Raw genomic sequence first — 51805 nt, forward strand, 5'->3', positions numbered from 1 at the left:
GGGACTGCAATTCCTCAGTAGGTCTTTCTTTTAATGGATGCAAACTTACATACATCAATCGATTCATAACGAACTGTTTTTTAGGGAACTGGTAATCGCGATTCATCATCCTGAGTGTTTTCTTGTTTGTCTGCGTAAATGTTGGCAGTATCAATCCCTAACCTATTTAGAAGGAATCTAAGCACTGAAACAAGTTTACGGGCTTGCTCATAGCGTGGTGATGTAATCTTCTCTTCACAAGTTCTTTCCCATATATCAACCTCTTTCTCTAAGTCAATTAAAAGTAGGTAGATATCATCTAATTTGTCAGCAATAGAGATTGGGACATATTTTTGCATTACCTCTCCTGCATACTTCTTCTTTCTACCTGAGCCTGGCTTTCTTGTGCCTGTTTTTGGAACACCTCTAGGCATTGTTTTGCCTCCCTTCGGTCGCAGTCTTGTTCCCACTTACTAATCTCATCATCCAATTCCAGCAAAAAACTATGCATAATTTCAATTTTTTCTGCAAAGGATGTGGAGATACGCATTCTGACTGTGGGACTGTCAAATTTTCTTCCTTTTCGTATGCGAATAAATGTCGGTCTGGGTCGTGTCCGTTATCAATGCTTGTTTGGACTGCTTCAATTCGATTTTTCAGTGCTTTATAACGTTCATCTAGTTTGGCAAAGTTTTCAATTATTGTTTGAGGTGTAACCTCTTCATCCGTTAAGCCCATAACTAAATTGGCAAGTCTTGTAGACTCAAGATTCAATTGATGTGCTTGAGACTGAATAGTTTTGAATTTGTAACCCGGTGAGTTCATAACTTTTTCTCAATGACAGTAGTTTTAAGTGACAGTGGTTTATACCCAACAGTAACAGCGCTATGGAAGTGATGAATCTCTAAATCCCTTGCTGTGCTTGGTATATATCATTTATAACAGATAAATAAAAAACGTCAACTATTTATCTGTTATAAATAAAAAATAAGCTACAACGTATGCTGTGAATGGATTATAAGAGTTATTGGTTTTGTTTGTACTATTTCTCTGTTTTTCTTGCACTCTCAAGCACCGGACACTGACAATCCCTCTGTTGATACCCCTACTTTTCGGGTAACACCTTGGATAACACCTTCGATGCTACCGCCGATGACACCCAATTTTCATACCCCTACTTCCCACCCCTCATGTTCCCGGTATTCAGGTACGGATTGAGTGCTTTTGCTCTTGCAAGTACCTCTGTACAACGAATGTACTCTTCCCCCACGTCAGCATAGGCACTGGTAAAGGCTTTTGCTTCATTCACCTCATCACGCATTGCAGTCAGTAATTGCGCTTTCAGCTCTGCCAAGTGCTTCTCTGTTGTAGCGATCTCCTGACGCAAAGCATTCACGTGTATGTGATGTGCAGTAAGCTTGGCTTTTTGCGCTTGACTAGGCAGTGATGGCTGAGGTTTAGCGATCGCTGAGTAAGTGCCTGTTTTACGAATAGCTGGTATCACTTCCGATGTGAGCCACTTCTTAAAGCGCTTTGCTTGTGCTTTGCGACTGGTAAGAACAAGGGAGTACAAGCCTGACTCGTTAATGCAAAGTGTTTCCCTGCCTTGACCTGATATCTGTAATGTATACATCAGCTTTTCATCGTCATCCAATTTCGCGATCGCCTGACTGACATTTATGATGTCCAATACGCTACAAACATCTGCTGCTACCCACCACGGCTCATCCGCAGTGCCCACAAACCGTATTTCGTGTGACTCAAAGCTGAAAACTGATAAGTTTGCCATTTTCCTTGTGTTGTAAATTGTGTGTTGTGGTTGACAGTATTCACACAACCATAAGAAAACACCCTATTTTTCACGGTAGGGTGTCGTTTTTACTTATATGTCGTTTATGGTAGTAGTTTTATGCTAAGGACTACATACCCGTTTTCAAGTGCCCTGTGATGTAAATTCGCTCAATAAATTGTCCACATGAATGATTGAAATTTCAGGCAAACTTTTCTTGATTGGTTTAGTCAGTGGTTGAATTCCTGAAATATTGTTACACGAAATGAACTGAAAGCCTTGTTCTGTATGCACCACAGGCACTTTGTACACAGCACTGGAAAGTCTGTTTAGGGAAACTTAACGGGGGTTCGAATCCCCCCCTCTCCGTTTTCAGACCTAATTCTAAATATATAGTTTGAACCATAGTTCTACAAATAGTTAGGTTCAGTAAGAAGCATATCTAAAACTCAGACTAAACATTGCCTAAATTGAATCTTTTTAGGCAATGCTCAATTGCTTTATAACGGAATAATAAGGGTTGTGGCTTATCCAAAAAATACTGCTTAAATTCTCTTTTAAGCAGCATTTTGTCAAGTGCGTAACTTTCTGCATGAATGCTACTAAAACCTCGACTAAGGTGATTTCCGACAAAGAAAATACCTGTGTTAGCGAGTTTCGACAACTCTTGCAGACGCTACGCGTAGCTTGCTTCCCCGCAGGGGTACGCTCAACTCTCGATCTATGAGTTGGTTGAGCGAAGCGATGCACTGAGCCTGTCGAAGTGTCGAAACCAACGGCATCGGTATATTTATTCTTGTAAATCACCTAAGACTGTGGAACCCACACAGAAACAGAACCAGCATCGCATCGAAAATCAGCCCAGCCCTCATCATTCGTTGTCACAGGTTCGCCGATATGTTCAGTAATATCAATGTAAGTGCTGTTGGGTTGCCCAACTTCCATCCACTTAGTCCCTTCTCCTCCATTACTCAGAACTACTGCCATACCGCCAGGATGTTCTTCGTCTCCTAAGCGTGTCCAGGCGATTGTATTGGCGTGATCGAAGTAATCGTATTGGTCGCCATAGGCATAGGTTTGACGAACGTGCAAAAATTTATCAATTATCCATTTATGACTATCGAGCCAAATCTCATGCTCATTGCCATCGCTGCCCGTATCCTTGTAATTAGCACCATAGTAATCCGCATAGAAGATACAGGGATAACCCTCACTTCGCAGTAGAATCAACGCATAAGCTAACGGTTTAAACCAGCCTTCCACTACAGATTCCAACGACTGCAAGGGTTGAGAGTCATGATTGTCAACTAAGGTGACGGCTAAAGCAGGTTGCTGTTGCACCAATGTGTTATCAAATATCTGCCGCATATCGTAGTCATTGCCTTGTTTGCTGGCAGCGCTAAAGTTATAGTGCAATGGCGCATCAAACAGCAACACATCGCCACCGGTGACGTTAATGAAATGGTGCAGCGCTTCAACTTCATAAGACCAATACTCACCGACGGCAAAAAGATCGCGACCAGCCTTTTGGCGACAGTGTTGCAGCCATTCTGGGAAAAAGCCAGCTCTAACGTGTTTAACCGCATCAAAACGAAAGCCATCTATATCAGTGGTTTCTACAAACCACTCACCCCAGCGATTCAACTCCTCGCGAACTTCTGGACTTTCCATATCCAAATCGCATCCCATGAGATAGTCGAAAGCGCCTTTTTCCAGGTCAACCTGTTCGTCAAATTTTTTATCTTTGAATAGATAAACTGCGTTTTCACCTTCGTTGTAGACGTTGTAATCAACTGCGTCGAAGTGCCACCAGTGCCATTCCATATCGGAGTATTTGCCCTTCCGACCTGGGAAGGTAAAGTGAGTCCACACTTTTATTGTTTGCATCTCACCGATTGGCTCGTGGCGATTGTCTGGATTGTAAGGAGTTGCTTCTACCTCTTCGGGTTCGTCTGCACCTAACTTGTGGTTAAGGACAACATCAGCATAGACTCGAATGCCAGCAGCTTTTGCCGCCTTAACAGCAGCAATATACTCGTCTTTTGTGCCGTACTTTGTCCGAACCGAGCCTTTCTGGTCAAACTCGCCTAGATCGTACATATCGTAGACTCCGTAGCCGACATCGTAGCCACCCCCTGTTCCTTTGTATGCTGGGGGTAGCCAAACAGATGTAACACCTACATCAGCTAACTCTTTGACTTTATCTTTCAATTCATTCCAAAGATTGCCATCTGGAGGGATATACCAATGGAAGTACTGCATCATTACACCATTCAGTTGAGCCATATCTATCCCTCTGGTTAAATATACGATGAGTTGTGATTTCCGACACAAAGACTCTACATTAAGTTTTATTTTTTGTCTTTCAATAGAAACAAAAATCTATTAAAAAACTTTGCTCAGCTCATGTTGTTTTCTTCTGTGGCTGACAGTTCTTCAGCTAAGTTTTTCTGGAGTGCTTCCAATACCGCGATCGGGTCAGCTGGTTCCTGCATCGATTTCGCTTCCGAATCTTGCCGATTTATCACATTAGGCAAATCGGTACGGAGTTCTTCTAATAGAGCAATAATCTTGGCAATTTTTTGCTCGGAGAGCAGGTTAAGCTGTAGCATCAATTGCGCCCGTTGTTCGGCAAAGTTTTCTTGGCGAGTTTGTCGTACTAGTACTCCGGTTGAAATCACCAATGACGCTGCATCTAAGCCTTGACCTGACCAGCTAAACGAGGGTAGATTGAATGGCAAAAAGCGATCAAAAAAACTGCTAAAAATCCAGATAGCCAGTATGACTAGCAAACTATACAGAAATATCGATCGCCCAAAGAATGTAGCGATCGCTTCTAGTATCCGCTGGTGGACGGGAATATCTCGAACTTCCTGGGCATGAAGTGAAATAATCGCTTCAATATTTTTTGCAATCGGGTCTGGTAATGGAGCCGTGATCACTTGATTTCGAGAAGCTTTGTCTTTGAGTTTGTTAGCATCTGAACTGAAGTGTCTGTTTGCTGTCTCGTCTGCGTCATCGGTCATGCACCAACTCCTGAATCTGGATGTTACTCGATTATTGCTTATCTTCCACCGACGATGGCGCGCATCCCAATACTGCTCGATTATTTAGATTTAGAACTAGAAAAATTAAATATGATTTCCAAATAAATCGACTTTAGGGGCGTACATCTGTATGCCCCTAATAGGTATTTCGTAAAACCAAGGGTATTGAGTTCTAAGGCACTTCAATGGGAATCAAAGCATTTTCTGGCAAATAGTTGGAAAAACGCCCTTCATCTGCAAGCACCAAAATCAGACGCAGAGGATAATCTGGCGGAACTTGCAAATCTGCCCACGGTACTGCCAACTCTAAACAATTATTTAAAGCTACTTGAGCGCGGCTGAAACGGGGATGCCATTGATAATTGTCTCCAGCTTCTCGAAATTGAATCGATTGCGTCAGCAAGTTAACTTCCAGAAGATGGTGGAAATGGTAATTAAGTGGGGCTGCATCTGGTACATCTGCCAAGGGAATTGGGCTGTTCACCATTGTTTTTTCTGGATAGAACCACAACAAATTTAACTCTGCTGGAAAACCCCGCCCTGGTGCAACGCCACCTTTAAAGTCCAACCGCAAATAGAAATTTAAGTGATCTACCCCATACCAAAGTCGCTGGATAATACTGCTATTGTGCATCGTCCCCCGCGCCCCGCCGATTTCTATGCGTCCAGCTTTGTCCCAATCTTGTTCGTCACCCTTACCATCAATGACGGGGTGAATAAAGCCTTGTGGGGTGTGGCTTTTCTGTGCTTCGTGGATTTCCAGCGGTTGCTTGAGATAGGGCGGTACAGGTTCATTTAAAGCTTTGTAAATACCAAACAGATGTTCTCGAAACAACCGATCAAAAATGGCATCCTGATTTGAGGAGTGTCCTGTACCAAACCACCAGAACCAGTCGGAACCCTCTGCGGCATACAATGCTTCCCACGCTTCTGGGTTGTTTTCTTCCGTCGCTTCGGGATGACTTGCAAGCATAATTCTAGCTTCTGTCAAGTAATCCCAAGCACGATTTTTGACGGGATCGCCGATCCAAGTGGTGAAGTTGCCATCTACCCAAGAACCACTATGTAGTTGCCCTCCGGGGATGGTGGCTGTGGCTGGAAATTCTTCCAGAAATTCGGAGACAGTGACGAGTTTGAGGTGGGGTTCATCGCTCAAACTTTGATATAAAGCTTCTAAGAAAGGTTTGCCATCTTGGGGATAAAATTCCCAGCAATTTTCCCCATCTAAGGCGATGGTAACTAGCCAAGGTTGATCACTGTGACTATCTCTTTGCATTTTAGCGATCGCTTGCAAATGTCCTACTAAATCGGCTGCTGCCTGTTTTGCTGGCATTGCACCATAAGTAAAACCAATCAAATCTGATAATCTATGGTCACGAAACACAATTGACAAGTCACCCTCGGCGGTTTGCAAGCGATAGGGTCGATACAACAGTTCTGGTTGCTCCACATTCCCCGCCCCATCCCGATGAAAAAAGTGTTTCAGCGTCCACCCTAAGACGGCTTCATCTGAGCATATCCACTTAAAACCTTGGTTAATAATATGCGGAAGTACCGCCGGACTAACTGACTGTTCCGAAGGCCACAAACCACGAGGTATCTGTCCAAAGCGGTCTTTATAGAAGTTCCAAGCTTTCCGCAAGTGGCGGGGAATATCTTCTGCCCACTCAAAGCGTTGCTTCGGTAGTGTCATATTAGGCACAGCTACCCGGCCAGAATTAGTATCAGCTAGCAAGGGTAAAATCGGGTGGGCGTAAGGCGTGGTGGTAACTTCTAGCTGCCCCGACTCCTGCATTTTTCGATGTTGGGGAATAATCCGGCTGAGGATTTCTCGCTGTTTGGAATAAATGCGCTGGCGATCGCTTAAAGTAAAATTCCGTCCCTGTTTTAACCAAGCAGCAATTTCTGGGTCATCCCAAAACAGCGGATCGATCCAAGCCAAATTGTGCCAAGCTAGCAAATCGCCATAATCTGGCAATTCCCAATTTGCTAAACACCAAGCTTGTCCTTTTTCCTGCCTTTGCTGATACAACTCGGCATAGCGGGGATGAGGGTCAATCAGAGTATGGTGATTGGCATCAAAAAAGTGTTGGATAATAAATTCGCGCTGTTGCTGGGTGAGTTGCTCATTCGGTGTCAAGCTGGCTGTGAGGTAAGGGTCAAAAGCAGTGCCAGCAATATAATCTTCGAGTTGCAATATTAGCGATGGAACTAAATTCACCGTTTGGTGTAACTTAGGATACCGCTCTAAAAGCAATACCAAATCCAAATAATCTTTAGTGCCATGCAAACGTACCCAAGGGAGACGGTACTGCTGACTTGGAGATAGCGAAACGCCGCTGCCAGGAGATTTGTACAGCGGCTGATGTTGATGCCAGATAAAAGCAATGTAGAGAGGATGAGACATATAAATAGTTAGGAGTTAAGAATGAGGAGTTAGGAGTTAATTGAAAACTCATAACTCCTAACTCCTAACTCCTAACTTTTACACCACTTGTTCAATTTCTGCAATTTCGGGAATCATTTCCTTAAGGCGGCGCTCAATACCCATTCTCAGGGTCATTGCAGAACTGGGACAAGAACCACAAGCACCTTGGAGGCGCAGTTTTACAACGGGGCCATCAAGTTCTACGAGTTCCACATTGCCGCCATCAGACATGAGATAAGGGCGCATTTCATCTAAAACTGTTTCAACGTTGTCAATTGTGAGTTCCATAGTTTAGACCTGCTAAGTTAATGATGGGCATTGGGCATTGAATAATAATGATCTCTGTGCCAGATGCGGCGTTGCTCATTAACCATTATCCAAAATATTATTTTCCAGCTTTGTTAAATCGATCCTAAATCTAATTGCCGCTATATTGCCAGGTGTCAGTTTTTTATGACTTTTGACTAAACCACTGCTGGTTTTAGCAACTTGATATTAGATTAGCTGAACAATTTCTCGTGCAAGCCCTCCTACTCTACTTTAGCCTGTAAAGTACTGAAGAGAACGCAAGGAGGTAAGGACAAGGAAGCTTTTTTCCCAATACCCCTCAAGAATGCTGAGTAATGAGTACTGAGTAATGAGTGCTGAGTGCTGAGTATTGAGTTTTGATACTTGGTAATACTGGGTTTTGAGTTTTAAACTTTAAAGTTTTTTAGTAATTATTATTTAATAACCATATTAGGGATGGGGCAAAACAGTTCCGAGTTGTGAGTAAGGAATCCTACTCATAACTCATTACTCAACATTCAGCACTACTTGTTGAGTCGCTATCATTAGACGAAACCATGACTGGTTGTTGATATAGTGGCACGGTGAATGTGACTGTTGAGCCAAGTCCTTCGCCCAAGCTATAAAAATGTACCTCACCGCCCATAGCCTCCACTAACTTCTGCGATATTACCAGTCCCAAACCTGTGCCGCCGTACTGGCGAGTGCGGGAGCCATCCACCTGAGAGAATAATTGAAACAGTTTATCTTGTTTGTCTAAAGAAACACCTATGCCGGTGTCTGCTACACGTACTCTCACCATGCCAGGAAATTGCTGATCTTGAAAGTTCGCCTTTTTGAGTACCAAATCAGCGCTGACAGTAACGCCGCCTTCATGGGTGAACTTGATGGCATTGTTCACCAAATTAAGCATCACTTGTAGTAACCGTTGATAGTTGCTTTGGACAATGATTTCATCGGAGGTAGCAGGCATTTGCATCCGAAAGCTAAGGTTTTTCATTTGTGCTTGGGGACGCATGAAACCTTCTACATGACTGAATAGCTCATCTAGCTTGACTGGAGCGTAAGCTAGCTCCATTTTACCAGCTTCGATTTTGGCAATGTCCAAAATGTCGTTGATGATATTCAGCAAATGTATCGATAAGTGATGAGCTTCTGCTAAAAACTGGTTTTGTTCTTCTGGATCATCAGCCATCCCTTCCAAAATCAGCTTCAAAAACCCAATCATACCGTTGAGGGGGGTACGAATTTCATGGGATACATTAGCCAGAAACTCACTTTTGAGGCGGGAAGCTTCTTCGGCTTTCTGACGCGCTACTTCTAATTCTTCATATAAAGTAGCATGAGCGATCGCAGTTCCCAATTGATCTGCTGCTTCTTTTGCCAGTTCTAATTCCGATTCTGTTAATGTATAGCATTCATCCTGCCAATTTAAGGCAACCAATCCATTAGCTTGGTCTTGATAGCAAGTCGCAACTACTAAAGTTTTCTGCCGCCCAGACTCTTTGTATCCAGGCACTTCCATCGTAACTGGTTCTAGGGTTGCCAAGGCTTGAGCAAAGGCAGGTTCAGAAGCTATATCTATGTCTGAGCCAAGCATTGATTTGAGTTCTGGCTGGCGATACTCAGCCTTCACCTGCACTTTTGAGCTTGAGGGCTGATAAGGACAAATAATGCAGCGTTCTAGCCGCAGTGCTTTCCCTAAACTATCAACTGTTTGCTGCCAAATAATATTTAAATCCAATGTCCTGCGAATATTTCTGGTAATGCGATTTACCAATTTTTGGTGTTGCTGTGAACGCAAAGCCAACTCTATTTGTGTGGGCGTTTTTGATGCCACACGCGCTTGCTTTTTGTTGAGTGTCGCTTGTACTAACCGTCCCATCACTAAAACGGTAGTAGCAGTGGTTCCCCAACTCGGCATAATCGGACTAATCACTAAGTCCAACTCAAATAATTCCTTCTGATAGCTAAACCAACACTGAAACCTTTCTGGCACCAAATTTGTCAAAATTCGGTGCAATCGTTCCAAGTAAGTAACCTTATCCACGGGGACAAAGGTTTGGGTCTGGTTTAGCTCGTCAACTATTTTTTCAGTATTTAACCCCAGGAGTTCGCTGTACTGCCAACAAAAGGTCAGATAGCGCCCTGCCCCATCTTGCGTATAAACCAACTCGGCTCCTAGAGTTGGTAATGAGCCATCAGTCTTACTGGTACTAGATTCCAGATTTTGGGAAAATACATTCGACAATTGGGAATTGGCAGTAATAGTCATTAATTGAGTTGGATAGACAAAGGGTATCCGACCGTAATTTTACTAAAGCCGCTGAAATTTATACATAAATTTTTACAGCTTTTTTGGGTTTGATGGGGTATTTTTTGGCGTTCTAAAAACCAGATTGGCAAACTTTACTTTTTTTAACTTGCATTGACAGTTAAATAATGGCGTCAATCGTTCCATTCACCGCGAGGAGGAACAGGAGTACGCACAGGCGTGCGCGTTAATTCGTCATCTCTGAGGATTTCACCCCGTAACCACTGGCGAATTGCCACCTCAATTACTTTACTTGGGTCATTGGTGAGATGCTGAATTTGCTCTAGTAACTCGGAGTCTAGGCGGACAGCGATTTCTACCTTATCGGCTTGTGTATTTTCCGCTTTGGTAGTTTTCTCTCTCATATTCATAGGTTTATATACTCTAAATTCTTTGAATTGGTTTTGTCTAAAGCTTTGTAAAGTAGTTATATTCATTATTTGGGCTAATTCGCTGAAAAATTTTCAAGGGCACAGTTAAATACTTCCCTGAAATAGCACCAAAGTAACAGCTTTAAGTTTTAAATCGCATTTTTCATATAACTGACTAGACAATGGCTCTAGAAGTTTTGCCGATAAACCAGCGATTATGGGCAATTACCAGTCGCAATTGCCCACGATCCCTACACGATCCCTACATGTACTTATTTACATTTATTGTACGCTTCTAGCTGTTGAATACTAGCAGCGACAAATAGACTTTCATAATATTCTTAAATGTCCACCTATTTAGATCGAAAGTTAAAGATGGGGTGAAGAGAGGCAGGGAGCAGAGGGGCAGGGGAGCAAGGGGAGAATAACTAATGACGAATGACGAATGACTAACTCAGCACTAAAAGCGGAGCGTCTTGGCTAAGAAAGCATTAAAATACATTAAGTAAATTGCCCTTTTAACTTTGGTTGCTGCTAAGGCAAAGATAGTATATGACTGACGTTCCCGCAGTTCGCATTCGCAATTTTTGTATTATTGCTCACATCGACCACGGGAAATCAACCCTCGCCGATCGCTTGCTACAAGCTACTGGCACTGTTGAAGACCGACAGATGAAGGAACAGTTTCTCGACAATATGGATTTGGAACGGGAGCGCGGCATTACGATTAAGCTGCAAGCTGCCCGGATGAACTACACAGCTAAGGATGGACAGCAGTATGTGCTGAACTTGATTGACACTCCGGGACACGTGGATTTCTCTTATGAAGTCTCTCGCTCTCTTGTTGCTTGCGAAGGAGCGCTATTGGTAGTAGATGCGTCCCAAGGTGTGGAAGCGCAAACTTTGGCAAATGTATATTTAGCATTAGAGAATAACCTGGAAATTATTCCAGTTTTGAATAAAATTGATTTGCCTGGGGCTGAACCAGAACGGGTAATTGGCGAAATTGAAGAAATTATCGGTCTAGATTGCAGTGGGGCAATTCTGGCTTCTGCTAAAGAGGGAATTGGGATTAATGAGATTTTAGAAGCAGTTGTCGAGCGGATACCGCCACCACCCAATACCATAAATGAACGCTTACGAGCGTTAATTTTTGATAGTTATTACGACAGTTATCGGGGAGTAATTGTGTATTTTCGGGTGATGGATGGCACCGTGAAAAAAGGCGATCGCATCCATTTAATGGCATCGGGTAAAGAATTTGAAATTGATGAATTAGGCGTTCTTTCTCCGACTCAAAAGCAAGTTGATGAACTGCACGCTGGAGAAGTAGGCTATTTGGGAGCGGCAATTAAAGCTGTCGCTGATGCACGGGTAGGAGACACAATTACCCTGAGTAAGGCGAAAGCAGATGCACCCTTACCAGGCTACGCAGAAGCGAACCCAATGGTTTTTTGCGGGATGTTCCCCATTGATGCCGATCAATTTGAAGATTTGCGGGAAGCCTTGGAAAAGCTGGAACTCAACGATGCAGCGCTGCATTACGAACCAGAAACTTCGAGCGCAATGGGGTTTGGGTTCCGTTGCGGATTCTTGGGTTTGCTGCACATGGAAATTGTCCAGGAACGTCTAGAGCGAGAGTATAACCTAGATTTAATCATTACAGCCCCCTCGGTGGTTTATAAGGTGATTACCCTCAAAGGCGAGGAACTGTACATCGATAATCCTAGCCGTTTACCTTCTCCCAACGATCGCGAAAGAATTGAAGAACCCTACGTCCAAGTCGAGATGATAACGCCGGAAACTTATGTTGGCAGCTTGATGGAGTTGTCACAAAATCGCCGGGGCATCTTCAAAGATATGAAATATCTCGCCCAAGGACGAACCACACTTACATACGAACTCCCCTTGGCGGAAGTTGTAACTGACTTTTTTGATCAAATGAAATCGCGATCGCGCGGTTACGCCAGTATGGAATATCACATCATCGGCTACCGTGAAAATCCTTTGGTGAAGCTGGATATCATGATTAACGGCGATCCTGTGGATTCCTTGGCGATGATTGTACATCGAGATAAAGCTTACAACGTCGGGCGGGCAATGGCAGAAAAGCTCAAGGAACTAATTCCCCGCCATCAATTTAAAGTGCCAATTCAGGCATCTATTGGCAGTAAAGTTATTGCCAGCGAACACATCCCTGCTTTGCGTAAAGATGTGTTAGCCAAATGCTACGGTGGTGACATCAGTCGGAAGAAAAAACTTTTGCAGAAGCAAGCAAAAGGTAAAAAGCGGATGAAATCTGTAGGTACTGTAGATGTACCGCAGGAAGCCTTTATGGCAGTACTGCGCTTGGATCAAAACTAATAGAATTCAGGAGTCAGGAGTCAGGAGTCAGGAGTCAGAATTCAGAATGAATTTGAGTCCGAATGGCGGATATCGCTACGCAAAGCGAGTCCGCATACTCCTGCAAAGCAGCAAGCTAGCAAAAGCGTCTGAATCTACTATTTTCAGTCCCCCACCAAAATTTTTTATTCTGAATTCTGAATTCTTTATTCTTCTTCAACATTCGTTAATTTTAATTACAACGGCTGTCAACAGCAGCCTCAAATGAGTTCCAGGCTGCTGCTGGCAGGTTAAACAATCCTTGAGTGTGCCTCTAGTGCGGGATTTCTAACAGAAAAAATGATAATTTATTGTAGAAATTCAAAACGTCATGAGCCGCAAGCAGCCCCAAGAACAACTCTCTGAGGCAGAGCAAAAGTATCGTACTCTCGTAGAACAAATTCCCGGCGTTGTTTACGTCTCACCGATTAATGACACTACAAAAGTTGCTTATATTAGTCCACAACTACAACAATTATTAGGCATTGCCCCTGAAGACTGGAATTTTGGTTTCTTTAATAGTTGGTTAGATTACACTCATCCAGAAGATCGCGATCGCGTTTGGCAAGCTGTAAATACTACAATTGCCACGGGAGAGCCTTTCAGTGTCGAGTATCGGATGATTAGGCGCGATGGCAGAATAATTTGGGTACGGGATCAAGCCAATCTCGTTCTCGATATCGATGGAGAAACTCAGGTACTTCAGGGTTTAGTATTTGATATTAGCGATCGCAAACAAGTAGAAGCTGCACTGCAAGAGAGCGAAGCGCGTTCTCGTGCCATCCTCGAAGACCAAACGGAACTGATTGCTAGAGGCTTACCAGATGGCACTTTTACCTTTGTTAATGAAGCTTACTGTCGATTTTTTGGGCTGGAGCGAGACAAAATTATCGGTCAGCACTACAAACCTGTTGTGTTTGAGGAAGATCAAGAACGTGTGTTTAGTCTGGTAAATTCCATCAGCTTAGAAAATCCCGTTATTACCATTGAAAATCGCGTCGTAGCTTGCGAAGGGGTGCGGTGGACGCAATGGATTGTTCGAGGGATATTTGATCCGCAGGGGATGCTTGTAGAACTTCAATCTGTTGGAAGAGATATAACTGACCGCAAACTGGTAGAACAAGCTTTAAGTGAAAATGAGCAAAAATTCCGGGCGATTTTCAATCAAACCATTCAGTTTATCGGATTGCTTGAGCCGAATGGGATAGTATTAGAAGCGAACCAAACAGCACTGGACTTTGCTGGGATTAGTCGAGAAGAAGTCGTTGGCAAGCCATTTTGGAAAGCAAAATGGTGGACAATTTCTTTAAACACTCAAGAGCAATTAAAAACTGCGATCGCATCTGCTGCTAATGGTCAACCTATTCGCTATGAAGTTGACATTATAGGTCGAGATGGTCAAGCGATCGCGATTGATTTTTCAATGCGTCCCATACTTGATGAAACTGGGCGTGTGACACTACTCATTTCTGAAGGACGAGATATTACTGAATATAAAGTCGCGCTTCAGGAACGCCACAAAGCTGAAGAGGCATTACGCTCAAGTCAAGACTTTCTACAAAAGGTTGCTAATACCGTACCGCATATTTTGTATTTGTTTGACCTCTTAAAAGGAACAAGCATTTATCTGAATGAGAAAAGTGTGACTATTTTAGGCTACTCTCCAGAGGAATTTTGTAACGCAGATCCGCAGTGGTTCATGAATTGCTTTCATCCAGACGACAGACACCTCTGCTATGACATTCCAAGTCGCTTTGTTAACCTTAAAGACAATGAAGTACTTTCCACTGAATACCGATTCCGACACAAAAATGGAGAATGGCGTTGGCTAAATACACGAGAAGTGGTATTTGCCAGAGATGGTAACGGCGCTCCAACGCAGATTCTTGGCTCGGTAGAAGACATTAATACTCGTAAAGAAGCTGAAGTAATGTTGCGACAGCAAGCAGAGGGAGAACGGCTAATTACTGAAGTAACTCAACAGATTCGACAATCACTGAATTTGGAGGAGGTTCTGAATACAACAGTCAACAGTATTCGCCAGTGTTTGGGTTCAGATTCCGTAGCTATCTACCAGTTAGAATCTGACGGAAGTGGCAATTTTGCGGCGGAATCACTGAGTGATAACTATCCTCAGAGATTAGAACTGACAATGCAACCATTTTCGCTCAACCAAGATTTTAGCTACTATTACCAGGGATTACCTAAAGTCTTCCATGATATTCAGGAGTCTGATTTTTCAGCCGATCTTTTTGAGTTATTACAACTCTATCAAATTAAGGCTGCTGTAATAGTACCGATTTTGAATGGGGAGCATCTGTGGGGTTTACTCATTGCTCACCAGTGTGGCGCACCTCGTTATTGGCAAGCATTTGAAGTTAATTTGTTGCACCAACTGGCAAGTCAAGTAGCGATCGCTATTCATCAATCAGTACTCTACCAGCAAGTGCAAGCTGCCAATGAAGAATTACAAAGATTAGCTACTCTAGATGGCTTGACTCAAATAGCCAATCGCCGCCGATTTGATGAGTATCTTGAAGCTGAGTGGCAGCGACTTAAACGCGAGCAAGTGCCTGTTTCTTTAATTTTGTTCGATGTCGATTTTTTTAAACCCTACAATGATACTTATGGTCATTTAGCAGGGGATGATTGTTTGCGACAATTAGCAAGTTCCCTCAAAAATATTGTTAAGCGTCCAGCCGATTTAGTCGCTCGTTATGGTGGCGAAGAATTTGCTATCATTCTGCCTAATACAGAGATTCAAGGAGCAATCTATGTAGCTGAAACTATTAGACAAGCAATCCGCGACTTAGCCATTCCTCATACTCAGTCTCGCGTGTGCGATCGTGTTACCGTTAGTCTAGGCGTTGTTAGCATTGTGCCAAATTCCGAAATTTCGCCGACAGACTTGATTAATGCAGCAGACAAAGCACTTTATGTAGCCAAACAGCAAGGACGCGATCGAGTTCATGCCGTTTCTGTCGTTATCCCTTCTTGACACCTGGTTGCGAGAGGCTCAATTGTTCTAATTACGAATTATTACTATACCTTGCTTTTTATCCTTAACTTACAGTTAATCGCCTTTAACAAAATCACTGTTAAAAAATCTAAAAATTTTAGTAAAAGTACTCACTACATTGGCCAGACTTGTATTTTTAGGTAAATGTAGTTTGTTAGATATTTATAAAGTGTTGGGGAGTCTAGTAGATGAAGATACTGGTACTGAGTTGGGAGTTTCCACCAAGGATTATTGGGGGAATTGCGCGGCATGTGGCGGAGTTGTACCCAGAACTGGTAAAGCTAGGACATGAAATTCACCTGATTACAGCGGAGTTTGGTCACGCGTCGATGTATGAGGTGGTTGAAGGAGTAAAGATACATCGAGTACCAGTGGCATATAGTAACGACTTTTTCCACTGGGTAGTGAATCTCAACTTGAGTATGGGAGATCACGCTGGTAAGTTAATTTTAGAAGAAGGGCCCTTTGATTTAATTCATGCCCATGATTGGTTAGTCGGAGATGCTGCGATCGCTCTCAAGCATAATTTTAAAATACCACTAATTGCCACAATTCATGCTACAGAATACGGACGATATAACGGTATTCACACAGATATTCAAGGTTATATAAATGGCAAAGAAACCTTGCTAGCTTACAATGCGTGGCGGATTATTGTTTGTAGCGACTATATGCGCCAAGAAGTAGAACGAGCGCTACATAGTCCTTGGGACAAAATTGATGTCATTTATAACGGTATCCGAGCCGAAAAGAAACAGCATCATACAGATTTTCATGCTCTAGATTTTCGCCGCCAATTTGCCGCAGACGATGAGAAAATAGTTTACTACCTCGGTCGTATGACCTACGAGAAAGGTGTACCTATATTACTTAATGCCGCACCCAAAATCCTTTCGGAAATGGGAGGTAACGTGAAATTTGTGATCGTTGGTGGCGGCAATACTGACCATCTCAAGCGCCAAGCCTGGGATTTAGGAATTTGGCATCATTGTTATTTTACTGGTTTTCTCTCCGATGAATATTTAGATAAATTTCAGACTGTCGCAGACTGCGCGGTTTTTCCGAGTCTTTACGAACCCTTTGGGATTGTAGCTTTAGAAAGCTTCGCTTCTCGTGTACCTGTAGTAGTTTCTGATACTGGTGGTTTTCCTGAAGTGGTGCAACATACCAAAACAGGCATTGTCACTTGGGTGAACAATCCCGATTCTTTAGCTTGGGGAATTTTGGAAGTGTTGAAAAATCCAGGTTATCGCCAATGGCTGGTGGATAACGCTTATGAGGATTTAGAAAGACGCTTTAGCTGGCCGAAACTAGCCAAGCAAACCGAACGAGTATATCAGCAAGTTGTACAAGAGCGATCGCAAATACCTTGGTAATATAGATCCCCGATTTCTTGAAGAAATCGGGGATCTAAAATTTTATTTTAACTTGCATAAATCCTTAATCAACTTTGAACAATCCATAGCTCAATACGCTTGGGTTAGCGCCAAAAATCTTCAGTTGTGTAGGTTGGGTTGAGGAACGAAACCCAACATTTATGACTATATAAAATAAACTGCTATTTTGGGATAAATTATGAGCTAAAAAAGCTAATAATATTGTTTATTGTGGACTATTTCTACCTTGGATTCACGCTTCTATTTTTCAATCGCTGGCAATGATCAGGAAGAACTAAATGCTGAAAATAATTTAATTTGTGTTCCCAGTTATTCAGCATATTGGGTAACTATTCCCAGTAATTACGGAAGCATCTGAACAATCAATACCTAATCTATTTTAAATTTTATCTGGTCAGAATTAAACGCTACAAGCAATGTAGATATTTTCGCACAGTAGCACAGAGAATTAATGATCACTCTGCGTTATTTTGCGTTAACAAACAGTACAAGACCTGTACGCTGGAAATTCTACCCGATCTAGTGCCACAGTTAAGCTAGTGCGCGTCTCAATTGCACATTTTTCGTTAAGACTGTCCTAAGTCAATTGGTTATTCACAACAACAGATAAATGACTAATGACAAAGAACAAATTTCACGAATAAATAAGCAATTAAAATGCGTCACAGCCTAGCAATAATTGCAGTTTGCTCTAGAAGTTTAGTATGACAAAGGCATTCCCAAGCATAGCAAGGCGCTTGAAAAGTACAGGAATCAAGTTGTTGAAAATGGGAACCTTCCTAATAACCCGTTTTATTGCAAGCTGGAAACGCTTCTTTCTGGGTGATACTGTTGATGTTCGCCCCTCCACCTCTGACTCCTTTGATGTCCGTCCCTCCTTAGCGGGCCCAGTCCTGAGTTTGGGTGGGGGAGGCCCCGATGTCGATGATGCTATCCAGTGGATGATTAACCAAGTTAGAGGAGGTAGTAACTCCAGCACTAAAGTTAATGTTGTAGTTATCCGCACTAATGGTAATCACGATTACAATCGGCTAATTTATGCCATGAAGGGTGTAAATTTTGTGGAAACTCTTTTGGTTAGGGATAGACAAGAGGCAAACAAAGCTGAGATTTATGAAAAAATCCGAAATGCTGATGTAGTTTTCTTTGCTGGCGGGGATCAATGTCAATACATCCGCAACTGGAAAGATACCAAGCTTGAGGCTGCCGTTAAATCAGTTTACCTTAAGGGAGGTGGTATTGGTGGCACTAGTGCGGGTGCAATGATCCAAAGTGATTGTGTTTATGATGCTTGCGCTTCTTCCGAAAAAGGCATTGAAACTAGAGACGCACTTGAAGATCCCTACCGAGACATTACTTTTACTTACAACTTTTTCAATTGGAGTAATTTGAAGGGAACTATCGTAGATACACACTTTGACAGGCGGGAAAGAATGGGTCGAATTATGACTTTCATTGCCCGTCAAATTAAGGATGGTGTATCTAGCAGTGTTTTAGGTATAGCGGTTAGTGAAAGTACGGCGGTTCTTGTGGATAAAAACGGTTTGGTGAAAGTTATGGGTAGGGGTGCAGCATACTTTGTACTTGGCAATCATCTACCAGAAGTATGCGAACCCCGAAAGCCTTTGACCTTTTCCAATTACAAAATTTGGAAAGTTCGCAGTGGCGACACCTTCAACTTAAGAAATAGACCAACTTCTGGATACTATCTCAGGAGTGTCAAAAGGGGACGGATTGATTCAAATCCCTATTGAGTGGCAGGGCTGATTCTTCTCATTTAAAACAGGATTTGTCAAGATGGTTAGCAAGAAAATTGGGCGTTGCTGAATCAAGGGATGATTCTTGTAGGGTGGGCGTCTCGCCCGCCCTGAAATACATGGGACGGGCAAGATGCCCATCCCACAAAACTAGCAAAATCATCCCGCAAATATGCAACGCCGAAAATTGTAACTAAGGGTGACGGTGAGATGAACATTTAAGCACTTAAATAGGGAGAATCTCACCTTTGCAAATATATCAGGCGTGTTTTTACACTCATTGAGATGCTCCCCTTAAATATCAGTAAAATAGTTAATTTTATCGGCACGCTGATAACAAACCAATCAATTTTTAATTGCTAGAACCCTTGATTTTTAAAGCTATTTGGGGAATGTAACACGCCCAACACCCATAACATTTTCTCATTTTGAAAATAGCTTTCAGGAGCTTTTAGCTCACTTGGGTAAGGGAGGGTCAAATAAAAGTAATTTTAGAAAAGAATCTGACAGAACCTGAGCTTCGGTTTTGCTCGGCTCAACCTGGTATATATAAGATTTTGAAAGTAATTTCGGGCAATACTAGGCGCTGATGGGTTGTTGTTCAGATTCAATTAACTGATTATTAGGTACATCAAATCTAATAGTACTAGCTGCCCAGTCTTTAAAATCGGGTGCTAGCCAGACTAGCTTACGCAGAATTTCATCATTGACCCACAACACCAAGGGAAACTGAAACTGTTTGCGAAACTCATCTCGCATGATATTGGTACTAATAATCAGTTGGTTAATTGCCACTACAGATTCTAAGCCTCGTACCATCAAAGCTTCGGGTTGAGTAGTACCAATTTCACTGGTAATAGCTGTGTACAATTTGTCAGCAGAAGGTGAGAGCAAAATTTCGTGAATATCTGCTGATGAAAATTCTGTTAACAAATTCAACACTTGCTGCTGCTTTTGAACACAGTTGCAACACGCCAATAACAGTGAAAACTGTCCACCGGAAACCATCATCGCCCTTGCTAGTCTCTTAGTGGCTGCTGTGCTGCTAACTGTGCCGTTTTCTGAATTAGTTAAGCCGATCATTAAAAACACCCTTCTTTTGATTTTCAAACATATTCAGTAATTCTACCCTATTAATTTTTATTTAAAAGTGTTAATTGGGTAACTTTGATGACTTGTCTCTGTAATATTAAGCATTATATAACGAACAAGCAGATGGTGCATTATCTCATATTCACAATTAAAGGATAATGTAAAGATAATATCAACACAATGTCAGTAATAGGGGACAAGCGAAGAATTAACAATTGAATTATCACTGGATTTTCATAGATTTTTGCATCTGCTAGCAAGTAAGTAATTTTTTGTTAAGCCACAGTAAAAAAAATACTCGGTAAAAGTCTAACAGTAAATGTTAGCAAGTGGCAAAACTTATAGCAGTTTTCAAACGCACTCCTACTTAAACATTAGGTTTTCCATGTCACCCTCCTCTTGTGGTTGCACTATAACTTTGCTTCACGCTAACACCAGTTATCTACAGCAGTAAACCCCCTACAGCATGAGTTCACCGCGTCACTGTGTCTTCTCAACAAGCTATCTGGGGAGGGATATTGAGTGTGGAGTAGTAAAATAGTCTCAGCACAAGATGCAGAAATCTTGTTGCATTAAAGCTAACTCATCCGTTTGATAGAACTGTAAATATAAGATGTCGCTCCGTTAGTGGAGGACAGGGAATATTTAGCTTTCTAAGATCGATTTAGAACATCTGAACTATAACAACCAGACAAGTTTGGAATTTGCTCAATTGCTCCATTTTTTGAGGTTGATAGCCAATAACAAACTTATGTAAATATTTATTTTTTTTTTGGAAACCAATCAATTAGGAATATAACACCATGCTATTTAAAGATCGGAGGTTTGCGGGTCAAGTTTTGGCTAAGGAGTTAAGCGCTTATGCTAACGACCCAAATGTTCTGGTATTAGGGCTACCAAGGGGTGGTGTACCCGTCGCCTTTGAAGTTGCCAAAACGTTAAATGCCCCCTTAGATATTTTAGTGGTACGTAAATTGGGTGTACCCGATCAAGAAGAACTAGCTATGGGAGCGATCGCTTCTGGTGGTGTGCGGATAGTCAATAAATATATTATCAACCTGGAAAAGATATCCGATGAAGTAATTGCCAGAGTGGCTGTGCAAGAAGAACGGGAGTTAGAGCGGCGGGAACGGCTTTATCGGGGAAATCGCCCCTTAAGAGATTTGAAAGGACGTACAGTCATCTTGGTAGATGATGGTTTAGCCACAGGTGCAACGATGTGGGCTGCTGTTGTAACTGTGCGAAAACAGCAACCTGCTCAGATTGTGATTGCTGTGCCTGTGGCTGCACCTGAAACTTGCCAAGAGTTAGAAACTGAGGTTGACGAAATCGTTTGCATCTCCAGACCCAGACCGTTTCAGAGTGTTGGTCTTTGGTACGAAAACTTTCCTCAAACGACCGATGAAGAAGTCCGCGACTTACTCGCAAAAGCGGCAAAGAACGGTGAAGCAATACCTCTTGGTACGTAGATAAAGATTAAGTTTATGAGATGGTCTTAACTCACCAACTGAAGTTTTAACGGGACAGAACTCAAATGGCGTGATGATAGCGGTTCGGATTAGTAACGTTGCCGATACAAAAACGTCGATCGAGTATACAAACTAATTGATATGGTTGAATAATGCTGAGTTCATCTAGAAACGGCACTCGATGTTTCACGATCCATACTCAATAATCCCCAGGAATAAATATGTCTCTTATTCAAAACAAAGTGGTAATCATCACCGGAGCCAGCAGTGGTTTAGGCGAGGCAACTGCGAAGCGACTTGCTGCTAGTGGAGCCAAACTGATGCTGGCTGCCAGACGCGAAGATCGTCTCAAAGAATTGGTTGGAGCGATCGCTAAATCAGGAGGGACTGCAACCTATCAAGTAACGGATGTGGCAGATTGCGCACAGATGGAAGCCTTAGCGAAGGAAACTTTGAGTACATACAGCCGGATCGACGTGCTAATTAATAATGCCGGGTTGATGCCGCTTTCTCCCCTCGACCAAGTAAAGGTGGAGGAGTGGGATCGGATGATCGATGTGAACATTAAGGGTGTCCTCTATGGCATTGCTGCCGTGTTACCAATTATGCGTCAGCAAAAGTCTGGTCACGTCATTAACCTATCGTCAGTGGCTGGACATAAGGTGTTTGCGGGAGCAGCAGTCTACTGTGCCACTAAGTACGCAGTGCGGGCGATTTCTGAGGGGCTGCGGTTAGAGTCAAATGGTGAAATCCGTTCGACTAATATCTCACCAGGAGCCGTTGCCACCGAACTGACTAATACGATTACCGATCAAGACACAGCAGCAGGAATTAATCAACTTTATACGATCGCCATTGATGCAGATGCCATTGCCCGTGCGATCGCATACGCCATTGAGCAACCCGATGATGTTGATGTGAATGAAATGATCATTCGTCCGACACGTCAAGAACTTTAGATTTCGGCTTCCAGAGCAAGCATTCCGCTCAGATCAACTCTCAAAAAGTAGGCTTGGGACTAGATTTACTATTTGAAGTGGAAAAAGTTATTCTTAAAATTCAGCAAAACCCAAATTTAGGAACCCCACACAAGATTGAAGGAATACGTCGTTATGCTATTCAACGTTTTCCCTATCTGATTTTTTATACGGTGCTTGAAGAAGTGATATCATGTCCGCCAAATTACCCATAATAAAATAACCCCACCCCCCCTCCCCGCTCTTCGGGAGGGGAGACAAAGCACAGCTTTGGCGGGGTGGGGTTCTTCGGGTTTAATAAGCAATCAAGCGGACATGATATGATTTGGGTTATTGCGATCGCGCATGGTAAGCGCAAACCGAATTACTGGAAACAAAGAAATATTGAAATTTAATAAAAATACGGCGATTGCACTAAGAATTTTGTGGCTCTTTATTTACCTGATATTAGCCGTACCATTGCTGAGTGCATAGCAGTCAACCGCCGCACAATCTGGTCAATCTCCAAATCTAATATGCTGTAATCAATGACTGCCTGACGAATCGGTGTATGTCCTTGATTGAAAGCTAACTCTTCTATTCTGGCTGTACGCAGTGCTTGCAGGTGCGGCTGGATTTTTTGCAGTGTTTCTTCCAAATCAGGTAAGGGCGGTGGGGGAATTTCCTGCTGTACCGAATCAGCTAACTGCTCTAACACTAACGAAATTTGGCGGACAAAGGTTTCTAATTCCGGGAGTGGTACTGTTGCTCGGAAATGTTCGAGATGTACTGCCAAAACTGTCACGGCGTTAGTAAAACGTCCCATATACAGCAGTAGCGTCATTACTGGTTCTACTAATTCTTGGTGCATTTGGGGTTCGCGCAACAATCCTTGGAAGGAGGCTTGGGCATTGCCAATTGCTAGTCCAGTTTGTCGCCGTTGACTGATAATACTAGAGTCACGCTCCTTTATACCTTGGTAAACAGCCATCACATCCCGAAAGTATTTGTGACATTCTCGTAGCGCTGTGGCGAGTTGACTGGGTAAACGATCGCGTTCCCAATTTGGCCATAAAAAGTAATGACTCGCAAAAGCCAGTCCCGCCCCAATTAATGTATTCAACACCCGAAAGCCAGCAAGTTGCCAACTAATAGGATGACCAATATCGATAATTAGTAAGACAAATATTGAGAAGAAAATCACTGAATACCCATAGTTGAAAGCGATTAGGGAAACACCAAAAAATACTGTCAGCAGAATAATGATGTCTAATACAGGCTTACTCGTGATGGTTGCAAGTAAGATAGCAGCTAAGACAGCTCCTAAGATTGTCCCGCCAACTCGCTGGAAAAACCGTTTGAAAGTTGCACCCAAGTTTGGTTTCAGGACTAATATAATTGTCAGTGTTACCCAATAGCCCATTGGTAAATTTGTAACGCTGTATAAGATCACGCCTACAGTTAGACTCGCACCAATGCGAAGAGCATGGCGAAAGATTGCTGAGTCTAAGGTAAGGTTTTCTTTGAGTAAACTTAAGAGCGATCGCTGTTCTTCTTCAAATAAAAGAAGTCTATCTATATCTCGTTGACTCATTTTGCTGCGATCTGCCAGAGATTTAGCTGTCTGAGCCGTGTATTGCAATTGCTCAATCAGCTTTTTGAGCGTCAGCACCAGGTTAGTGAAAGCAACGAGGGTTGTGTAGTCGGTTTCACTGCCAGCAATTGCTTTTCTTTGCAGACTTTCTTGTTCTTTCAGTGCTTCATAGATGCGCTTGAGATTTCCCAAGTCGATGCTAGCAGGCTTGCGAGATATGACTTTCGCTATGGCTTGAAGAATGACTGATATTTCTGCGAGTGCATCGTCTACTAATTGCTGGACTGTATGATATTGCTGTTGTTGGAAGTGAGTTTCTAGTAATTCTGTTAAGGCAACAACTAAACCAAGCAAGCGATCGCCATCCTGAATTAGCAGCAAAAATGGCTCATTTATCCAACTCCGAGACGACTGTCCAATCCGTAATGTACCTAAAGCAGTGCGTGCTGTTTCTAATGCTTTTCTAATTTCGAGAATATTTTCAGATGTTGCTACTTTACCTACAAATGCCTGAATGTAGTTGGCGATTGCACTGAAACAGTCAGCCAAAGCTAGCCGTATGGGATCGTAAGGTCTAAAAGGCCACATTACTAAGGAGAGTAGCATCGCCCATCCACCTGCAATTAGACATAACAGCGATCGCACGAGTGCAACTTCCAAGTTTCCTGGCTGTGCGATCGTGGTAATAAATGATATCCCTACTACCAGACCAACATTAGCACCAGCATTACCATACAGTGACGCAAAACCGGAAGCAAGCCCCCACAGAAGTGTCAGCACCACAGCTAGTACCGGAACTTGAGCGACTAGAGTACCCACAAATACTGAAACAGTTATTCCCAAAGTAGCCTGTGCCATTGTCTTAGCTTTGATTTGGTAAGGGCCACCAATATTCGCTAAGTTGACAAAGTGAGCCATTAAACCAACGAATAATCCGCTTTCTCTTTGGTTAATGAGTTGCCCAATTAGCATGGGAACTCCCAACGCTAACGCAGCTCGTAAGCCGTTGGATATTGCTGGTTTTCCTGGCTCTGATTGGATCAGAAATCTGAGGAAATTACTTCGATTCAACTGCATTGTTTTTGTTAACAAAACAAAATTTTTATCGGAATTATCTTAATATTTTGATATATGCAGATTTATTTTAATTGATGGTGGGCAATTAAGAGCTTTTACAAAAAGTGAATCTTAGGATACATATTTTGCCACTTTATAATTTATTTTCAATTATTCGTTAACAGATATGAGTTTTATCGTGGATAACGGCATGATTGCCGTGATTATCGGATAAAAAGCATTATTATGATGCAAATAGCTGTAGTTAAAAATTGACTATTATCGAGACATATAAATAACTTTAGTTGCTGATTGTAAAAAACTAAATAAATATTTACAATAAAATAAAAAAAGTAAAATAATGTCAACGAATTTGATAGAAAAAAATATTAAATCTGTCCAAAAGTAGAGATAATTTTTAGAAGACGAAAACAATACAAACCATTTACTTGGATAAGGTTTGATGTCGAGAGACTGTTCCAACTTCAGGGGAGAATTCAGCACGTGAAGGCTCCGGTGTTATGAACCTGAAGAGTAAATAAAAGGGACTGGGCATGGAAAAGAGGCATTGGGGCGGGGTGCAAAAGGGAAAACTCTTCTCCCTTGCACCCTGCTCCCTTGCTTCTTCCCCAGTTCTTGATACATAGACAAAAAGTTAAGCGCGAGGACATAGATTTAGTATGGCTAATAGCAGTGCAATTACCGCAGCACGACACTTGAGTGAAAAGTTACCTTTACCGCTCAAGCGTTTGGCAGATTTGGCTTATAACTACTGGTGGAGTTGGAGTGGCGATCGCATCTCCTTATTCCAAACAATTGATCCCCAAGAATGGGAACGCTGTGGGCATAACCCAGTAGCGATTTTAGAGTCGGCAACTTATGAGCGTTTGACGCAATTAGCAGAAGACCCATTTTACCTAAAGCAGATATCCGCCCTCGCGCGTGAGTTTGACCAATACATCAACCAGCAAGATACTTGGGTCAGTCGAGTTGCACCGCAAGTATCCAAACAGCATCCTATTGCTTACTTTTGCGCCGAATTTGGCATCCATGAATCTCTACCCGTCTACTCTGGTGGCTTGGGAATTCTCGCCGGGGATCACTTGAAATCATCATCAGATTTGGGTGTGCCATTGGTTGGTGTTGGCTTGTTGTACCGCCAAGGTTATTTTCGGCAACGCTTGAACCGCCAAGGTTGGCAAGAAGATTATTATATTGACAACCCCTTTGGCCACATGCCCTTGGAGTTGATTAAAAATGAGCAAGGGGAATCAGTCACTATCGAGTTACAAGTTCGCCAGCGGGTTGTGAAAGTGCAAATCTGGCGAGTGCAAGTTGGGCGAGTCACCTTATATTTATTAGATAGCGATCGCAACGATAACGATCCCATTGACCGTTGGTTGACGGGACACTTATACGGCGGTAACTTGGAAACCCGCATCGCCCAAGAAGTCGTTTTGGGAATTGGTGGTGTTCGCGCTCTACACGCCTTGGGAATTGAACCTTCTGTCTATCACCTCAATGAAGGACACGCTGCATTCTGCACCTTAGAAGTTGCGCGGGTAGAAATTGAACGGACTGGTAAATCTTTCTATGACATCGAAGCCAAGGTGCGGAACAGTTGTGTATTTACCACCCATACCCCCGTTCCCGCCGGTCATGATGTCTTCTCACCCGATTTAATAGATTCCTTCTTTGCCAGCTATTGGCCGCAATTGCGACTTTCTCGCGAGCAATTTTTGGCATTGGGTGCAAGGCGACTGGGCGATCCTTGGGAACCCTTTGGCATGACCGTTTTAGCATTGCGGATGTCGCGTGCTTGCAATGGTGTAAGTGAATTACACGGTCAAGTTTCTCGTAAAATGTGGACAGTTCTCTATCCGCAGCGATCGGAAGACAAAGTACCAATTGGTTACATTACCAATGGCGTTCATGCACCCACTTGGACTGCACCCTTGTTAGGTGACTTATATAACGAATATTTGGGAGAAGACTGGAAAAATCGCGCCGTCGATCCCAAGATGTGGGCTAAAGTTGACGAGATTCCCGACGAGGAATTGTGGTCGCGGCATCTTATCCTCAAAGAAAGATTGATTGCCTTTACCCGTTATAAGGTGAAGAAATCACGGGAGTTGCGTGGCGAAAATCATGAACTCATTCAAGCAACTGAAAAATTACTCGATCCCAATGTATTGACTATTGGATTTGCCAGACGCTTCAGCCCTTATAAACGCGGCGATCTGATTTTACGCGATGCCCAACGCGCATTGAAGATTTTTGGTAATGCTCAACGTCCAGTACAAATTATCTTTGCCGGGAAAGCGCATCCAGCCGATGAAGAAGGTAAGCGGATTATCCAACGCTTAATGGAGTGGTGTCACAATTCCGGGATTATCAACCGAGTCGCCTTTATAGAAGATTACGACATTTACACTGGTCAAAAATTGGTGCAAGGCGTGGATGTTTGGTTAAATAATCCCCGTCGTCCTTTGGAAGCATCTGGTACAAGTGGGCAAAAAGTCTGCTTCAACGGCGGTCTTAATTGCAGCGTTTTGGATGGCTGGTGGTGCGAAGGCTACCAAACAGGGCCCGATGGTAAAGGAATTAACGGTTGGGCAATTGGTGAAGATGCTCATACTAGCGATCAAGAATTGCAAGATGGGATTGATTCGCGATCGCTTTATCAGCTGTTAGAAGAAGAAATCGTTCCTTTATACTATGACCAAGATGCCCAAGGTATTCCTCACCGTTGGGTGCAAATGATGAAAACGTCCATTAAAACAAATGCGCCGTTATTCAACACCGACAGGATGATTGCCGACTACGTTTCACAGGTGTATGTCCCAGAGATTTCTAAGAGTGTGGAACCGATTTTAGCTAAAGTTCTCCTGTAAAGGGCATTGGGAATTGGGCATTGGGCATTGGGTATGGGGTAAGGGGAAAAGGGGAAAGATTAAATTTATTCCTTTTCCCTTTAACCTTTAACCTTTTCCCCTTACCCCCTGTCCCCAGTCTCCAGCCCCCATAGCCTTCCTAGAAGCGATAAGATCGAGAATAAATTCATGCTGTGTTTATGGCAACCCAACTCAGCCAAGCCAAATCACCAACAGAACTGGTAATCTCTTGGGAAGCCTTGCCCAAAGATTTTCAACTAGAGGATGAACCAGTGGAGAATACCGGTCAGCCACTTTTAGCTGGTGCTTTGCGTGAAAGTCTAGAAATCAGTGGATTCATTCAACCTCAGATGTTGATAGCTTCAAACTTTGGTCTTTGTGCGACAGTCAACGAGCAATTTATTGCCAAAGCACCAGACTGGGTTTATGTGCCGTCGGTTAATGAAGTCGTGGGTAATCGCAAAAGTTATACACCCAATTTAGAAGGAGATATCCCTGCGATCGCTATCGAATTTTTATCCGATACTGAGGGTGGAGAATATTCGGTCAAGCGAAGTTATCCACCAGGAAAATGGTTTTTCTACGAGCAAATTTTGCAGATTCCCATTTACGTAATTTTTGAACCTTATGGCGGTTTATTAGAATATTATCAACTGGAAAATAAGCGCTATGAGTTAAAGCAACCTGACGAAAATGGTCGTCATTGGATTGATGTAATGGGCTTATTTTTAGGAACTTGGCAAGGAACAAAAGAAGGTCGCACTGGTTGTTGGTTGCGCTGGTGGAATCGAGATGGTAATTTGTTACTGTGGGCTGTAGAACAGATTGAACAAGAACGTCAACGCGCCGAACAAGAACACCAACGCGCTGAACAAGAACGCCAGCAAAAAGAACGATTGATTGCTTATTTACAATCTCAGGGTATTGACCCGAATAACTTGCCCCCGTTTGAGTAGAGGCAATTGATAAATTGCCCTTACGAGAATCATCCAATTTTGCACTAGTTTGCTATAGCAATCCTCAATTGTTCCTGAAAAATAATATCGCCGACTTATAAGCTGTTCCACATTTAAATTGCATAATTACGGCGGGCAAGATGCCCACCCCACAAGAGTTATATAAATTTTAGATATGCAAACTAGATGTGGTTTAGCTTACCAATTCAATTAATGATTGCAACACATCCTTGGGTAAAGATGCGACACCAGTCGCTACAACGGGGGGAACCCCCGCAACGCGCTAGCTCATGAATCGCGTCTATACAAATGGTCTATTTTTCGCATTCTTTTTTCAAATTGGTATTATATCATGTCCGCCAAATTACCCATAATAAAATAACCCCACCCCCAACCCCCTCCCGAAGAGCGGGGAGGGGAGACAAAGTACAGCTTTGGCGGGTGGGGTTCTTCGGGTTTAATAAGCAATCAAGCGGACATGATATTATTTGATAAATCGGGGATATGCAGGTTGTAACGGTCATGCTTTTGGGCTGATTGATAAGTAGGGGTTAATTGTCTGGATTCGTTCACAAAATATATACCTTTCCAGGCTATTTACCTGATTTTAATCTTCAAGCATCTCTAAAAATTGCGCCTCACTTAACTGTGTAATTCCCAATGAAATTGCTTTTTCTAACTTGGAACCGGCATCTTCTCCTAAAACTAAATAATCGGTTTTTTTACTAACTGAATCAGTTACTTTCCCCCCAGCTTTTTGAATCAAATCCTTCGCTTCATCCCGCTTTAAGGTTGGCAATGTTCCCGTAATTACAAAAGTTTGACCTGCAAATTTTTGATTACCATCCCCAACTATTTTTGTTTCCTCTGGGGCAGTTAATTGCAATCCTTCTGCTTGTAAGCGTTCTATTAACTTTTGGTTAGCGTCAATCCGAAACCATTGGTACACAGATTGGGCAATTTCAGCACCAATCCCGTAAATGCCTTCAATATCTGATTGCTTTGCTGCTGCTAACTGGTCTACAGTGAAATATTTCTGAGTCAATAATTGAGCATTTACACTGCCAACGTGACGGATGCCTAAACCATACAGTACCCTTGACCAAGATTGATTTTTTGATTGAGCGATCGCATCCACTAATTTCTCTGCCGACTTTTTCCCCATCCTTTCCAATGCAGATAACTTCTCTGCTGTCAACTCATATAAATCGGCAACAGAATGCACCAAACCTTTATCAACGAGTTGATATACTAGCTTTTCGCCCATACCTTTAATATCTAAGGCATCACGACTAACCCAATGTTCAATGGAACCTTTGAGAATCGCCGCACAGGAAGCATTGACGCAGCGAGTCACCGCCTCACCTGATTCTCGCACCACTAATTGACCGCAGACTGGGCAATGGGTGGGCATAACGAAGGGTTCAGTGTCAGCGGGACGGAGTTCTTTGATTACCCTCAGCACTTCTGGAATGATTTCTCCAGCTTTGCGGACAATGACAGTATCGCCAATGCGGATGTCTAATTGAGTAATGCGATCGCTATTATGTAAAGTGGCGCGGGAAACTGTTGTTCCCGCCAGTTGCACCGGGCGCATCTCGGCTAACGGCGTTAACGCTCCCGTTCGTCCTACATTTACAGCAATATTTTCCACACGGGTAGGTGCTTCTTCGGCTGCATACTTTAAGGCTACTGCCCAGCGGGGAAATTTCTGCGTAAATCCTAGCTGTTCCTGAAGTTTAAAAGAATTCAGCTTCACTACTACCCCATCAGTCATGTAGGGTAAATTCAGCCGTTCCGTGTCCCAATATTCATAATATTTTGCCACTTCTGCGATCGAAGCACAGAGTTTGTGGTTGGGGTTGACTCGAAAACCCATCTTTTCCAACAATTCCAACGCTTCCCATTGAGTATTGGCAATACTGGTGTCATCTCTACCCGGAATGTGCAAGGTGTAGCCAAAGAAATCTAACCGCCGTTTAGCGACAATGCGGGAGTCTAATTGCCTGAGTGTACCAGCGGCGGCATTGCGGGGATTGGCAAATAATTGCTCGCTGGCTTTTTGTCTTTCCTCGTTGATTTGTTTAAATACTTCCAACGGCAAAAACGCCTCGCCTCGCACTTCTACCCTTTCTAAAATTTCTAACCCTTCAAAATTCAAACGTAAGGGAATTGAGCGAATTGTCCGTACATTTTGGGTGATATCTTCACCCGTTACCCCATCACCTCTAGTTGTCCCTCTAACTAGAATGCCATCTTGGTAAGTAAGAGCCAAAGCAGAACCATCAATTTTAAGTTCACTGACATATTCCACTGCATCTATTTTCGGTACTTGTCGCCGCCAACGCTGATCCCATGCTTGTAACTCATCAATATTGAATGCATTCTCTAGACTGTACAAGGGGATATTATGCCGCACCGAGGTGAACTGCGTTGCTGGCCTCTCACCCACGCGCTGAGTTGGACTATCGGGTGCTGTCAATTCTGGATATTGAGTTTCTAGTTGTTGCAATTCTCGATATAGCTGGTCATAGACTGCATCCTCCATGATTGGAGTATCTAAGACGTAATAAGCATAGCTTGCTTGTTGCAATAACTGGCGCAATTCTTCTGTGCGCTTTACTTGAGGTTTAATCTGTGTCATGAGAATTCTTATAAAATATCTAGGATTAGGGCTAACAAATCATACATTTGTACTATACAAAATTTTGGCTTTTCAGCCATATCTAAAGCTAAATAAGTTTTACCAAACTCCTTGCTACCTAATACTTGCATAGGGCGATCGCATCGCAAAACTTTGTCTCATTAGAAAAGTGCATCTATCGACAGATGGATTTATTATTACTTAGCAATTAGCTACTGTCAGCCTTCAGTAGTCTGCTTCCTCTGAGTACTAAGTATAATTCCACAGGTAAATGCAGAGCGATCGCAAGTCAATAAATCGCTATATAAAAGAATGTAGAGAGGTAGCACTGCTACATCTCTACAAGGGTAATAACGCATATTTAATTTCAACAGAGTCTATTAGAGAACTGGGTTGAGTAGCTGTGAATAGGCGAAATTATGTGTAGGATGGGGCATCGCCCCACCCAAATTGTTATCCAATTACCTCAGCAGTCTTATTCTTATCCAACTTAAGAATCAACACACCCAAAGGTGGTAAACACAAATCTAGCGAATAAGGACGACTGTGCAAAGACCAATCATCTGTCCATTTACCACCTAAATTGCCCATATTACTGCCGCCATACTGACGCGCATCACTATTGAACAACTCAGTATAAAATCCCTTTTGCGGTACACCGATGCGGTAATGAGAATGGGGTTGTGGTGTAAAATTACAAACGACGATCGCAAAATCATCAGAATCGCGATCGCGACGAATGAAAGAAACTACACTATGGCGGTTATCGCTACAATCAATCCACTCAAACCCCGGTTCAGCAAAATCCTGGGTGTACAAAACTGGCTCAGAACGGTAGAGATGGTTCAATTCCCGGAAAAACGTTTTTAACTGTTGGTGGGCTTCATGCTGTAATAAATGCCACTCCAAATCAGCCCAAGCATTCCACTCACTCCACTGCCCAAACTCCATACTCATAAACATGGTTTTCTTACCTGGGTGAGCAAACATATAGCTAAATAAACAACGGATATTAGCTAACTTCTGCCATGTATCCCCTGGCATTTTGCCGATGATATTGCTCTTACCATGCACCACTTCATCGTGGGACAGGGCCAGCATGAAATTCTCGCTGTGGTTGTACCACATACTAAAGGTGATGTTGTTTTGGTGAAATTGGCGGAACCAAGGGTCCATGCTGAAGTAATCCAGCATATCGTGCATCCAGCCCATATTCCACTTCAAGTTAAAGCCCAGTCCGCCTGTGTAGGTGGGCCAAGATACCATTGGCCAAGAAGTGGATTCTTCCGCAATTGAGAGAATACCGGGGAAATAGCTAAAGATAATGTGATTTACCTGACGCAGAAAATCTGCTGCTTCTAGGTTTTCTCTGCCGCCGTACTGGTTGGGTAGCCATTCTCCTGGTTTGCGGCAATAGTCGTTATATAGCATCGAGGCAACAGCATCGACACGAATCCCGTCAATGTGGTATTTATCAAACCAAAAGAGAGCGTTTGCTGCGAGGAAATTACTAACTTCATGACGACCGTAGTTGAATACCAAAGTCCCCCATTCTTTATGTTCGCCTTTACGGGGGTCAGCGTGTTCGTACAGGTGGCTGCCATCAAAGAAAGCTAAACCATGTCCATCTTTGGGGAAGTGACCAGGAACCCAATCCACAATTACCCCTAGATCATTTTGGTGACATTTGTCAACAAAATACATAAAATCTTCGGGTCTGCCAAAACGCGAGGTAGGGGCATAGTAACCAGTTACTTGATAACCCCAAGAACCATCAAAGGGATGCTCCGCAATGGGTAGCATTTCTATGTGGGTGTATCCTAATTCTTTGACATAAGGAATGAGTCGGTCTGCCAGTTCCCGGTAAGTAAGAAAACGTGCGCCCGGTTTCAGTTCTGAAACTACAACTACAGGTTCCGTTTCACCATTGGGGAGTTTCGCTGGTTCTGCACTCGAAGCGTGTAACCAAGAGCCTAAATGCACTTCATAAACTGAAACTGGCTGAGTCAGCGGGTCACTACGACGCCGCTTTTCCATCCAGTCTTCATCACTCCAACTGTAAGTATCTAAATCAGTGACAATGGATGCCGTTTTTGGACGGGGTTCCTGTTGGAAACCGTAAGGATCGGATTTTTCGTAAATGTGTCCTTCAAAATTTTTGATTTCATATTTGTAAGACTCCCCTACACCAATTTCAGGAATAAACAATTCCCAAACTCCGGTGGGGCCTTTACGCATCTGGTTTTTACGTCCATCCCAGAGATTAAAATCTCCCAACAATGAAACATTACGAGCGTTAGGTGCCCAAACAGCAAAATAAACACCTTTAACGCCGTCTATTTCCGTGGGGTGTGCTCCCAGTTTTTCATATATCCGGTGATGGTTGCCTTCACCAAACAAATGCAAGTCAAAGTCTGTCAACCGGGGTGAACGGAAAGCGTAAGGGTCATAAATGACACGCTCATGTTCTCCTTCTTTTATCCGTAACTGGTAGTTTGCCAGTTCGGCAGTTTCAATGGTGCATTCAAAAAAGTGAGGATCGTGCACCGTTTGCATTGGATATTCTTTACGTTGTTCAGGAAGAACGACCCATGCTGCACTTGCATTTGGTAGGTAGGCCCGCACAGCCCAGACAGTTTTGCCGTCTTGTTCTATGGGATGAGAACCTAGTATTTCAAAGGGATCGTTATGCTGATTCCAAACGATGCTGTTAACCTGTTCAGGGGCGATCGTGGTCATGGACATGAAGCTACCTAAGTGAAATAACGTGATTGACTAAATCTACTTTTTTAAAATCTATATATATTCTTTACATTTATTTGCAATTTTGTCGCCACCGTTATCCTACATCAGAATGGGGCATTGAGCATGAGGCATTGGGCATAGGGCAAAACAGTTCCGGGTTCCGAGTGCTGAGTAGGAAATCTTACTTCTTTGCCCAGAACTAAGCACGGGCTAAACCCTAGCTATCCGCTAACATAAATGGCCACTATTGACGGATATTGGGCAGAGGATGAATGACTAATGACTAATGACAAATTTATCAAAAATTTAAAAATGGAAAAAACTGGAATAAGGTTTTACGTAAGCGAAGCAAGAAAATCTGTTCTCGAATTTTGGGGTCTAGTTTTGGTGGCGGGACTTCTCGCAGTTGGGCTTGCAATTGGATATACTCGGCAGCTGTTAGGGATTTTCCATCAATAGGCGATCGCGCTTCTATAATAATCTTTGTCCGTAATATTTCTTCTGGTGTATCTTCTGGTGGCGGTAATGCTATTGCTACCGATCTCCAATAGCTACTTAAAACAATCTGAGTTACAGTAATTACAATTAAGCTCAGTAACTTTATATATTTTCTCGTTTTAACTCTCCTCATCTCCTGAATTACCTTCACAACGCAGGATGAAAATCTGTTTTTTCCATGCCCAAATTTTCCCAATAAAAATCTGGCAACATCAAGGGAGATTACCAAGTCTTTCCTGATACGGAATAGACTACAGGAATGCTCTTGAGCAATTGCCAGCGATCGCGATAAATTATTTTACCCTCTCAAAACTCAGTAGTATAAGCAATTTAAAATGCCAAACGAGGGAAGTACTTGCCGACAAAATAGCTTAGATTGACTCAACTCTCTTGGACTAGTAACAAGGTTTGAGCGGGTGGGAATTTTAGAAGGACACTTGGTAGAGGACATAACCCTCTTTACCAGTGTCCTCTACTTACTGCCCTACTTAGTTGATATTTGAGCAAACTCTAGGCTCTGATAAACCAGCATAAAAATGAGGCTTTTCGCGAACCCAATTAATTCGAGCGATATTTCGAGCTATGTAGTGAGGAATGCTGTCACTAAGTAGTTCTGGGTGCGATTTAAACTAAAGTTTAAGATGCCTTATTTAGGAGTCGCTGCGGGAGTTGCTGGGGGAGTCGCTGCGGGAGTCGCTGCGGGGGTAGTCTTAACAGGTGCGTCAGTTGGTTCACCTGTAGCAGCTGGAGTAGCAGTACCACCACCTTCACCACCACCTTCACAGGCCCCAAGAATTGCAGCCAGACTTAACATTAAAGCAAAACCAAAGATTTTTGTTTTCATAACTCCTCTTTCACCAATTGTGGCTAGAACAATTTTTCGCCTGTTGAATACGATACCGTATTTATTGCTTTTTTTAAATTCTGCGAGATTACATACTTAAAAAAAACAATCCTTTGGGGTATTGTTTGTGGAATTACGTATCCTGATTAGTTTCTCTTAACTCAGGAGCAAAACGAGAATTACCAACTTATTTAGCAAACGGAGCTATGATAGCAAAAAATTTTATTTTTTTCACAGAGTATTGCATCTTGCTACGTGACGTTGCCATACTTTAGGTGCGATACCTAAAGGGTAAGCTGTCCAGTTTCTAATCGCTGATTGCAAACATTGCATATCTAGAGGATGCAAACATTGATACAGCTACCTCTCAGAAAAGTTAAAAGGGTATAGTCTGTTATGTGTGCTTGTTGCACAGAAGGTGATTTAAACCTGAGCCAAAACAGACAATCAATCTAAAGTGCAGTATTTTCCATCTAAAAAAATTTAAAAATTTATGGTAGTTGCTCGTAAATCTACTGTTTCTACAAGGGGTAATTGGTTTCGGCGAGATTCTATCCTTTCTTTAGGAAGGCGACGCTCTGCGCCTATGGAATCAGCAGCACAGAGCGCTTCTACACCAGTCTCGTCTCAAAAACAACAGCGTTCCTCAAAAAATTTAGCGGTTTCTCCCACAAATGAGGCAGTTATAGCTAAATCGGTGAAAGAGTCGGGTAGACAACAATTACCAAATCTCAACGAGCAGTTGAATACGAACTTAAAAAGTCCAGGGGAAGGTTTTCTTGGGCTTCCCACAATGCCTAACTCTGGAACTGCACCTTTGTGGTTGCTGCGCTTGTATACCTTTCATCGTTATTCGTCAGTTGTGGCGTTCTTGTTAGTAGCATCGACACTTGCTGTTTATGCTTGGACAGTCTATTCTCAAGAGCTTTGGGGTCAGTCATATCGCAGACTGCAAAACCTACAACGTCATGAACGGCTGCTAACGACAACCAACGCGACGCTGAAAAATAAAATGGCTAATGAAGCAGAACAACCAACAGCAGGGCTGGTATCGCCAACTCCTGAAGGAATGATTTTCTTGCCGCCAGCATCTGGGAGTCCTAAGTCAGCATCGCCTAACACAACGCCAAATTCTGAAACCCAACCGCAAACACTCTCGCCACTGGGATACTAATCGTAATTCGTCAGAACCCAATGCAGAAGTCACCAAGCAAAACAAAATTCAGAAAGTTTCGGAATTCAAAATTTACAGGGCGACACAAGGACAAGGGTGAGAAACGAGGGCTTTTGGGAAAATTAGCCTCTAGTATGCAAGACCAAACATCCAACACTAAGTCCAGACTGTTCATCGTCTGGGGAATATTAATGGTATCAGGGTTGGGGTTGACTATTAACTTGTATAATCTCCAAATTGTCAAGGGACCAAAGTTAACTGAGTACGCACGCAACCAGCAAATGGTGAATGTGCGACCTTTTATGCCCCGTCGCCCAGTGGTAGATCGCAATAGCGATTTGTTGGCTATTGACCGTCCTGTATATACTTTGTACGCTCATCCCAAGCTGTTTGATAAGTCTAATGAAGATATGGCAGAGCGACTTGCCCCAATTTTGGCAAAAGATACTGCTGAATTGGTGAAAACTTTTCAAAGCAAAAGAAGCGGAATTATCCTTGCGCCAGCTTTACCAGAAGAAATTATCGATCGCGTCATCTCTTTGCGTTTAAATGGTCTGGAGTGGGCTCAAAAATACTCCCGATTTTACCCGCCAGACGATTTGGTTGCTGATGTGGTGGGCTATGTGAATGTTGACCGCCGTGGTCAAGCTGGTGTGGAATACTCTCAAGAGAAGTTGCTAGAACGTCCCGTGCAAACGGTGCGCCTCAGTCGGTCGGGAAATGGGGTTTTGATGCCGGATCGTGCGCCCGAAGGTTTTTTGCATTTTGACGATTTGCGATTACAACTCACTATCGATAGCCGTCTACAACGAATTGCTCGGATTGCGCTCAAACAACAGATGGAGAAGTTTGACGCCAAACGTGGAGCGGTAATTGTCATGGATGCATTGGATGGTTCGTTACTTGCCCTCGTTTCTCAGCCTACTTATAATCCTAATGAATATGCTAAATCTGATATTTCACTATTTAAAAACTGGACAGTAGCGGATCTTTATGAACCAGGATCGACTTTTAAGCCGTTGAATGTGGCGATCGCTCTGGAAAATGGCATCATCAAACCAGATGATATGTTTAATGACTCTGGTAATATTCGAGTCGCTAACTACACCATCAAAAATGCGATGAATAATGGGAATGGGCGAATCAGCATTGCTCAGATTTTGCAATATTCTAGCAATATTGGCATGGTGCAAATTATTCAACGTTTAAAGCCTTCAATCTACTACAACTGGCTAGAACGCTTAGGGCTAGGACAAAAAGTTGATACAGATTTACCTTTTGAAGTCGGCGGACGGCTCAAAAGTCAAGAAGAATTTATCGCTTCGCCAATTGAACCAGCTACTACTTCCTTTGGACAAGGCTTTTCCATGACACCCTTGCAGCTAGTGCAAATGCACGGTGCTTTAGCTAATGGCGGTAAGTTAGTTACACCCCATGTAGTTCGCGGGTTGATTGATAGCAAAGGGCAGATGCATGATTCACCTGCTCACACCATTCCCCGCCAAATTTTCTCAACCGCAACAACTCAAAAGGTTGTGGAAATGATGGAAAGTGTTGTTACTCAAGGCAGCGGTAAGCCGGCACAAATTCCGGGATATCGCATTGCTGGTAAAACTGGTACAGCCCAAAAAGCTAGTCCCAATGGCGGATACATAAAGGGTGCAAGAATGACCAGTTTCGTGGCTATTTTACCCGTGGAATCTCCTCGCTATGTAGTGTTTGCACTGGTGGATGAGCCAAAAGGAGAAAGTGCCTATGGTTCTACTGTCGCCGCCCCAATTGTGAAGTCGGTGATCGAAGCACTTATTCCTCTTGAGCAGATTCCGCCCAGTAAGGCGATTGAGGAACAGAAGGGAGTGCCGTAGGGTTGGGGAGCAGGGGAAAAGGTTAAAGGTTAAAGGGAAAAGGAATAAATTTAATCTTTCCCCTTTTCCCCTTACCCCAAAACTTAATCTTTCTCTATAACCAGGGAAAGAGGTACAGAAAGCTACTGGTGTGGAAACTTAGATATTAGAGGTGAAAGTAATTTCTCACTTTTCCAAAGTACCGAAGATTCCATGCAAAGCAATTTAGTTATATTTTCTAAGACTGAGGCTGCGAAAAATAGCACGCAAACTAAAGAAAGAACAATTACTAAGTACGACCGTGCTGAGGAGCAATTTATAGAATTGCTAGCAATGGAAGATTTGGATAATAAATTGGATGCAAAACCTTCAATAGCTAGTGAGTTTGAACAGTCACTCTCTATGGCAATTGAGGCTGCTTATAAAAACGATCGCTCTGATGAACAGGCTCACCGTTTTCTGCAACGAATACTTTATCGAATTAATCGACTAAAGCTGTTTTGGTACGACGATTTGCGGCATTATATCAATGAGCGATCGCTATATTTGCACTCTTGTCGCGACCAAATTGAAGCTGCTTGGCAACAGTGGGAACTAGCACAAATCGATGTAGCCGCACTGCAACAATTGGATGTTAAACAAGCTTTAATTGAGCGTGCATCTGCCGATTTAAATCCGCCTTTGTCGGAGAATAGCCGCTATATTCGTGAGGAAATGACTGAAGCTGGTTATCGTCACTTGCTAGCGATCGGCTCCTTTGATGGTTTGGTGGAAGGTAGTCGCCTTTGCTACGTATTGGGTGGTGCTGCTAATGAAGTGCAATGTACGCTGGTGCGAGTACTATTAGAAGAATACGGCAATGGTCGTTTATCCCGCAAGCACTCGACATTTTTTGCTCAAATGTTGGCTGAGTTTGGGATGAACACTGAACCAGAAGGATATTTCGATTTAGTACCTTGGGAAGTCTTAGCTTGCGATAATCATAACTTTCTAACTACCGATCGCAAACGCTATTTTCTCCGTTACAATGGCGCGTTGACATATTTTGAGGTGGCTGGCCCTGCGGCTTACAAAAACTATCTAGCGGCGGCGCAACGATTGGGACTGTCAGAGGCGGCGATGGGTTATTGGGAACTACACATCAAGGAAGATGAACGCCACGGTCGTTGGATGTTAGATGATGTTGCTTTGTCTTTGGCAGAACGATATCCCAATGATGCGTGGGAACTCGTGCTTGGCTATGACCAAGAGAAACAAATGGGCGATCGCGCCGCTGGTGCTGTTGTGCGATCGATACGCGAAGCGGAATAAGCCGCTTTACTCCTATTAACAATCCCAAAAATTATAAATAGCAGGTTATTCTTAGCATTTTAATTTGACATTTTAAGTCATTTTATTGCTAATTCTCCTGCAAACAAATTTCTTTAGCAACCCTTTGCTAAAGGAACAGTTTTTTATTGCTTGAATGCAAGGTAATAAATAACCTCCTAATAGACTGATTATACCTTACACTTTGAATTTTCGTCAAATGAAAGATATCTTTTTTTGTCCTGAAGAATCTAATTTCTACTCAAATTGCTTAGAAAGTTTTGTGATCAGAAATTGCCAAAATTCCGAATCTATTGTGGAGTTTGGTTCAGGAGATGGCAGCCCTGTAATTAATTCGTTATTGAGAAATAAGTTTGATGGAGTCATCCAGGGATTTGAATTAAATACTTCTGCATGGAAAGTTGCAAATTCAACCATTGATGAATACAATCTCACTAATAAATACATCATTCACAACTCATCTTTGTTTAACTCTTCTCAACCCGATGCTGAGTATCTTGTAGCCAATCCGCCCTATCTCCCCGCACCAGATAACGATATTTATATGCCACTCTTATTTGGGGGTGTAGATGGAGCTACAGTTACCAATGAGCTTTTATCGTTAGGTTATGAAAATGTGTTGGTTTTAATATCTAGCTTTTCTAATCCAATCAATACGTTGAACATAGCAAAACAAAATGGTTATTATGTTCACAACTTCATGGTTTTACCTTTGCAGTTCGGCTACTATAGCTCTGACCCCAAGGTAAAGAAGCACATCGAAAAACTCCAAAAAAATCAGATGGCATTTTATTCTGGCGATTATTATTTTTTAGCTGGAGTTTTATTTAAAAAATACCGGGAGTCTGTAATTGATTTATCTAATCAATTAGCTCAGGTGATGACTAGTTTGTGAAAATCCAATACGGATCAGTTAAGGCTAAACTCTTTATCAAAGTCAATTTTTTTAACGAACCGCAGAGGCACAGAGGGAACAGAGAGAGGAAAACAATGCTTAACTGAACCGTATTGTGTGAAAATCAAGAACAACTTAAGTGATGTCATCCCTTGCCTAAAGTACAGATGTGTATCTGAGCCACGCTTCGAGACATATCTTCAAAGATTTTCAACGAGCATTTTTATAAATCCATATTCCCAAGTAATCATTTTGTCTGGCTGAAGTTATTGCATTAACTTCTTTGTTATATGACTGCACTTTTAGAATGAGGTTTGCGCTTAAATGCAGCAAATAAAATTACACCAGCGCCAAACGACAAAATAGGAACACCTGAAGTTGGTTCAGCTACAGAGACAGATGAGATTGGCGTCAACAGAAAGGCGTGTAATTCACCATTAACTGCACCACGACCGACAATTTGTCCCTTATTATTAATGGCAGATGCCGCTGTCAAGGTAAAGCCACTCTGTGAACTAGGAGCAATCAGGTTATTTAAGTCGTACAGAGTCTTATCACTATAAAGAAAAGCCCGTAAACCATTGCCATCTGCGGCAAAAAAGTTATTGTTAGTGCCAGAAAACCCGACTACTTCACCCAAATTATTAATCCCCAAACCAGTACTAAACAAATCTGTAGGACTTAACCTACCAAGGTCTTGGAGTCCCGTGCTAGAAGTGTACACAAAAGCACGACTATCATTTACGCCAGTCAGTCCCGAACTACCAACTACTTGTCCTAAGTCATTAACATCGTTTGCTTGACTGTAGCTGTCACCTGGCAAAGTTCCCAAGTTAGTAGTTTGTCCGTTTTCATACAGAAAAGCTCTTCCTGAATTGAGAATACCTACTGCTTGTCCCAAGTTATTTAAACCGTAAGCAACAGTACCAGGAGTTCCTATGCTGGTTGCTACACCATCACCGTACAAAAAAGGACCAAGTCCGCTCGCTCCCCCTACTACTTGGGTGCGATCGTTAATTGCATAAGGAATAGCATTTTGAATTGGAAGAGGTTGGGTGAGGCCATTGCTGTACAGGAAAGGGTTATTTCCAGTAAAGTTATTAATATTAACCGAATTACCAACTACTTGCCCCAAGTTATTGATACCAGTCACTGCAAGTTGATTATCACCAGGCAACGGACTAATTGTTTTGAGCGAACCATTGCTGTAAAAAAAAGACTTACCCAAAGTATTAATGGCTACCTCACCTGAGTCATTAATATCTGTAGCGTAACTGTAGGCTTCTCCCGTAAGAGCGCCTAAGTCAGTAACTGAGTATAAAGATACCGCCAATGCCGACTTAGATGCAGAAAGACTGATTGCGGTGAAGGTAATTGCTGCTATACAGGATTTCCACTTAAGTAAAACCATGTTACTTTTCTGTGATTTTGTATTACCCTACCAAATTACCACTGAAGAGTAGAGTGGCAAGCTGCCGTATCTGGGTAGTCGCTAAATACGCCATCAACACCTAAGCTGAAAAATAGTTCATATTCACCTTGGGGATTTCCTTGAAAATCCAGTGGCAAAAAACAGTCTTCATTGCGGAAAGTCCAGACATGAACCAACAAACCAGCCGCATGAGCATCTATCACTAAAGATGTAGGCGATCGCAATTTACCATTGTTGTCTCTCGGAACCAGTAAATTTTTATGAATTCCTATCGCTTGTGCATATTTGGCAATTTCTTCTAAACCTGATGCAGTAACTAAATCTGCATAAGTGCGATGCCTACGGCGGGCTTCTCTACGTTCGCGCAGCGTGTCGCAGACAGAGGCTACGCCAACGCCTACGCAACCACTAACGACAAAATCATAAGGTTTACCACTGTTATTCAGCAATTGCACTAGAGGTAAATCAGTCTTCGTGGATAAATCTTGTAAATTACCTACTTCAAAAGACTGAATAAAAATAGGTGCGTTAGCTCCCTGATAACCGTTGGCTGTTAAAGTTGCAAGTAGGGGTGCTTCTAAGGCTAACCCAATAGATTGAAAGTAAGTTGGATGCTTAGTTTCTGGGTAAATACCAATCGTCCGATTAATTTCGCCACTTTTAACCTTGACTAAATCGATTATTTCTTGCAGAGTGGGAATTTCAAAAAGTCCATCATAGGCGGTATTTTGAAAGCGCACTTGAGGAATTCGCTCTTTAGCTCGTAGTGTTTTCAGTTGTGTTAGGGTAAAGTCTTCCGTAAACCAGCCAGTTTTTGATTCGCCATCAATTATTTTAGTGGTTTGAAGATGAGCAAATTCTGGATGGCTTGCAACGTCGGTGGTTTCAGAAATCTCATTTTCGTGACGAGCAATTAAAATACCATCTTTAGTGGAAACTAAATCAGGTTCAATATAATCAGCCCCTAGTGCGATCGCTAATTCATAAGCAGCTAAAGTATGTTCGGGACGATAACCGCTAGCACCTCGGTGTGCAATGATAATTGGAGATGCATTTTGCAAAGTTGTAGTCATTACTTTACCCACCTAAGTAGGACGATGTAAACAATTAAAGGTTTGTAGTGAGGGCTTTAGCTCTACTTTCAGGGCTGTTCGCGTTCATCAAATGCTCTGCTAATTCTTTAACTATTCTGAATCCTGAGTTCTGACTCCTGAATTCTGACAATTATTTTTAACTTAGCTCTAAATAAGTTAAGACAAATAAAACTGTCTAAAGAGGGTTGTAATTTTTCATTGGTAAGAGTTTAAAGAGTCTTTACTTTAATCATATAGTTATGTTTATTCTCGCTGAATTACTTGTTAGCTGATAGGTTAATTATTCAAGAAATATTAGGTTAGTCAAACATACTGGGTTACTACACTAAGTCGATAAAGCTTTAGTGCTATTTGAAAAACTAATTATTGAACAACAAGTATTGCTATTAAATAATAAATCTGTCATATTTAAGAATCTTATTTGATCCCTCATTCAATCCGATTGTGTTTAACACATTCTATAGGAATCATATTTGGTTTTTTACAAAACTCAGTACATATCTATTTTTTTATTTCGTGTTCCCTACCTATGCAAGTAAATTCAAGAATCAAATCGGATTTCTAGATAATTAATTTTTTCATTAGACCTCTTGCATAAATCAAAAATAAGAAAGAACCCCACCCCGCCAAAGCTACGCTTTGTCTCCCCTCCCGAAGCGCGGGGAGGGGTTGGGGGTGGGTGTTAGAGACTTTTGCAAGAGGTTTATTGTTCTTTAACAACAACTTAGTTACACCATGAATAGTCTGCAATCTGCTAAACCTCCAAAACTTGATAATTGTAATAACCAAACGATCCTCGATTACTTTGAGAATGCTTGGCAACTGGAAGATATGTTATTGAAAAGTTTAGTTGGGGAAGAGACATTTTATCTCAACCCTGACCCTTTGAGAAATCCTCTAATTTTTTATCTGGGACATTCGGCAATTTTCTACATCAATAAATTAATTCAGGTGGAGTTATTAGAAAAACGCCTCAATCCAGAGTATGAAATTTTGTTTGAAATTGGAGTAGATCCAGAAAAACCAGAAGAGTTGAATGCAGCGATCGCGCATTTGGAATGGCCGCAAGTTGCACAAACTTGGGAATATCGAGAACGAGCATATTCCGTAATTTCCGAACTAATTAAGACAACCCAAATTACTCTACCAATTCATCCCAATCATCCCCTTTGGGCTTTAATGATGGGGATTGAACACCAACGTATTCACATTGAAACTTCTTCGATGTTAATTCGCCAACTACCAATTGAGAGAGTGAAACGTCCTCAAAATTGGCAATATGCCCCTTTTAATGGTTACACTCCTCAAAACGAAATGATAGAAGTTGCTGGTGGGGTAGTAAAACTCGGTAAAGCCTTAGATGATTCAACTTATGGATGGGATATTGATTATGGCGATCGCACTGTTGAAGTTGCACCCTTTTTCGCCAGCAAATATCTGATTACCAATGCTGATTTTATCTATTTTGTCAAGGCTGGTGGCTACGAAAATCAAGAATATTGGGATGAAGAATCTTGGAATTGGAAAACTCGATACAATATTCAATGTCCTAAATTTTGGTTACATGAAAATGGTAGCTACAAATATCGAGCTATGTTTGATGAAATCGACTTACCCTTAGATTGGCCTGTGGAAGTCAATCATTATGAAGCAATGGCTTATTGTCGTTGGCAAGGGAAAGATACTCGCTTAATGAGTGAACCAGAATACCATTTAGCAACTTATGGTAATAGTTTGTTAGATCGTGTAGAAAATTATAATCTCAATTTAAAATTTGGTTCACCTAGTCCCGTTGGGATGTTAGAAACAGCCAAAAGTTCTTTGGGATTGTATGATTTACGCGGCAATGTTTGGGAATGGTTGAGTAATAACTTAAACCCTCTTCCAGGATATCAACCTCATTTTCTTTATGAAGATAATTCTGCGATATTCTTTGATGATAAACATCAAATGATGTTAGGAGGATGTTGGATAACCAATGGTACAGAAGCTTTAAAATATTACCGCAACTGGTTCCGTCCAAATTTTTATCAGCACGCTGGTTTTCGGATTGTTCAAGATATCAAAGATTAATAGAATATGCCTCAGCCACATGACACTAAGAATTGACATAGGTCAGAGCATTGGCACTTTTATTTTAACGGCGATCGCAAATCTTAAAATTAACACAGCGAATGATACAATTTGGATTGGATTAATACGAACTTCCTTTACCTTTTAATTGCTATGTGGAAAAAGACATGAGATTATGAAAATACGATTAGTAGAACTTGTCCAAATAAAAATCCTAAATTCAGAAGGCGCTAACTGGACGCAAAAAAACTAATATTATTTATGCGATCGCATTCTCTATGGATGTAAAGAAACATTATTCAATCAATTATTTTGATGCAGACTGAAAATAACTTGCGTTTCAAGGGCATAATACTGCTTATTTTTGTTAATATAATTGGTTCTACAACTTTTCCATTGACCAAAGACATCGTTGGTAGCCTTTCACCAAGTGCATTGATTGCTACACGCTTTGTCATAGCCGCAGCAGTTTTCACTCTAAATTTACGTAATATTAACGCACTTTTATTTCGTGATGGTACAGTACTAGGACTTTTGCTTTTCTTTTTCTTAGCGATAGAAACAATTGCGCTCAAGACTATACCAGCAAACCGGGCGGCATTCATTGGCAGTTTGAATGCCTTGATTGTCCCGCTGCTGGGATGGCTGAGTGGTCAGCGCGTACCGTTGAAAACTTTCCTAGCCGCTGGAGTCGCTGTCATCGGTATTGGCGTGATGTTTTGGGAAGGGGGAGAACTAGGAATCGGCGATCTATTAATGTTCGTTGATGCTTTTGTCTATGCAGCCTACATACTTTTCCTAGAGCGAGTCGCCTCCCGTCACCCCACTTTAACGCTCACTAGCGTTCAACTTTTGTTCATTGCAACGATAGGGGTACTCTGGAGTAACACACAAATTATTAACCAATTTGAGGTAATTCGCCAGCACTGGGGAGCAATTCTTTACTTAGGGTTGTTGGCGACGGCTGCTGTCATCTGGCTTCAAACAATAGCACAGCAATGGGTTTCTTCTGACGAAGCTGCTTTACTTTTTACACTTGAGCCATTGTTCGCCACAATTTTTTCGTTTTGGCTACTTGGAGAACATCTGGGAATACGCGGTCTAATTGGCGCGATTCTTGTGTTAGTTGCTTTGGTTCTAAGTCAAAGCCCTCAAAAGATTGAGCCGGAAGCAAAAGTTGAGGTACAGAGCAGTTAACGGTTAGCTGTTTAAGCTAGGTGTATCCCACTTTTTATTTAGGTAAGTCGGCGCAATTAAAGCTAACTAGTGAAGTCCATCATTTGTCATTTGTCACTTGTACTGAGTTTCGACTGCGCGGTAATCGAGCGAAGTCGAGATTCAACTACCGCGTAGTCGTAAAGCCTGCGGCATAGCTTCGCTTCGGGCGTAGCCTCTGTCTGCGACACGCTGCGCGAACGCAGAGAAGTATTAATCATTTGTAAGGGTTTTAAGCTTGTTTATGTTTGTCAACATAACTTTGTTTATTTCCGCCGACTTACTTAGCGAGCAAAGATTAGATTAATCCATATTTACTACTTATTCAATCTTGCCTAAGCTTGTTGGTTCCTCAATTGGAGCATTTTTGTAGAGTATTTTAGCGATCGCACGACCATATTCAAACAAAAGTTAGTTTTCTTCTTCAGTCATAGTAGTTCTGGTAAATAATGATTGCTGTGATTATTCCTTCACCATCTCACATCTAATTTATATTTATCGGAAGAATAAAACTTGGATGCTCCCGTTTAAAGTTAGCTAAACAGGGAATTGACAAACATAATCATGCATTTGTCAATACGTAATTCCTGATAAATATTATGAAAACGTGCTTGACTTCTTTCAGTTAGTTATTAGATAATAGATAAAAGATTTGAACTGTTAAAAACATCTTACTACTTACATAAAAGATATTTGATATGCAGTTTACTAATTGAATTAGCCAAGCTTTGGAGTAATTGAATTAGCTAAAATCTTGATTTTACATTGAACCCAAGCATCAATGCTATTACTTAAATAAATAATTTTGATGCTTAAATTTATCATGATTTTGTAGTGAATATTGTGTATCATAACACTGCCAATTTTTTCAATGCTACTAAATATTCTCGTCTGAGCCGAGAAGCTGGAGCCTTATTACACAAAGAGTTTGCTCTCAACTGTTATGTAAAATTGCCGTTGTTTTTCAATGATGATTCATTTGCAATTTTGAAAACAGAAGTTCTCAGAATATTTGAGCAGCATTCTCGAAGAAGAGACTTCAACATGAAACATGAGCAAAATACTCCTAGACATCTTAGTACTGTTTCGGGAGTTGCTGTTGCTGAACACTCACAACTTATTCCGGCTTTGTACCGTGATTCTCACCTAATTGAGTTTCTCTGTGGTATTGCGGGAACTCAAGTTCACTTAGTACCAGATCCTTTTGATAGGCATGTAATCCATAGGCTTGACAAAATTGGAGATGTTCATGGGGGACATCTCGATACCTACGCTTTTGCTTTTGCTATTTTTATTGAAACCCCGCCAAAAAAAGCTGGAGGATGCCTAGAATTTGTTCCCCACAGTATGGAAATTAGCGATCTCGATACATCATTAGCTAAACGGGTTGGGCATCATGTTGGAGATTGCTACTTTATGAAAACGAACAAATCTGTTCATCGAGTTTTGCCTCTTTCGGAAGAAGTCAAGCGAACTAACCTAATCTTGACCTACGCTGATGATGAAACAATAAATATTGATATTTCTTACTCTAGTCAACCTCTTTACGGTTAACTAAAGGGAATACTGTCAGTAGACCAGAAATTTGTCTCTTCAAGTGGCTTGTAACTTTATTTTGGAACACTTTAAACAACGAGTGTTTGAATACACATACTCAATTTCCTATCAATGTGTAAGTTCTAATAAATACCCATTTCAAGGTGACTGATAAAATCTCTTTTTTCTCTGTTATCTCTGCGTCTGAAGCGCTCAGTACACTTATTTATTTAATCACAGAAGCACAGAGAATACAGAAATAAGAGGTTAAAGACGAATCTATTTGCGAAAATTTTTATCCACCTTGAAAGAGCTATTTTTAGTCAGGTGAACTGCAACTAAGCCAATTTTTAAAGTTTTAAATCCCAATCAATTTAAATCCACTGGGTCTTTATCTATGAATATACTAGAGTCGATTTCAGCTGCAAAGATCAATTCCCATATCACGATTCAAAAAACAGCAAAAGGACGAGGAGTTTTTGCTAGCAAAAAATTTGCCCAAGGAGAAACTGTCGTGGTGGGTATCCCCATTGAAGAAGTTCCTGAACGAACAATTTATTCCTTTCAGATAGATTTTAATTTGTATGTCAACCTAGACGAGCCTGCTGTCGTCATTAACCATTCTTGTGATCCAAATACTGGGGTAAGAAATAATCAGTTTGGAGGATATGACTTTGTTGCTTTGGGCGATATAGAAGCAGGTGAGGAAATTACCTGGGACTACGAAACCACTGAATATGAATCAATTGCTGTTTCTCGATGCTTGTGCGGATCTTTATCTTGTCGAGGGAAAACATTAGGATTCAAATTCCGCGAACAAATGTTGCGTGATACTTACGGAGAGTATGTTGCAGATTATCTTAAAACTCAAAGTAAATAGACATCTTCAGAAATTAAATATGCTGTAACCATAACCCTTGTAGAGACGTAGCAGTGCTACGTCTCTGCATTATTGCGTCTCTACATTCTTTTGCTTAAGCCTTTTTCAACCAGCTAAACATAGCGCGTAAATCTTTACCAACTTCTTCAATTTTGTGTTCAGCTTCTTTACGACGCATGGCGGTAAATCCTGGTTTACCAGATTGGTTTTCGAGAACAAATTCTCGTGCAAATTGCCCAGATTGAATTTCGCTGAGAATCTTCTGCATTTCAACCTTGGTTTGTTCGGTAACAATCCGCGGGCCACGGGTATAATCGCCATATTCAGCGGTGTTAGAAATGCTGTCGCGCATCTTGGCTAAACCACCTTCTACAACCAAGTCAACAATCAGCTTGACTTCATGCAGACATTCAAAATAAGCCAATTCTGGTTGATAACCAGCTTCTACCAAAGTTTCAAATCCGGCTTTGATTAAAGCACTCAAACCACCGCACAATACCGCTTGTTCGCCAAATAAATCGGTTTCGGTTTCTTCGCGGAAAGTAGTTTCGAGAACACCGGCGCGAGTACCACCGATACCTTTAGCATAAGACATGGCGCGATCGCGTGCCTGACCGCTAGCATCTTGATAAACTGCAAACAGCGCTGGCACGCCTTCCCCACCTTCATAAGTCCGCCGTACTAAATGCCCTGGCCCTTTTGGTGCTACCATCACCACATCGACATTATCTGGTGGTACAACTTGCCCAAAGTGAATATTGAAGCCGTGGGCAAAGGCTAAGACATTTCCTTCTTCTAGATTTGGTTCAATCTCGTTTTTGTAAATCGTTTTTTGGACTTCATCAGGTAACAAAATCATGATGAAATCAGCAGCATTAGCGGCATCTGCAACGTTTTTCACAGTTAACCCAGCTGCTTCAGCTTTTGCAACTGACTTACTACCCGGATATAGTCCCACAATCACATTCAAACCACTATCTTTGAGATTGAGAGCGTGGGCATGACCTTGGGAACCATAGCCGATGATAGCAATAGTTTTTCCAGCCAAAAGGTCTAAATTGGCATCTTCGTCATAATACATCCGGGCCATAGAAGCATCTCCTGTCAGCAAGCATCGTCATTAATTCGCAGGCTTACGATTGTACCTCAAATTGAGTAACCACAGATTAACTGTCAACCATTGAATTTATCTCTTTGAACTCAGGGGGAGTGTTTACGACGGCAATAATCGAGAAAAAAGCCAAGTTGATGAGCGATACTGCAATGGTGGCGATCGCCTTACCGAGAAAAAATGGCGCATTATTCTCAACAAAACCATCAACTGTAACGGTGCTGAACTAGCACGAATGGTAGAAAAAGCGGCGCGTGCATTATTTCATGAGGGAAAGGAAATTCATATTGGGTTGTCCGAACTGTTGGAGCAAAGAGAAATGATGGTGCCAATCTATGTCAGGGATACTGATAGAATACTGACTAGAGAAAATCGAGCTAAGTATATTTGTCAATCAGTATCGAAAAAAGACTCTTCGGTTTTCGCTCCAGCGATTACTACGTATTGGGGAGAACCTTGCGTTCATAGCATGGTAGAGCAAAGCAATATTGTTACTGCTCTCTAGGCGTTTTTTGACCTGTTCCTATACTCAATTCCTCTAATTTTTTGTACTTGATCAACAAAATAATCATGGTTAAAGGAATATATGACTAATCGATCTTCGTAAATTATATGTAAATGATTTTCATATCTTTTTGAACGGGGATATACTCTCCAACGAGCTGCTGACTCTGGTAAAGTAGTTAAAGTATCATCACTACACAAAACTATAAGAGAATCATCATACTCGATAATTACACCAAAGTAAGCTATTCCTCCACTCACAACATCTCCATGTGGTTTATCAAAATTAATTGATTCCAGTGGTTGAAAAGCATCACTTTCATTATTTGAATCTATCCTCTTTTGAGTATATTTAGCGACTTCAATAGTATTAGAATTAGCTAAATATATTTTTTCTTGAGAACCCCAACTAAAACCTTTTTTTTTAAAGATGTCCGAATCAGGTACTATTTTCTTAAATTTTCTTTGAAATGTTCCATTGTCTTGATGTTTATCCCAACCAAATGCTGCTAAGAAACCTGAATCAACATATGATGAACTGTATAAACTTGCAAAAGACCAGTCAACCATTGATGAATGGTGATTACTGATTTGATAAATTCTCTCATCAACTTTATTTGAATTTAATAAATTATCAGAATAATTATTAAGATGAAGCTCGAAAAGCCCTTCATCCCCTCCAGCCATAGCTAAAGATGTATGAGCAGCTTTTATAGAAATTAATGGGCAGTCCCATAGCTTCTTCGGACGTTGACTTATTCCAAATTTAGTATCTCTTCTATGAACAGATGCACTATAAACTCCTATGTCAGTTAGTGCAAATAGGGTATTATTATAAATACAAGTATCAGTAGGCAATTCTGGAATAGGATTATCTTGTTTAGAGTATTCAAACTTTCTTAACTTCTTCAAACTAACTGACAAATTTTTTTGAGAAGCTTTTATAAATTTCTTGAAAAGAGTTTGTTTAATCTCTGAATTCTTAAAAAGAGGTACTAGCATATCACCATAAAGATAGTCTCCTCTAGTAAAAGCAGACTGGAGAACTAGCTCATCAACTCTATCACTAAATGTTGTTTCTACTAATCTATCCCAATCATAAACACCAACAGAACCATCTGTATACCAGAGGTATAGCCTTCCTCTCAAAAGTGTTGAATGTTAAGAGAAATCCGATAAAAACAGCCCAAAATATGTTA

Annotated in this window: 38 protein-coding genes; 18 read left to right on the forward strand and 20 right to left on the reverse strand. The window is 41.8% G+C overall.

Annotated elements, in window-relative coordinates; genetic code table 11:
* Nucleotides 1-80: 80 nt before the first annotated feature.
* The 9 genes from RMX69_RS25045 to RMX69_RS25085 all read right to left on the reverse strand — a co-directional run bounded on the left by RMX69_RS25045 (nucleotide 81) and on the right by RMX69_RS25085 (nucleotide 10216).
* Entirely contained in the window at nucleotides 81-413 is a 333-nt protein-coding gene (locus RMX69_RS25045; protein ID WP_322639045.1) for a hypothetical protein, read from the reverse strand.
* Entirely contained in the window at nucleotides 406-804 is a 399-nt protein-coding gene (locus RMX69_RS25050; protein WP_322639046.1) for a hypothetical protein, read from the reverse strand. Before RMX69_RS25050 ends, RMX69_RS25045 begins: the two co-directional genes overlap by 8 nt.
* A gap of 349 nt (nucleotides 805-1153) precedes the next feature.
* Nucleotides 1154-1768, reverse strand: a complete 615-nt coding sequence (locus RMX69_RS25055; RefSeq protein WP_322639047.1) for a Bro-N domain-containing protein — start codon at nucleotides 1766-1768, stop codon at nucleotides 1154-1156.
* Between the two features lie 807 nt (nucleotides 1769-2575).
* Complete coding sequence (locus RMX69_RS25060) at nucleotides 2576-4054, reverse strand: alpha-amylase (RefSeq protein ID WP_322639048.1); 1479 nt, start codon at nucleotides 4052-4054, stop codon at nucleotides 2576-2578.
* 113 nt (nucleotides 4055-4167) lie between these two features.
* Nucleotides 4168-4794, reverse strand: coding sequence for a DUF1003 domain-containing protein (locus RMX69_RS25065; protein ID WP_289796364.1), 627 nt, complete (start codon nucleotides 4792-4794; stop codon nucleotides 4168-4170).
* Nucleotides 4795-4987: 193 nt separating this feature from the next.
* Complete coding sequence (locus RMX69_RS25070; RefSeq protein ID WP_322639049.1) at nucleotides 4988-7222, reverse strand: glycoside hydrolase; 2235 nt, start codon at nucleotides 7220-7222, stop codon at nucleotides 4988-4990.
* 78 nt (nucleotides 7223-7300) lie between these two features.
* Nucleotides 7301-7531 carry a NifU family protein gene (locus RMX69_RS25075; RefSeq protein WP_012408256.1) on the reverse strand — a complete coding sequence of 77 codons (231 nt, stop codon included), beginning with the start codon at nucleotides 7529-7531 and terminating at the stop codon, nucleotides 7301-7303.
* Nucleotides 7532-8042: 511 nt separating this feature from the next.
* Nucleotides 8043-9806 (reverse strand): sensor histidine kinase, encoded by a 1764-nt coding sequence (locus tag RMX69_RS25080; RefSeq protein ID WP_289796362.1) that lies wholly within the window; start codon nucleotides 9804-9806, stop codon nucleotides 8043-8045.
* 173 nt (nucleotides 9807-9979) lie between these two features.
* Nucleotides 9980-10216, reverse strand: coding sequence for a hypothetical protein (locus RMX69_RS25085; protein ID WP_289796361.1), 237 nt, complete (start codon nucleotides 10214-10216; stop codon nucleotides 9980-9982).
* Between the two features lie 552 nt (nucleotides 10217-10768).
* On the opposite strand from RMX69_RS25085, the gene lepA reads away from it, so the two are divergent.
* The 4 genes from lepA to RMX69_RS25105 all read left to right on the forward strand — a co-directional run bounded on the left by lepA (nucleotide 10769) and on the right by RMX69_RS25105 (nucleotide 18768).
* On the forward strand, nucleotides 10769-12580 hold the full coding sequence (gene lepA / locus RMX69_RS25090) for a translation elongation factor 4 (protein WP_289796360.1): 1812 nt from the start codon (nucleotides 10769-10771) through the stop codon (nucleotides 12578-12580).
* A 349-nt stretch (nucleotides 12581-12929) separates the two neighbouring features.
* The gene (locus RMX69_RS25095; RefSeq protein ID WP_322639050.1) at nucleotides 12930-15596 is read left to right on the forward strand and encodes a PAS domain S-box protein; all 2667 of its coding nucleotides are present in this window, start codon (nucleotides 12930-12932) and stop codon (nucleotides 15594-15596) included.
* Nucleotides 15597-15805: 209 nt separating this feature from the next.
* Nucleotides 15806-16993, forward strand: coding sequence for a glycosyltransferase family 4 protein (locus RMX69_RS25100; protein ID WP_322639051.1), 1188 nt, complete (start codon nucleotides 15806-15808; stop codon nucleotides 16991-16993).
* Between the two features lie 725 nt (nucleotides 16994-17718).
* Nucleotides 17719-18768 carry a cyanophycinase gene (locus RMX69_RS25105; protein ID WP_289796356.1) on the forward strand — a complete coding sequence of 350 codons (1050 nt, stop codon included), beginning with the start codon at nucleotides 17719-17721 and terminating at the stop codon, nucleotides 18766-18768.
* 582 nt (nucleotides 18769-19350) lie between these two features.
* Here the strand turns inward: RMX69_RS25105 and RMX69_RS25110 are convergent.
* Nucleotides 19351-19854 (reverse strand): hypothetical protein, encoded by a 504-nt coding sequence (locus tag RMX69_RS25110; RefSeq protein WP_289799946.1) that lies wholly within the window; start codon nucleotides 19852-19854, stop codon nucleotides 19351-19353.
* Between the two features lie 812 nt (nucleotides 19855-20666).
* Here RMX69_RS25110 and RMX69_RS25115 point away from each other — a divergent pair.
* The gene (locus tag RMX69_RS25115; RefSeq protein WP_289796355.1) at nucleotides 20667-21332 is read left to right on the forward strand and encodes a phosphoribosyltransferase; all 666 of its coding nucleotides are present in this window, start codon (nucleotides 20667-20669) and stop codon (nucleotides 21330-21332) included.
* Between the two features lie 61 nt (nucleotides 21333-21393).
* Here the strand turns inward: RMX69_RS25115 and RMX69_RS25120 are convergent, their stop codons facing one another.
* Nucleotides 21394-21522 carry a hypothetical protein gene (locus tag RMX69_RS25120; RefSeq protein WP_289796353.1) on the reverse strand — a complete coding sequence of 43 codons (129 nt, stop codon included), beginning with the start codon at nucleotides 21520-21522 and terminating at the stop codon, nucleotides 21394-21396.
* A 31-nt stretch (nucleotides 21523-21553) separates the two neighbouring features.
* Between RMX69_RS25120 and RMX69_RS25125 the strand changes: the two genes are divergently transcribed.
* A complete protein-coding gene (locus RMX69_RS25125) occupies nucleotides 21554-22291 on the forward strand; it encodes an SDR family oxidoreductase (protein WP_322639052.1) in 738 nt (245 codons plus the stop codon).
* A 451-nt stretch (nucleotides 22292-22742) separates the two neighbouring features.
* On the opposite strand, the gene RMX69_RS25130 is transcribed toward RMX69_RS25125, so the two are convergent.
* Nucleotides 22743-24959 (reverse strand): FUSC family protein, encoded by a 2217-nt coding sequence (locus RMX69_RS25130; RefSeq protein ID WP_322639053.1) that lies wholly within the window; start codon nucleotides 24957-24959, stop codon nucleotides 22743-22745.
* A gap of 659 nt (nucleotides 24960-25618) precedes the next feature.
* Here RMX69_RS25130 and glgP point away from each other — a divergent pair.
* Both glgP and RMX69_RS25140 read left to right on the forward strand, forming a co-directional pair.
* Entirely contained in the window at nucleotides 25619-27832 is a 2214-nt protein-coding gene (gene glgP, locus RMX69_RS25135; protein WP_322639054.1) for an alpha-glucan family phosphorylase, read from the forward strand.
* A 179-nt stretch (nucleotides 27833-28011) separates the two neighbouring features.
* The gene (locus tag RMX69_RS25140; RefSeq protein WP_322639055.1) at nucleotides 28012-28788 is read left to right on the forward strand and encodes a Uma2 family endonuclease; all 777 of its coding nucleotides are present in this window, start codon (nucleotides 28012-28014) and stop codon (nucleotides 28786-28788) included.
* Nucleotides 28789-29395: 607 nt separating this feature from the next.
* Here RMX69_RS25140 and ligA read toward each other — a convergent pair.
* The 4 genes from ligA to RMX69_RS25160 all read right to left on the reverse strand — a co-directional run bounded on the left by ligA (nucleotide 29396) and on the right by RMX69_RS25160 (nucleotide 35519).
* Nucleotides 29396-31432 (reverse strand): NAD-dependent DNA ligase LigA, encoded by a 2037-nt coding sequence (gene ligA, locus RMX69_RS25145; RefSeq protein WP_322639056.1) that lies wholly within the window; start codon nucleotides 31430-31432, stop codon nucleotides 29396-29398.
* 453 nt (nucleotides 31433-31885) lie between these two features.
* On the reverse strand, nucleotides 31886-34177 hold the full coding sequence (glgB, locus tag RMX69_RS25150) for a 1,4-alpha-glucan branching enzyme (RefSeq protein WP_322639057.1): 2292 nt from the start codon (nucleotides 34175-34177) through the stop codon (nucleotides 31886-31888).
* 298 nt (nucleotides 34178-34475) lie between these two features.
* On the reverse strand, nucleotides 34476-34808 hold the full coding sequence (locus RMX69_RS25155) for a hypothetical protein (protein ID WP_322639058.1): 333 nt from the start codon (nucleotides 34806-34808) through the stop codon (nucleotides 34476-34478).
* Between the two features lie 513 nt (nucleotides 34809-35321).
* Entirely contained in the window at nucleotides 35322-35519 is a 198-nt protein-coding gene (locus RMX69_RS25160; protein WP_322639059.1) for a hypothetical protein, read from the reverse strand.
* 493 nt (nucleotides 35520-36012) lie between these two features.
* Between RMX69_RS25160 and RMX69_RS25165 the strand changes: the two genes are divergently transcribed.
* The 4 genes from RMX69_RS25165 to RMX69_RS25180 all read left to right on the forward strand — a co-directional run bounded on the left by RMX69_RS25165 (nucleotide 36013) and on the right by RMX69_RS25180 (nucleotide 40761).
* Nucleotides 36013-36693 (forward strand): hypothetical protein, encoded by a 681-nt coding sequence (locus RMX69_RS25165; protein WP_322639060.1) that lies wholly within the window; start codon nucleotides 36013-36015, stop codon nucleotides 36691-36693.
* Nucleotides 36694-36713: 20 nt separating this feature from the next.
* Nucleotides 36714-38558 carry a penicillin-binding protein 2 gene (locus RMX69_RS25170; RefSeq protein WP_322639061.1) on the forward strand — a complete coding sequence of 615 codons (1845 nt, stop codon included), beginning with the start codon at nucleotides 36714-36716 and terminating at the stop codon, nucleotides 38556-38558.
* Nucleotides 38559-38750: 192 nt separating this feature from the next.
* Nucleotides 38751-39848 carry an iron-containing redox enzyme family protein gene (locus RMX69_RS25175; protein WP_322639062.1) on the forward strand — a complete coding sequence of 366 codons (1098 nt, stop codon included), beginning with the start codon at nucleotides 38751-38753 and terminating at the stop codon, nucleotides 39846-39848.
* Between the two features lie 217 nt (nucleotides 39849-40065).
* Nucleotides 40066-40761, forward strand: a complete 696-nt coding sequence (locus RMX69_RS25180; RefSeq protein ID WP_289796340.1) for an SAM-dependent methyltransferase — start codon at nucleotides 40066-40068, stop codon at nucleotides 40759-40761.
* A 286-nt stretch (nucleotides 40762-41047) separates the two neighbouring features.
* Here the strand turns inward: RMX69_RS25180 and RMX69_RS25185 are convergent, their stop codons facing one another.
* The gene (locus RMX69_RS25185; protein WP_322639063.1) at nucleotides 41048-42172 is read right to left on the reverse strand and encodes a DUF3466 family protein; all 1125 of its coding nucleotides are present in this window, start codon (nucleotides 42170-42172) and stop codon (nucleotides 41048-41050) included.
* Between the two features lie 35 nt (nucleotides 42173-42207).
* Nucleotides 42208-43266: a glycerophosphodiester phosphodiesterase gene (locus RMX69_RS25190; protein WP_322639064.1), complete on the reverse strand. Its 1059-nt coding sequence runs from the start codon at nucleotides 43264-43266 to the stop codon at nucleotides 42208-42210.
* A 756-nt stretch (nucleotides 43267-44022) separates the two neighbouring features.
* Here RMX69_RS25190 and ovoA point away from each other — a divergent pair.
* The 4 genes from ovoA (at nucleotide 44023) to RMX69_RS25210 (ending at nucleotide 48991) form a co-directional block, all read left to right on the forward strand.
* Complete coding sequence (ovoA, locus tag RMX69_RS25195; RefSeq protein ID WP_322639065.1) at nucleotides 44023-45360, forward strand: 5-histidylcysteine sulfoxide synthase; 1338 nt, start codon at nucleotides 44023-44025, stop codon at nucleotides 45358-45360.
* A 315-nt stretch (nucleotides 45361-45675) separates the two neighbouring features.
* Entirely contained in the window at nucleotides 45676-46557 is an 882-nt protein-coding gene (locus RMX69_RS25200) for a DMT family transporter (protein ID WP_322639066.1), read from the forward strand.
* A gap of 861 nt (nucleotides 46558-47418) precedes the next feature.
* Nucleotides 47419-48129, forward strand: a complete 711-nt coding sequence (locus RMX69_RS25205; RefSeq protein ID WP_322639067.1) for a hypothetical protein — start codon at nucleotides 47419-47421, stop codon at nucleotides 48127-48129.
* Nucleotides 48130-48508: 379 nt separating this feature from the next.
* A complete protein-coding gene (locus tag RMX69_RS25210; RefSeq protein ID WP_322639068.1) occupies nucleotides 48509-48991 on the forward strand; it encodes an SET domain-containing methyltransferase in 483 nt (160 codons plus the stop codon).
* Between the two features lie 94 nt (nucleotides 48992-49085).
* Here RMX69_RS25210 and ilvC read toward each other — a convergent pair whose 3' ends face one another.
* Nucleotides 49086-50081: a ketol-acid reductoisomerase gene (ilvC, locus tag RMX69_RS25215; RefSeq protein ID WP_322639069.1), complete on the reverse strand. Its 996-nt coding sequence runs from the start codon at nucleotides 50079-50081 to the stop codon at nucleotides 49086-49088.
* A 119-nt stretch (nucleotides 50082-50200) separates the two neighbouring features.
* Between ilvC and RMX69_RS25220 the strand changes: the two genes are divergently transcribed.
* Complete coding sequence (locus RMX69_RS25220; RefSeq protein WP_322639070.1) at nucleotides 50201-50332, forward strand: hypothetical protein; 132 nt, start codon at nucleotides 50201-50203, stop codon at nucleotides 50330-50332.
* A 5-nt stretch (nucleotides 50333-50337) separates the two neighbouring features.
* On the forward strand, nucleotides 50338-50607 hold the full coding sequence (locus RMX69_RS25225) for a hypothetical protein (RefSeq protein WP_322639071.1): 270 nt from the start codon (nucleotides 50338-50340) through the stop codon (nucleotides 50605-50607).
* On the opposite strand, the gene RMX69_RS25230 is transcribed toward RMX69_RS25225, so the two are convergent.
* Nucleotides 50604-51755 (reverse strand): hypothetical protein, encoded by a 1152-nt coding sequence (locus RMX69_RS25230; protein WP_322639072.1) that lies wholly within the window; start codon nucleotides 51753-51755, stop codon nucleotides 50604-50606. The genes RMX69_RS25225 and RMX69_RS25230 overlap by 4 nt on opposite strands.
* Nucleotides 51756-51805: the final 50 nt, after the last annotated feature.

It is taken from the genome of Nostoc sp. EspVER01, from assembly GCF_034530635.1.
GTDB lineage: Bacteria > Cyanobacteriota > Cyanobacteriia > Cyanobacteriales > Nostocaceae > Nostoc.

What these genes read in the sequence shown, in the direction of transcription:
- RMX69_RS25045 (WP_322639045.1), bottom strand. Translation starts at nt 413, where the DNA reads ATGCCTAGAGGTGTTCCAAAAACAGGCACAAGAAAGCCAGGCTCAGGT.
- RMX69_RS25050 (WP_322639046.1), bottom strand. Translation starts at nt 804, where the DNA reads ATGAACTCACCGGGTTACAAATTCAAAACTATTCAGTCTCAAGCACAT.
- RMX69_RS25055 (WP_322639047.1), bottom strand. Translation starts at nt 1,768, where the DNA reads ATGGCAAACTTATCAGTTTTCAGCTTTGAGTCACACGAAATACGGTTT.
- RMX69_RS25060 (WP_322639048.1), bottom strand. Translation starts at nt 4,054, where the DNA reads ATGGCTCAACTGAATGGTGTAATGATGCAGTACTTCCATTGGTATATC.
- RMX69_RS25065 (WP_289796364.1), bottom strand. Translation starts at nt 4,794, where the DNA reads ATGACCGATGACGCAGACGAGACAGCAAACAGACACTTCAGTTCAGAT.
- RMX69_RS25070 (WP_322639049.1), bottom strand. Translation starts at nt 7,222, where the DNA reads ATGTCTCATCCTCTCTACATTGCTTTTATCTGGCATCAACATCAGCCG.
- RMX69_RS25075 (WP_012408256.1), bottom strand. Translation starts at nt 7,531, where the DNA reads ATGGAACTCACAATTGACAACGTTGAAACAGTTTTAGATGAAATGCGC.
- RMX69_RS25080 (WP_289796362.1), bottom strand. Translation starts at nt 9,806, where the DNA reads ATGACTATTACTGCCAATTCCCAATTGTCGAATGTATTTTCCCAAAAT.
- RMX69_RS25085 (WP_289796361.1), bottom strand. Translation starts at nt 10,216, where the DNA reads ATGAATATGAGAGAGAAAACTACCAAAGCGGAAAATACACAAGCCGAT.
- lepA (WP_289796360.1), top strand. Translation starts at nt 10,769, where the DNA reads ATGACTGACGTTCCCGCAGTTCGCATTCGCAATTTTTGTATTATTGCT.
- RMX69_RS25095 (WP_322639050.1), top strand. Translation starts at nt 12,930, where the DNA reads ATGAGCCGCAAGCAGCCCCAAGAACAACTCTCTGAGGCAGAGCAAAAG.
- RMX69_RS25100 (WP_322639051.1), top strand. Translation starts at nt 15,806, where the DNA reads ATGAAGATACTGGTACTGAGTTGGGAGTTTCCACCAAGGATTATTGGG.
- RMX69_RS25105 (WP_289796356.1), top strand. Translation starts at nt 17,719, where the DNA reads ATGACAAAGGCATTCCCAAGCATAGCAAGGCGCTTGAAAAGTACAGGA.
- RMX69_RS25110 (WP_289799946.1), bottom strand. Translation starts at nt 19,854, where the DNA reads ATGATCGGCTTAACTAATTCAGAAAACGGCACAGTTAGCAGCACAGCA.
- RMX69_RS25115 (WP_289796355.1), top strand. Translation starts at nt 20,667, where the DNA reads ATGCTATTTAAAGATCGGAGGTTTGCGGGTCAAGTTTTGGCTAAGGAG.
- RMX69_RS25125 (WP_322639052.1), top strand. Translation starts at nt 21,554, where the DNA reads ATGTCTCTTATTCAAAACAAAGTGGTAATCATCACCGGAGCCAGCAGT.
- RMX69_RS25130 (WP_322639053.1), bottom strand. Translation starts at nt 24,959, where the DNA reads ATGCAGTTGAATCGAAGTAATTTCCTCAGATTTCTGATCCAATCAGAG.
- glgP (WP_322639054.1), top strand. Translation starts at nt 25,619, where the DNA reads ATGGCTAATAGCAGTGCAATTACCGCAGCACGACACTTGAGTGAAAAG.
- RMX69_RS25140 (WP_322639055.1), top strand. Translation starts at nt 28,012, where the DNA reads ATGGCAACCCAACTCAGCCAAGCCAAATCACCAACAGAACTGGTAATC.
- ligA (WP_322639056.1), bottom strand. Translation starts at nt 31,432, where the DNA reads ATGACACAGATTAAACCTCAAGTAAAGCGCACAGAAGAATTGCGCCAG.
- glgB (WP_322639057.1), bottom strand. Translation starts at nt 34,177, where the DNA reads ATGTCCATGACCACGATCGCCCCTGAACAGGTTAACAGCATCGTTTGG.
- RMX69_RS25155 (WP_322639058.1), bottom strand. Translation starts at nt 34,808, where the DNA reads ATGAGGAGAGTTAAAACGAGAAAATATATAAAGTTACTGAGCTTAATT.
- RMX69_RS25160 (WP_322639059.1), bottom strand. Translation starts at nt 35,519, where the DNA reads ATGAAAACAAAAATCTTTGGTTTTGCTTTAATGTTAAGTCTGGCTGCA.
- RMX69_RS25165 (WP_322639060.1), top strand. Translation starts at nt 36,013, where the DNA reads ATGGTAGTTGCTCGTAAATCTACTGTTTCTACAAGGGGTAATTGGTTT.
- RMX69_RS25170 (WP_322639061.1), top strand. Translation starts at nt 36,714, where the DNA reads ATGCAGAAGTCACCAAGCAAAACAAAATTCAGAAAGTTTCGGAATTCA.
- RMX69_RS25175 (WP_322639062.1), top strand. Translation starts at nt 38,751, where the DNA reads ATGCAAAGCAATTTAGTTATATTTTCTAAGACTGAGGCTGCGAAAAAT.
- RMX69_RS25180 (WP_289796340.1), top strand. Translation starts at nt 40,066, where the DNA reads ATGAAAGATATCTTTTTTTGTCCTGAAGAATCTAATTTCTACTCAAAT.
- RMX69_RS25185 (WP_322639063.1), bottom strand. Translation starts at nt 42,172, where the DNA reads ATGGTTTTACTTAAGTGGAAATCCTGTATAGCAGCAATTACCTTCACC.
- RMX69_RS25190 (WP_322639064.1), bottom strand. Translation starts at nt 43,266, where the DNA reads ATGACTACAACTTTGCAAAATGCATCTCCAATTATCATTGCACACCGA.
- ovoA (WP_322639065.1), top strand. Translation starts at nt 44,023, where the DNA reads ATGAATAGTCTGCAATCTGCTAAACCTCCAAAACTTGATAATTGTAAT.
- RMX69_RS25200 (WP_322639066.1), top strand. Translation starts at nt 45,676, where the DNA reads ATGCAGACTGAAAATAACTTGCGTTTCAAGGGCATAATACTGCTTATT.
- RMX69_RS25210 (WP_322639068.1), top strand. Translation starts at nt 48,509, where the DNA reads ATGAATATACTAGAGTCGATTTCAGCTGCAAAGATCAATTCCCATATC.
- ilvC (WP_322639069.1), bottom strand. Translation starts at nt 50,081, where the DNA reads ATGGCCCGGATGTATTATGACGAAGATGCCAATTTAGACCTTTTGGCT.
- RMX69_RS25225 (WP_322639071.1), top strand. Translation starts at nt 50,338, where the DNA reads ATGGTAGAAAAAGCGGCGCGTGCATTATTTCATGAGGGAAAGGAAATT.